Below are 40,818 nucleotides of genomic sequence, written 5' to 3'. Positions count from 1 at the left end.
GACGTGACCACCACTCGATTTCGTTCATACAGATCAGGATGAATGATCGCGTTGGAAATCCCGCTCTCATCCTCAAGGCTGAGAAACACAAACCCCTTGGCAGTCCCAGGCCGTTGCCGGGCGATCACACAACCGGCGGTTCGAGCGTAAACGCCGTCCGGCATATTGCGCAGATCGGCAGCTTTGGATATGCCCAGGTTATTCAGGTGCTGACGGTGGAATGAGAGCGGATGTTTGTCATTTGTTGCGCCTGTCAGCTTAAAATCAGCCACCAGACGCTCCTCTGTCGTCATGGCAGCAAGCGGGACTGATGTGTCGGCCTCGTAAGCATCGGGGACATTCTCGAACAACGGCCCAACAGGCTGGCCAGCGCGCTCTGCACGCCACAGGGCAGTCCGCCGATGATGTTTCTCACCTGTCCAGTTCAACGCACCAACTCTTGCTAACAGAGTTAGCTCGGCCTTGCGTATCTCCGGCACTCGCCGCTGCAGATCGTATTCCGAGGCGAACGGGCCATCTGTCTTTCTGGCGCTTGCAATCCCTTCACCCGTCTGCTGGCGTAGCCCTTTCACATATCGGAAACCCCGTCTCAAAGCAAATGGGTCAGAGTATTTGCTGCGTTCCGTGTTGTTCAGATCTTCAAGTGTGCATTGCCAGTCCGAATGCTGGACGTCTATAGACAGAACCTTCAGGCCGTGTCGTCTCGCATCATTAATGAGTGTCGAAGGCGAGTAAAACCCCATTGGCTGGTTGTTGAGCATGGCGCAGGTGAACGCGGCAAGATAGTGCTGCTTGATGTAGGCACTGGCATAAGCGATCAGAGCAAAGCTGGCGGCATGAGACTCGGGAAATCCATATAAAGCGAATGAGCTGATGGCCTGCACAATCTGTTCCTGTGCTTCCGGCGCAACGCTATTGGCCGTCATACCATTACGCAGCTTTACTTCTAGAGCTTTCATTCTGTCTTTTGAGCGGCGCATTCCGACTGCGCGGCGCAACTCCTCAGCCTCGCCACCAGTGAAGTTCGCAACCACCATCGCAATGCGAATCAACTGCTCCTGAAAGAGGGGAACACCTAAAGTGCGCTTCAGCACAGGCTCAAGCAGCGGATGCGGATAGGTAATCTCCTGTTTTCCCTGCCTGCGCAGCATGTACGGATTCATCATCTTGCCCACGATAGGGCCGGGCCGAATGATAGCCACCTGCACAACAAGGTCATAGAACTTTTCCGGCTTATTTCGGGGCAGTGCGGACATCTGTGCTCGGCTCTCCACCTGAAACATCCCCACGGTGTCGGCGCGCTGCAGTGTCTTATAAACTTCAGGGTCTTGCGGAAGCTGTGCCAGATCAAGAGGCCTGCCATAATGCCGTGGAACAAGCTCAACACAATCTTTCATCACGGCCATCATTCCCAGGCCAAGCAGATCAACCTTGATGATCTTCATGTCGGAGCAGTCTTCCTTGTCCCACTGCACAACCGTCCTGCCGGGCATCGAAGCACGTTCCAGCGGCACTACTGCGTCCAAATGGCCTTGGCAGATCACCATACCGCCCGAGTGCTGGGAGAGGTTGCGGGGCAAGTCCTGCATCCGCTCACAAAGCTCCAGGTATTTCGCAATTCGAGGATGCTGCACATCGAACGAGGCCGCACGGAAGCTGTTCTCCAGTGTGTCGTTTGGCCCTTTCCACTCCCATGCACCTACCAATGCGGTAAGCCTCCCCAGTGTGTCGTGATCGAAGCCCAAAACTTTACCAGCTTCCCGAGAAGCAGACCTTCCGCGATATGTGGTTACGTTGGCCGTCATCGCTGCGCCTAACTCCCCATAACTTTGGTAGACGTACTGGATGGCTCGTTCCCGGTCTGTATCGCTGGGCAGGTCGATGTCAATATCCGGCCACTCTCCGCGCTCTTCCGAAAGGAAGCGTTCAAAGAGCAAGTTCATGCCTACCGGGTCAATGGCGGTGATTTCGAGGGCATAACAAACAACGCTGTTTGCCGCCGACCCTCGGCCCTGCACCAGCACACCATTGCGCTTACAGAACTGCACGATGTCCCAAACGATCAGGAAATAGCCTGCGAGTCCTAGTTGTTCAATCAGGCGCAGCTCGCGCTCTGCCTGTTTCTTTGCTTTGGCATACAAGCCGGGATTGCTCTTGGGCAGATAGCGAGAGCGTATGCCCTCGTCTACGCGCTGACGCAGAAATGAATCCATCGTCTGCCCTTCGGGAACGGGATAGGCCGGGAACTGATAGCCCAAGTCATTCATCTCAAATTGCAGGCGAGACGAAAGCTCTTTGGTGTTGGCAATGGCTTCCGGATAGTCGTAGAAAAGCTGCTTCATCTCAGCGGCAGACCGCAGATGCCTCTCGGCATTGATTGCCAGCATACGGCCTGCTGTATCAAGTGTTTTCTTGTGACGGATGCAGGTGAAGACATCCATCACTTCGCGCTCATATGCTGTAGCGTGACTGACTCCGCCAGTCGCCAGGAGAGGAAGATTCAATGATCGGGCAATGTCCACAGCGGCACGGTTGCGGTACTCTTCTTCGCGGCTGAAGTGGCGCTGCAACTCGACATAGACATTCTTCTGGCCGAAGATGCCGACCAGCTTTTCCACTGTCTTCAGTGCCGCTTCAGAACCACCATTTGACAGTGCAGCAGCCAGCGGGCCTTCATCGCCTCCCGTCAGACAAACCAGACCTTTGCTGTACTGCTCCACATCTCGCTCGACAGCAGCACCTTCTGCTTTCGTGCTTTCACGCATCTTGAAGCGCGTGATAAGACGGCAGAGATTCTGGTATCCAGTGCGGGACTTCACCAATAGCGGCAGGCGTACAGGTTCAACAGGATGCTGGTGTGGGAGATATGCTGGTGGACGTAATCGCTGACCGAGGTCTGAAGCAGTAATCTCTGCGCCTATGTGTGCTCTGGTTCCCAGTTTCTGAGCAGTAGTGTGAAATCGTGGCGCTCCGTATACGCCATTGCGATCAAGAAGTGCCATTGCTGGCATTCCCAGATCGGCGGCACGCGCCATCAGGGATTCGGGCAGGGATGCGCCTTCAAGAAAGCTGAAGGCTGACCGGGCGTGCAACTCGATGTAATCAGTCATACGTCCCCTGCACATACCAGCAGTTCGAACTGGGATCACGCGCTATTCGGCATGTCTGCTCACTGCTGCTACACATCAGCCTCACGTCCCATTCCTCGCGGCTCCAGTTGGATTCTGACCACCATTGACCGCTGAACCGCCATGGGCCAGCTAGCTCTGCGACCATGTATCTCTGCCCTTTCCAAAACACCTGCGCTGGCAAGGTTCCTTTCAGCGCAACACCGATGGCCTGAGGTGGGCGACATACGCGCAGTGCTGTAGGCACTGGTGCAGTTTGAGTCTGTAGAAGCTTTGGAGATGGCGGAGCAAACCGAGCCATGCGAAAGGCATCCGGCCTGTTATCGTCCAGCAATTCCGGCGATCCGACTTGCTCATAGCCTAAGAGCTTGCGCAGGCGCGCAAGTAGTATTTCAAGTTGTCCAGATTCTGGACACTGCGGCAGAAACAGCCCATGCTGGGCGCGATGTGGCTTTGCGGACTGTGCAGACACATCGAGGGCAACAATCGCCCCCTTTGGTGGATGCGCTTCGAGATCGAGCTGTACCAGCTTGAGCAATGTGCGGGCATCTTGCAGTGGTAATGCAGGCCGGACGATGCGTTGATGAGTCTGGAACTGCCCATCTGCATCTCGCTCCAGCTTCAGGATGACTTTAAGAGAAGCGATGGCATGCGAACGCGACAGCACCTTGGCAAGAAGCTGGTCTATCATCCGCGCCAGCAAAAACAGCAATGGCTCAAGCATCTCGACCGGATAATCGAGTTCCATCATTTCCGCCAGTTCCGATTCAAAGCTCACTTCCAGAGGAATCATCAGGTGTGGCCACTCACCACGAGCCAGTGAATGCAAACGCTTTCCAGCCTGCCCCATACGTGCAATCAGGTCTGTTTCATGCAGCGCGGCAAGTTCTGCCAGCGTGCGGATTCCCCATGATGCAAACGTCTCTGCCTGCTCCGGCTCAGGGTCCAAGACATCCAGGGGCAACGACTCCAGCGCTGTTGCTTCACTTTCAGGCGGAACAATCGACACCCCGGCTCGGCCACGCGCCAGACAGCAAGCAGTATGAAAGTTTTGCGACACAGCCACATTCGCCAGAAAACCTGCAGCCATGATTCTTTTGCGTAGCTTGTCTGCGAGTTGGGCAGCGTCACCGAACAGGCTATGCATGCCCTGGATGTCGAGCACATAGGTGCCGGGATGGCCGTCAACGGCTTCGATGCGCGGAGAAAAGTTGCAAGCTGTCGTATGAAGAATGGAGAGTCCCGATTCTTCGCATTCCCGGTCTCGACGCAGAACCACAGCACCAACAAACGACTCAGCCTGCAAACGGCTCATCGCTTCCTTAATACCTAAAGCACGGGCCTGGATGTTCGTGGCGTATACGGTTTCCAGCGGCGGCTCACCATCGAGCAATGCAACGGCCCGCTTGCGCAGTTCCGGCTTCTGGTGCGCTACAGCCTGCACAGGAAAGTCCAGAGCATATAGAGCGGCATACATCAGCGCACTCTCGTCCACTCCGATTGAGCTTGCCACTCGGCCCTTGCCGATGGTTTTTTCCGAACATTTACTGATCCTTCATTGCGATTTCGTTCTCGTATCAGGGTGTATCGCTGGCCCTGGAAGAGAGGCGTTTCGCCGTTACTCCACCTTTCATTGCTGGCAGGTTCACAACGCAGTGCGAGCGCCGCGCAACTGCTTGCGCATGGAGATTGCGTAAGTAGAATGAGAGCTGTTCTTGCCTGCTCTGCCGCCAGTCGGAAGCGATACCAAGTCGCCAGAGGAATGTGCAAGGTGTGTTGTGGAAGCACATCTCCCATGTCGAGCACGATGGCGGCAAACCCGCCAGCTTGCAGAAGAAGGTCAGTAGCTCTGAGTGCCTGTTCCAGCCGCGACCAGGGCTTCTCTGGTGTTGGACTATTGGGCTTGCTTATTGTTGAATTGCGCGCTTGGGATTCAGCCTGCTTTTTCGCTGGAAGTTCCTTGAGGAAATACTCGCCTCTCCTTGCTGGCAGACGGTCATAAGCCACTTGCTCATCACGTTGTACAAGCGGCAGAGGCCCCGCGCATCTCGGCTCACTCAACGGACGATTGCTTCGTCCCGGCGTGCCGATGGTTTTGTCCCGCAGTAAACCGCCTTCGCCTTTGAAGAGGCGGGAGATCGCGCTATCCATCCCTCGTGTCTCATTACGAGGATGTCGGCTGGCCTCACCCTGATGCACAGCTTGCCGGTGAAGAACGGGTCTGTTCTCTACTGATGCGATAGTCTGACGTTCAGGAATGGCAGGCTCTGTGCGAAGCCAGAGCAGCCGTTCCAGTACTACGCCTGCTGCTGCAGCCGATTCGGGCGAAAGTGCATCGCGAACATCTACCCAGGCGCAGGCTGCTCCGGATCGGGTGATTTCGGAAATTGCCGAGAGCACAAGCGAAGTCTTTCCACTTGACGCGGCCCCGCTGATCTCCGTGATGCTTCCACGAGGGATCCCGCCTTCTAAGGCTGCATCTACTTCCGCAATTTCCGTGGCAAAGAATTCCGGCGCTTGCCGTATCTTGAGTGAAAATGCAGCCGGGACTCGTTTTGCAAGCGTCTCTTCAATCTGGGCGCGAAGATTGGCTGCTGTCGCCATAGAATTGAAATAGGATAGGCGAAATTAAGGCGAAAATCTATAAAGCACCAGAATTGGTGCAAGGTTGTACCCCTAATTTTTGGAATTCGGTTTGTTTCGAAAACCATTTTCAATCGAGATCAGTCCGGGCAATGGCAGGACAGGGGAGCATAAACCCGGGTAGGCGATGAGCCTCTGCGATGGGGGCAACATTGGGGGCAAATTGCAAATCTATTTTCACTAAAAACATTAATATCAATAACTTATTGCAGTTATTCGGTAGCCGATGGGCTACCACAAAATCAATAGCTTAGGATATATATCCCCCAATAAAACCGCCTTCGCGGGGATATAAAAGGGAATCAGTTCTGTGCAGGTCCAGGGGACAGGTCAGAGGACTCGCTGTCATCACGGTGGCAACTCGCTATTTTTCAAATCTCACCAAGATGAACCAATTCTAGTTCGGGCAGGCCGCGAAGAAAGTCGGCGATCTAGTTGAACTGCTGGTGATCGCGCGCCTATTCAAAGTATTCTTTCTGGCTTTCCATGATGACCTAAATCTCCGTTGTGCTGATTCCTTCCGCACATCGGGCTTGCGCCCCAGGCAACGTGGCCTCTACTGCCCGTATTGCCGGATCCGGTTGCCCGGGCCACTCCTGAAGTTGTAATTGGCATATCTGAAGTGATTTCCTATAGAAGTTTGGCTGCGGACAATAGCGGGTGTGCCAGTTCTCGTGTCCTTGGGAGGATGCGTATCTGACTTCCATCTGAAAAGATGTCCCGGTAATGATGGCGTTGATAATTTGGAGAACTGGTTTAATAAGGTGCCGCCCTCCAAAAGGTATCATTCAGGAATATGTGCGTAGACGGCCCATCCCGGTAAAATAAAGAGATGGCAGATCGATGGCAGGCCCGCAGGCAATCTAGATGAAGCGCATCCTGCGTCTGCTTTATTACATGAGGCGCTACTGGTGGCAGGCGCTGGCGTCCGTGATCTTGATGGCCGCCGTGGGACTTCTGGACGCCTTTCGGGTCCTGCTGGTGCAACCCATCTTTGACCATGTGCTCCATCCCGGCACACTCAGTCAGCCTATAACGATCTATAAGATTCCGGGAACACACTATCAATTCACATTGCAGCAGATGATTCCCCATTACATTCACAATGTATGGGGAATCGTCGCCTTCGCCCTGGTGGTTTCAACGTTGCTAAAGAGCGTCTGCGATTATGCAGGCACTTATTTGGTGAACTGTGCCGGCTTCGGCATGATTACCGACCTGCGCGATGACCTCTATGAAGCAGTGCTGCGGCGCTCGGTTTCGTTCTTTCAGAAACACGCCACCGGCACGCTGCTCTCAACCCTGATCAACGACATTGAGCGCGTGCAGTATGCCATGTCGTCGGTGTTGTCGGAGTTTCTTCAGCAGTTCTTTACCTTGATTTTCACCATCGGAGTCGTGATCCACTTTGGTGGCAGGCTCGCGTGGGCGCTGCTGATCTTCGTTCCACTTGTGATCGGCTCGATACGCCGCATTGGCCGCGACGTGCGCCAGACCACGCGCAAAGGCCAGGACAGGCTCGCCGAGATACAGAACATCCTGCACGAGACTATCACCGGCAATCGCATCGTGAAGGCCTTCAACATGGAGTTCTGGGAGTTGCTGCGATTCCGCGACGCAGCCAAGCGGCTCCTCAAGGCCAACCTGCGTTCGGTGCGGGCACAGGCCATCAGTTCTCCATTGATGGATTCCATCGGCGCTATAGCCATCGCCCTGCTACTGTTGGTAGGGCGAGGCGAGATCAAGAGCGGAGCCATGACTGAGGGCGCCTTCTTTGCTTTTATCGTGGCCCTTTTCAAGCTCTATGATCCGGTGCGACGCTTTGCCATGTTCTACAACAACTTCCAGCAGGCGCTGGGCGCTTCAACGGCCATCTTCACATTTATGGACGACCAGGACGAGATGGTCGAAAAGCATCGCGCCTACACGCTCAAAGGCTTCCACGATTCCATCAAGCTTGAGAACGTCGGCTTCGCCTATCGCGATGATGAAGGCGAAAAGAAAGTCCTCCACGATATTGATCTTGAGATTCACTGCGGCGAAGTGGTCGCGCTTGTCGGCCCCAGCGGAGCAGGGAAGTCAACGCTGGTCAATCTGATTCCGCGCTTCTTCGATGTCACATCAGGCCGGATTTTGATCGATGGCCACGACGTGCGCGACGTAAGCATGCGCTCACTGCGCGACCAGATCGGCAAGGTAACGCAGGAAACGATCCTATTCAATGACACGGTGCGAAACAACATCGCCTACGGACAGCCCGACGTACCCATCCAGCGTGTGCAGGAAGCGGCGAAGGCGGCGCTGGCGCACGATTTCATCATGCGGCTTCCCGAAGGCTATGACACGCTGGTCGGCGAGAAGGGCTTCCGCCTCTCTGGTGGCGAGCGTCAGCGATTGGCCATCGCGCGCGCGCTGGTGAAGGACGCGCCGGTCCTGATCCTCGATGAGGCCACTTCGGCGCTCGATGCCGAAAGCGAATCGTTGGTACAGGCTGCCCTGAGCAACTTGATGACGGAGCGCACAGTCGTTGTCATTGCCCACCGCCTCTCAACCGTACGCCGGGCAACGCGCATTGCTGTTATCGAGCAGGGACGCATTACGGCAATCGGTCCGCATGAAGAGCTGATGCACACCTCGCCGACTTACCAGAAGCTGTACCAGTTGCAATTCATTGACGCGCCGGAACTGGCCGAACCTGCCCAGAGCCTGCGATGATGGGTGAGCCAGAATTATGACGCCGAAAAAAGAAGCTGCAGCTCCCACAAAAGAAGCTCTGCCCATCCATTCCATGACCGGCTTCGCCCGCGCCGCGGAAAGACTCTCTGACAAGCTTGGCTACACGCTCAGCCTGAAGAGCGTGAACCACCGTTTTCTCGACCTGCACATGCGCCTGCCCAGCGGCACGGAGTCGCTGGAAATGCAACTGCGCAAAGTGCTGAAGGAAAGAATCGCGCGCGGGCACGTTGAAGTTTCGTTGTCCATCGACCGCAGCACAAAAATGGAAGCGCAGTATGACCAGAGCCTGGTGGCCGCCTACGTCACAGCCTTTCGCAGCGCGGCGGCGCAGTATGGATTGACTGCCGAGCCCGACCTTAACTCCATCTTCCGCCTGCCTGGAGTGCTGAACGGCGATTCGCGCAATTCCGAAGAAGAGGTGCAGTCCATCGAATCGGCTGTTCTGAAGCGCGTTTCCGCGTTGATCGGCGAGTTAAATACTATGCGGTCCGCGGAGGGTGACTCGCTCGCGGCAGAATTGCGGAAGGGGCTCGCCCGCCTAAGCGGGTTTGTCGAAGGGGTGGCAGGTCTGCGGCAGGACGTGCAGAAGGCATATTTCGAGCGCATCGCCCAGCGAATGTCCGAGATGCTTGATGGCAATCTTGACCGAGACCGCCTGTTGCAGGAGGCCGCGCTGTTGGCCGAGCGCAGCGACGTAGAAGAAGAAATCGCCCGCATGAACACGCACATTGCGCATTTTGAATCGCTGCTCGATCAGGGCGGGGAAATCGGAAAAAAGCTCGACTTCCTGCTACAGGAAATGAACCGCGAAGCCAACACGCTGCTTTCGAAGACCAGCGGGCTTGCTGGCAATGGAACACGCATTACCGAACTTGGCCTGGGCATGAAATCGGAAATTGAAAAGGCCCGCGAACAGGTGCAGAACCTCGAATAAAAGGGAAGACGCTTGGCAGGAATACTCTTCATTATTTCAGCGCCTTCGGGCTCAGGAAAATCGACGCTGGTCAACCAGATCCGTTCGCTTGTGGACAATCTGGAGTTTTCCGTTTCCTACACTACACGGGCTCCACGTGGCTCAGAAGAAGAAGGCCGCGAATATCACTTCACCACGTGCGAAACTTTCGAGCGCATGGTGCGCGACGACGACTTTCTGGAGCACGCCGAAGTTTTCGGCAAGTACTACGGAACGGCGCGCCGCTCGCTGACCGATGCCCAAGCCCACGGCAAAGATCTTCTGCTTGACATCGATGTGCAGGGTGCGGCACAGGTACGCAATAAAGTCCCTGATGCAGTCAGCATCTTTGTCATGCCGCCCACGCCAGACATTCTCGCCACCCGCTTGCGTAGCCGCAGCCGAGCCGAGGGCGACGTTAGCGAAGAGGAAATCCAGCGCCGTCTGGCCAAGGCGCGGCAGGAGATTGAGAATTACCGCGAATACAGCTATATTCTCGTCAATGACGTTCTCGCCCGTGCCGAGGAGGAACTTGCAGCCATAGTTGCCAGCGAACGCATTCACCGAGAGGGAAACATCCCAGTCCAGGATAGTGAACGCTTAATGAAACTGGCGGAAGGCTGCAGGCAGGAGAATGCATGCGAGCGCATCCGTCCTGTGCTGAGGGCCTTTGGATTGCCCGGCGAGGAAAACGGCACAACCTGAAAAGCAAGTTGCAGTTCTTCAAATTGGAGGATCAGTCAATGAGTCTGGAGCAGTCGTTCGACAGCAACTTCCGTTACGTTCTTGTGGCCGCGCGCCGCGCCCGTCAACTGCAAAGCGGCTCGCAGCCCTTGGTCGAATCGCACTCGCGCAAAGCCTGTAAGATCGCGCAGGATGAGATCGCTGCTGGCAAAGTGAGCTATGTAAAGAGCGACACACCGGTGCATAAGCCGGAAATTGCAGGGGCCGATATTCCAAAGTTTGCGATTTCCTGAAATTCAGGGAGAAGGGGCTTAGGGAATAGAGAAATCCCTAAGCCTTCTCCCTATTCTCTGTATTTCAATGCTTGAATACCTGCATCATCAGCTCGTTTTGCACTTTGTCGAGCTGCTTCAGGGTGGCTTGGAGTGTGGGCCGGTCGTCCAGCGACGCGTTGTGCAGAATCTCATTCAGGCGAAATGCCGTGTGGCGGATGAGGATCTCGGCGTTCTTCAGCTTTCGCGTGTCATCCGCCATGCCCATGTGGATCTTCTCCGTATAAGTCTGCACAGCTTTCAGCGTTTGCGAGGCATGGTCGATGTCACCCGATTGTAATTCCTGGCCAGCAATTTCAGTCATGTCGTGGACAATTTCCGCATAAAGGAAACACTGCTCTTTGGGAGACGCCTGATCGGCTTTGGCTTCGAGTAGCAGGAGGGCCTGTGGATCGGGGAGCTTTTCGTTAGCGCCATACGCATGAATGCAGGGGGCGAGCAGGACGGCTGCGGTTGCTATTGCTACGAACCTCATGGAGCACCTCCTTTCGGGTGCCACGGGAACGTCATCGGCCAACTATTTGCCAAGAGCGATCAACCGATGTTTTGCCTGCCACTCCTGGTCGGGGAACTTTCCATTGGCGGCTGTCAGAAATCTATGATAGTACTCTGCCGCCTGCTGTGTGTGATGTAGATTATCGTAAGCTGTTGCCCAAAGGAAGTAGGTAGCCGGGGTTTCTTCGAGATATTTTGATCGCGCGGAAAGAGCGTCGAGCACTAGTTGCGGCTGGTGGTTCTCCGATGCGGCGAAGGCCAGGCTGCTCCAGGCATCGCCATTGGCCGGCTTCAGGCTTACGGCCTTCTGCAGGACTATCACCGCTTCCGCATATCGCTGCTGGCGAATGAAGTTCTCGCCGCGTGCCGTCAACAGCGCCGGGTCATTGGGAGCGCTCTTCAGCAACTGGACGTAGAGTGGATCCGCCCTCTCAGCTGCGCCAGTCTGCGTGTAAGCATCGGCCAGCATGGCATTGATGGCTGGGTCGTCCGGCTGCTTTGCATGAAGCTTTTCCAGTACGCTAACGACTTCATCCTGCTTGCCTTCCGCGTTCAGCACAATGGCCAGTTGAGTATTCAGTGCCGGATCATCCGGATCGCGAATGAGCGCCGTCTTAATCAGTGGCTCGGCATCGGCATATTTCTTCTGTGCGATGAGAACATGGGCTAGTCCTGCGGTTGCCTCGGACGATGCCGGCTGCTGGTTCAGCAAACGGCGATAAGCGGTTTCCGCATTTACCTCATCGCCTTCCGCTTCGGCAATCTCTCCAGTCAACAGCAGATCAGGCGGAGTTTCCGGACTGATGGAGAGCGCCTGAAGAAGCTCCTGCTTCGCCGCGTCCGGATCGCTGGAGCGGTCAAACTGCGCTAGAGTGCGCCATGCCTGCGCCTTCGCTGTCGGATTTGGCGGATTCGGTTCCAGCTTGGAAGCCGCCGCTAGCTGCTCATGGGCTTCCTGCTGCTTGCCCTGGCGCGCCAGAATCAATCCCAGTGCGAGACGCGATTCAAACTGCTTCGGGTCAGCGGCAATGGCTTTCTGGTAGTAATCGGCGGCGCTGTCATCGCGGCCCTGCGCGTCCTCCACATAGCCGCGGTCGAAAAGAGCGCGCGCATCGTTGTTGTGCGCGGAGAGATAAGTGTCGAGCAGGGTTTTGGCGCTTGCGAAATCTTTTGTGTCGATAGCGGCTTCAGCTTGTGACAGGGGATCGTTAGCGGCTTGCGAAGGCTCACCGATACTGGTTCCCGGCGGTTGTGGCGCCGACTGGGCATAAACAGGAAGAAGAGAACAGGCGAATCCGCCTATCGTCAGATACTTAATGAATGACTTCATACTGCTACTTCATTCTCCTCTTCCTGCAGAGGCTCGTGTTTTGATTCGCGGCGCTGTGTCAATACTTTAGATAGCCAATACCCTGTGTGGGACAACTCATTCTGCGTAATCTGTTCGGGCGTTCCCGTAGCTACAATCTGCCCGCCCTGCGCCCCGCCCTCCGGGCCAAGATCGATCACCCAGTCTGCCGACTTAATGACATCCAGATTATGCTCGATAACCAGCAACGACCCGCCACCATCGATGAGTTTCCGAAACGCGGTGAGGAGCTTGCTGACATCATCAAAGTGAAGACCCGTTGTAGGCTCGTCCAGCACATAAAGGACGCGGCTGCCACCTTTCTTTACTGCCGATCCGGTTGAGCGAACGGTCGCCAGGTGCGCTGCCAGCTTCACGCGCTGCGCCTCTCCGCCGGAGAGCGTCGTCGCCGACTGTCCGAGCCGGACATAGCCGAGACCAACTTCGTCGAGAACCGCCAGTTTGTCGAGTATCTTCGGCTGGCCCACGAAGAACCGCAGCGCCTCTTTGACCGTCAGGTTCAGGACTTCGTGGATGCTCTTGCCCTTGTATTTGATTTCCAGCACGCTGGCCTTGTAGCGGGTGCCGCGGCACTCCTCGCAGGGCAACTCTACGTCGGCCAGGAATTGCATTTCAACTGTGACAGTGCCGTCGCCTTCGCATACGTCGCAGCGTCCGCCGGGAACGTTGAAGGAGAAGTGTCCGGCGGCATAGCTGCGGCGCTGAGCTTCGGGTTGCGCCGCGAAGAGCTCACGGATTGCGTCGAAGGCCTTGATATAGGTGACAGGGTTTGAGCGCGGCGTGCGGCCGATGGGGTTCTGATCGACAAGGACAATGTCATTGAGGCGCTCCACGCCTTTCAATTCCTTGTAGAGATTGGTCGGGTCAGCTCCTTCGCCCTTGCCCAGTTGGTGGGCAACAGCGCGGTATAGCACATCATGAACAAGCGTCGATTTGCCGGAACCCGACACCCCCGTAATGCAGACGAGCATGTTCAATGGAATCTCGACATCGATGCCTTTGAGATTGTGCGACCGCGCGCCGCGCAGCTTCAGCCATTCCTTTCCCGGTTCGCGCCTGCGTGTAGGAACAGGGATGGTGAGTTGTCCATTCAGATAGCGCCCGGTGAGCGAATCAGGGTCGCGCTCCACCTCTTCGACGGTTCCTCCGGCCAGCACTCTGCCGCCGAACTCGCCGGCTCCGGGGCCGAGATCGAGCAGGTAATCGGCCGAGCGGATTACGTCGGCATCATGCTCGACGACAACGATAGTATTGCCCAGATCGCGCAGGTCTTCGAGAATGCGGATGAGTTTGGCGGTGTCGCGCGTATGCAGGCCAATGGATGGCTCGTCAAGCACATAGAGCGCGCCGACAAGTTGCGATCCGAGCGACGTGGCAAGCTGGATGCGTTGCGACTCGCCTCCTGAAAGCGTCGAAGCGAGTCGGTCAAGCGTGAGGTAATCGAGTCCGACAGCGTTGAGAAAATGCAGCCGCTGCTGGATTTCGTGCAGAATGCTTCCGGCGATCTCCTCCTGCATGGCCGTAAGCTGAAGTCCGCCAAAGAAGCTGTCCGCGCCACTGATCGTCAGCGCGGCTGCCTCGCAGATATTCTTGGCGCAGTTCGGAGTTCCGCCCTGCTCACCAATGCGGACTGCGCGGGCTTCGGCCCGTAGACGTTGTCCTTTGCACTCAGGGCAGAGCGCATAGCCGCGATACTTGCTCAACATCACGCGGACGTGCAGCTTGTACTTCTTACGTTCGAGATGCGCGAAGAAACCGTGTACTCCCAGGAATGCGCCGCGGCCGTCGAGAACAAAGGACTGCTGGTCGGGCGTGAGATCGTACCAGGCGATATCCATCGGAATCCCGTGTTGCTTTGCGGCCTTCTTCAGTTCAGTGAAGTAAGGGCGATATTTCGGGCGGTTCCACGGATCGATGGCGCCCTCTTCGAGCGTCTTCGACTTGTCGGGAATGATGAGATCGAGGTCGAAGTCGATGGTGTTGCCAAAGCCCTGGCAGCGCGGGCAGGCGCCGAAGGGGTTGTTGAAGGAGAAGAGACGCGGTTCGGGTTCGCGGTAGACGCGATGGCAGGTTTTGCACTCGAAGGCTGCGGAGAAGCGCAGGCGTTCCCGTTCGACTGACTCTGCATCGCGCGGGACGATTTCGTAGAGGATTTCGCCGGACTCGCGGTAGCCGATTTCGGCTGCATCAACGATGCGGGCGCGATTGTCGGCGCTTACCACGATGCGGTCAACAAGCGCGAAGACGGGCAGCGCGAAGTCGACCTCAAGCAGCGATTCCGGGGTTGAGAACTCGTAGATAGTTCCATTTTGGTACAGGCGGTTGAAGCCGCGCTTGCGCAGGTCGGTCAGGCGCTCTTTTAACGAATCATTAAGTGACGATTTTGCGTCATTTTTTGCGCTTAAAGTGCCTTTTTTCGCGCGTTTTGCAAGCTTCTTTTCCGGCTCGAGAGATACCGGCGTTTCCTGCGGTTTTTGGACGGGGAAGAGGGCGTGCAGGCGCGTGCCTTCACCCAGGGCGAGCACGGTGGCGGCGATTTCATCGATTGTGTCGCGCCGGACTACTCCGTTGCAGACGACGCAGTGGACGGTTCCGCAGCGCGCGTAAAGCAGCCGCATGTAGTCGTAAATTTCGGTGGCTGTCGCTACCGTCGAGCGCGGGTTGCGGGTTGAGTTCTTCTGCTTGATGGCGATCGCCGGCGCGAGGCCGTCAATCAGGTCAACATCGGGTTTTTCAATACGTTCGAGGAATTGGCGCGCATAGGCAGACAATGACTCGACGTAACGGCGCTGGCCTTCGGCATAAACGGTATCGAAGGCGAGCGAAGACTTGCCCGATCCGGAAACGCCTGATACCACGGTCAGTAGGCCGTGCGGTATGTTGCAGTCGATATTTTTGAGGTTGTGCACCCGCGCGCCGCGGATGATGATCTGGTCCGTCAATGCAGTGCGCCCCGGGAGTTAAGTACGAAACTTCCCAGTTTGATTATAAGGCGTGTGGCGGGGTATCCCCCCTCCCCCTCCTGGTCTACGTATTTTCAACACTTTGACGGGGGATCATCCCCTGCTATGCGGCTGATTCTGTTTGGGTTAGGTTGTTTCTAGTGTTTTCAATCACTTAGCGAGGGGTCCTCGATTTCTGTGAATAAAAAAGCCCGCTCGAAGCGGGCCTTTGTTCTCTATTCTAGGATAGCAGATTGGGTGAAATAGTACGCCAAATTTGGTTCGCGGTAAGTGGTTTGGTTTTAATGGTTTAAGAATTATTTTTCAGTTTGGGGCTTGACAAGGTTTTTTTGAAGGGCCCGCGGCTGAAGCCCGTTCTTTGAAAAAGTTCGTTTCGCGCTGATACTGAGAAACCGCAGGTCCTTCGACTCGCTGCGCTTCGCTCAGGATGACGAATCTTAAGTGGATAAGAGATTTAGAAATAGGTGAGCATGCGGTGCGTTTTGGTTGAGGGGACGTGTGTGGCGCCGGGCATCGAGCACCAGGAGTCGAGCTTTTCTGTCCAGTTGCCGTGCTCGTCGTACTGATATTCGAAATGTGATTCGGAGTATTGCTCCGGGTCATCTTCTTGCGTGGTTTGCGTGATTTCTACTGCCATGTCTCCTTGCTCGTTGTAGGCGATTTCGACTTGGTTCACGATGTTGAAGGCGCGCCGTGTTTTTCGGCTGATGCGGCCTTGCGGATCGTAGGTGATCGCAATCGAAGCTGGTCCTGATTGGCCTCCCATCAACTTTGTCAGCTCGGCGCGGAACTCGTCGAGGGAGGGCCCGTCTGGTGCTTCCAAAACGCCTGCGAGCGATTCCGCCGAAAGCATCGTTACGATATCGTCGTGAACCAGTTTTTCTTCAGCAATGCGGCCTTGCTCGTCATAGGTGCGGATGGCACGGCGGACGAGTTCGCCCTGGGAGTCATGAATCCGGACCTCGGTGGGGCGGTCGTGTTTGTCGTAGATGGTGATGGCGCTGCCACCGCCCTCGCGATTAGGCGGCCTGTCTGCTGACCAGAAGGGAGAATCGCCGGAACTGACGACATTGGCGCGATAATCTTCGGCGCGAGAAACCTGACGCTTTGTTTTTCTGCCGTGTTCGTCGTAGTGGTATGTGACAGGATGGTCAGACTTGTCACTATAGGTGATGCTCAGGAGCCTGCCCTGATCGTCGTAGAGATAGACGGATTCGGATGGCGGGTCACCTTCCTTGCCCCAAGTTGATTTGAGCAGCTGGCCGGCTGCATTCTAGATACAGCGGCTTACCCAGTCAGGCTGATTGGGATTCTGTGACCTTGTAATGACGATCCGGCCTTCGTAATCAAATTCCGTTGTGCGCTGAAATTTGCGTTCCGGGATCAGGCTACCATCGGCGGCGGCGGAAACGGGATATGTAACTTCCTCGGCGCAGATTTTTACAGGGCCTCGGAGGCCATGGTGCTCGCGTCCGAACTCGTGGTAGTTCTCGGGTGGCAGAAGCATCGCAATATCCTTTGTCGATTCAAGAATAGAATAGTAACCAGGGAACATATCCGATGACTCGAAACGCATTCAAGCTGCGCCCAGTGACTGTCATCTTCGCGGTGGTTTTCGCGCTTGCGGTGTTTGCTCCGGTACGGGTATGGGCAGGAAGCGCCAGCGCTGTGGCTGGAGATGATCCGGATGGAGGTTCCCACCCGACAGTGATGGCAGACTTTAACGGAGACGGCATCGCCGATCTTGCCGAGGCTGTTGCGCCTGATGGATCAGGAGCGGGTTTTTTGAAGGTGTCGTTGGGACTGGCAGATGGGACATTTCGTGAGACTGAGTCCAATGCAGCGCTGGGTCGTGATCCCAGAGCAATGGTCACGGCTGACTTCAACCAGGACGGCATCCCGGATGTGATTGTTGGTGACGACGACGGATCATTAAGGCTGTTTCTCGGAGATGGCAAGGGCAGCCTGGTTCCTGCCGGCGAGGTTGCGCATCTTGATTCCGTGGTGTCGATTGCGGTGGCAGACTTCAACCACGATGGCATTCCGGACATTGCTGTTTCGGATTGGCGTCGGAGCACGGTGGCGGTGTTTCTCGGGACCGGCAAAGGCTCATTCGAAGGCGGGTGGCCTCTTCCATTACGGATGCCGGGAACGGTGCCCCACATCTCTGCGGCTGACTTTAATGGCGACGGTAATCCCGATCTGGTGGTGGTGTATGGCGACGATGGCGATTACACGTTCGATGTGTTTGTAGGCAATGGCAAAGGCGCCTTTACCAAAGCGCCGAATCTGAGTTTCGTGAAAGACCCAAATGCTCATTGCCCAACATAAGGGTGAGATGCAGGTCTGCTTGATGCCATAGAGTAGAGGGAGTTCCAATGTCTCCCTGGGCGTAGGCTGAAGGTGTAGTTACAAGCCTTCCAGGCGCACGTTGTATCGGCTAGCGGGAACAGCCTGAAAACCCTCTGCATTGTAAGCAATAGTCCATATCCAAATTGACAACATTTGCCTGAGTGATAGTATTTATCCAGCTTCGAATCGAATAGTTTGTAACGTTCCTGCTCTATTTCCCACTAAGTACGTTCCTGTCCTGTTCTCCGCGCGAGTGAGCATCATCCGTGCCGGCCTAATCGGGTTCATCAAAATTTTTATCGTGGAAAATGACTATGTTTGTGAAGTTAATGTTTCCTAGAGGGATAAACAGGATATGTTTATCGTTTGCACTGGCTTTAGCCTTCGCACTGGGAGAGGCCGTTGCGCGACCGCAAACCGTATCAGCGGATTTCGGCGATCGACACGGCTGGACACCGGTTGTACCAAGCGGGATGTTCGGCGTTGGGGGAGTGGGATCTACTCTAAGTGATCCAGGCACAATCGGCAGGTTGACGGCAGCTGGCCTGAGTGGAACCCGCTTCGAGATTTCCCTTTGGGAGATATACAAGACGAAGAAGAAACCATACTTTCGGTCGCTCGATCGGATATTGGAAAAGATGCAGGACACAGGTGTCCATCCCATAGGCGTGATTTTCGGGACGCCGCCTTCTCTTGGAGAGAAGAAGTGCTCCCCGCCGCGGGATGTTTGGCGATGGGGACAACTGGCGGCATCGGTGGTTGCCCATGTGAACGAGAATTTCCCCGGGTTGATGACGGATTATGAGATCTGGAACGAGCCCGAGCTTGCTGAGTCGCTATGCGCTCGTGACGACGCTGCCAGACTAGACAGCTATGTCTCAATGTTCGCGGCGGCTTCTTCTGCTATGCATACCCAGGCAGAGTTGGATGGTCAACCGATTCGCACGGGCGGACCGGTTATTTCCCGGATGGCTTTCGCCCCGGTCTGGATTCCAACGCTGCTCGACAATCCAGGGACTGCGCCCTATGTTGATTTTGTCAGCTTCCACCTTTATGTCACGGGCCAGCCTGACATCGACAAAAAGATGAATTGGGCCCATTTGTATTCGATCACGCAGTCGGGGACGCAAGGACTGATTCATTACTACAATGTGATCGAAGCACTTGTGCGAGCGGGCCATCAGCCCCACCCGGCATCGACTCCGATTTACATCACGGAATACAACGACAACTGGGCGTATTCAGCTGACTGCTGCCGCAACCATCCAACTTTCGCGCCTTTGTGGAACAGTCTTGCCGTCAGCGATCTTCTCAACGTTGTCTATAGCGGTGCCTCTACCGTTCCGAATCGTCTTATGTACTTCAATGCCGCAGGACCTCCATTTTGCATTATGGGTGAGTGGAACTCGAAAATGGACTGCAATCCATCGGTTGCGGAGCCATATCCGCAGTTCTATGCGTATGCGTTATTTGCGTCGCCAGATTATCTTGACTTACAAGCCGGTGGTCATATGGCCGCTTCTGTCACTCCCGCGAGTACAACAGGCGGGCTAACGGCGACTGCTTTCTATACCAATAAGGCGGACAGCGTGGTGGTGATCAATCCGTCGTCGAGGGATTACGGCGCTGTCAAGATCAATCTTATAAATCCGGGACTAACGTCGGAAACAGGAGAGGCGTATCTTCTGAATAGTTCGCACGGCTGGATCACCAGCGAACCGGTCACGCTGAACTGGATATCGGGAGGTTACTCGGCGACAGTTAACCTTCCCGGCTACTCGATCGTTGCGCTTTCGATAAAGGGCGGTCCTGCTGGAAGCGCTCCATCGGCGGCGTTGACTGTAACACCGAAAAGCGGAAGACACCCGTTGACAGTTGACATAGATTCGTCGCAAAGCCAGCGTGGCGGAAGCTACATTATTGGCAGAACCATCGATTTTGGCGATGGCAGGTGGCTTAACTGGACACCCACCACTTCCTACACCTACAAGAAAGCAGGTACTTATACAATTCGTCTCTCGGTGAGGAACCAGTCTGGGCAGCTTTCAACTACCAGTGAGGTTGTAACTGTTCACTAAAGAGGGTCTTATTGCCTGAGCGAGACATTCTTTTTCCGCTCATCGTGCTTACGAGGAGTGGGTTGAACTTTGACCAGGCGCTGAATCCCTGACGACAAGACGGTCGACTGTAAGCTCGCCGACGCTCAGCTTGTTGATGTGGGCTTTGTGGGTCATCAGCTTGCGGATCACGAGCGAGCCAACAGCAATCGCGCCAATGGCGGTTGCGCCCACGGCCAATGCGCCGACAGCGGTTGCGCCGGCGGCAGTCAGCGCCACGCGGGCGAGAGCGGCTTTGGTGAAAGATTCTCTCATTGTCTGCCCTCCGCAACTATTCGACGCGCAGAGACTCCATCGGGTCAAGTTTTGAGGCGCGGGTAGCGGGGAGCCATACGGCGAAGAGCGCCACAAGGCTTAATATCACCGGCACAGTTACAAATACGACCGGGTCGTAGGGTTTAACTCCGAAAAGAAAGCTCGCAATGAGCCGGGTAAGGCCGAAGGCTGCGCCGACTCCAATGACCGCGCCGATGATGGCGAGCTGCATGCCCTGCCATACGACCAGATTGCGGATGCGCGCGCGGTCTGCGCCGAGGGCCATGCGGATGCCCATTTCCTGTGTGCGCTGCTGCACGGTGTAGGCCATGAGGCCATAGATGCCGATGGCGGCGAGGACAAGCGCAGATGCTCCGAAGATGGTGAGCAGCAGCATGTTGAAGTCTTCGCGCGCAGTGGAGTGGACGACCACTTCTTCCATGGAGCGTACGCGTGCAACAGGAAATCCGCCGCTGGCCTGACGGAGTTGCTCGGTAACGGCGGAGATGTACTGGTGTGGATCTCCTTTAGTGCGGACCAGCCAGGTAACAGGGCCGATGTTGGCGTTGAGAGCGGTCATGCCGTCGGTGACCTGCGCCTGTGGGACGATCATGAGTGGGCGCGGATCGCGGTTGAGACCGCCGTCGCGGATGTCGCCGACGACGCCGATGATCTGGCGCGGAGGCTCTTCAAACTGCGGGCCGACGCCTTTGCCGATAATGATCTGCTGGCCGACCGGGTCTTCTTTGGGCCAGAACTTTTTCTTCATGGATTCGTTGATGAGGGCGACTCCGGGGGCTCCGGTGCTGTCGCTGTCTTTAAAGTCGCGGCCTTCGAGAATGGGGATCTTGTAGACGGCGAAATAACCGGGCGAGGTGTTCATCCAGCCTGCTCCACCGGTCTGACCGGATTTATCAAGAGGGCGGCCTATGACGATGAAGGGCAGCCCGAAGCCGCCTTCCAGCGGCAGACAGCAGGTGGATGCGGAGGCTTCGACGCCAGGAATGGCATTGAGGCGTTCGCGTCCATTGAGGGCTAGCTGGGCGACGCCGGCGGTTTTGGCAAAGCGGTCTCCGGTAAGAGACATCTGCAGGGTGAGGACGTTGCGTGCGTCAAAGCCGGGATTGACGTTGCGCAGCGCGAGGAACGTGCGGATGAGCAGCGCTGCGCCGATAAGCAGCACAAGCGCGAGCGAGACTTCGCTGATGACCAGCAGTGAACGTGCCTTGCTCTGACGGAATCCGGTGCCTGCGCGATTGCTGCTTTCCTTGAGCGTTGAATTCAGATCGGGGCGCGAGGCGCTGATGGCGGGAAAGAGGCCGAAGATGACGCCGGTGAGCAGTGAGACGGCAAGGGTGAAGAGAAGGACGCGCCAGTCTATGCCGATGTTCGCGCCGTTTTCGCCTATGCGCGGAATGTCGCCCGGGCTGAGCGCGAGCAGGCCGCGTACACCGAGGTAGCCGAGGATGGAGCCGAGGATTCCGCCAGTGATGGCGAGCAGAATGCTCTCAACCAGCAATTGGCGAATAATGCGCAGACGCGTGGCTCCCATAGAAACACGAATGGCGAACTCGCGTTTGCGTCCGGAGGCGCGGACCAGCAGCAAATTGGCAACGTTCGCGCAGGCAATGAGCAGCACGAGACCGACGGCCCCGAGAAGAACAAATAAGGACTGGCGCACATCGCTGACGATACTGTCGCGCAGCGGCTCGACGGCAAAACCTTCCTTCGGCCCCATGCCTGCGTCCGTATAACGGCGGCGAAACTGGTCAGCCGCAACTTTGAGTTGAGCGTTCGCCTGCGCGAGGGTTACACCCGGCTTAAGACGTCCAGCGGCGAGAAAGAAGTGTCCCTGGTTAGTGCTGTTGGGGTCGATCTGGAAGGGAAGCCAGACGTCTGCTTCCGGATCGGAGACGAAGGACTTGCCGAGAACACCGACGACGGTATAGGGTTCGTTGCCGAACGAGATGGCGCTGCCGACGATGTTTGGGTTGCCTCCGAAACGGCGCTGCCAGAGACCGTAGCTGAGGACGACGACCTTGCCGCCGTTGGGTGAGTCTTCCTGCGGAGTGAAAGTGCGACCCAGCATGACAGGCGCGCCGAAGAGGCGGAAATAGGCTTCGCTGACGTGGATGCCGTGGACCTGCTCGGGATGGTCGCCGGTGAGATTGAAGCCGGGGCCGCCGAAGTCATAAGCGGTGACGTCCTGAAAAACGCTGGTCTGCGAGTGCCAGTTATTGAACTTGGTGGGAGAGGCAGCGGCGCCTTCGCCTTCGGGCGAGGTCAGCATGAACTGGACGATGCGGTCAGCGTCGGGGTAGGTGAGCGGCTTGAGGAGGACAGTGTTGACCACGGTGAAGATCGCGGTGTTTGTCCCGATTCCGAGGGCCAATGCTGCGACAGCGGCTATGGTAAAGCCTGGATTTTTGAAGAGACTGCGCAGAGAGTGTTTGACGTCATGCCACAGATTGGCCACAGGGTGGTCCTTTCCTGCTTCGGTTCTTAGACGGAGCGGCGGGTAGATTCGCTCGTTCTCGGCTCTTGAATTGTACGAGGGCGGAGTTAGGGCAGTTCAGTTTATTGCAAGGGCAGTATTATGCAGGCTCGATCATGGCTGAGATTTTTTAGGCAACAGGGCGTCGAGGACGATCAGAATGCCGCCGCAGACGATGGCGGAATCGGCGACGTTGAAGTCGGGCCAGTGGTAACTCCAATGCCCCAAGCGGAGGAAGACTTCGAGGAAATCCGTGACGACGCCGTAGTGAATGCGGTCCCAGACATTGCCAATTGCGCCGCCGAGAATGAGGGCGAGCGCGATGGTCGTCGCGGTGAAGCGGCGTCCCATTTTGAGAATCAGGACGAGAACAATGATGACCGCGACGATGGAAAAGCTTGTTAGTAGCCAGCGGGTGCGGTTGGGTGACGGCGAATCGACGAAGAGGCTGAAAGCCGCTCCGGGGTTGAGGACGTGCGAGATGTAGAAGTAATGCGGGATGACAGTGATTTCGTCGCCCTCGGCGATATGGTGTCCGACCCAGCTCTTGGTCCAGCGGTCGAGGGCGATGATGAGTGCGGCAATGGCGAAGAGCCAGCTGCGGCGGTCTTGTTTCAAATCCATTCTTTTTAATAGCCCGAGGCTAAAGCCCCTGTTTCTTTCTCTTACTTACCGGCCTGAAGGCCGGTGTTTCTACCTTAATTCGGTATGCTGTCTTCGACAGCAGTTCTAATTGTCCCCAGGCACCCGTATCCGATTGCTGAACTGAAAAAGCAGGCTGTCGCAAAACATTAACGCTCGTAGCCCATTTGTTCTAATGCAACGGCGCATCGTCCGCAGACCTTGGGCCAAAGGCCAAAGTGTTGGACGTGATCAGGGCCATCATCAGCATAGAAGTTCCAGCAGCGCTCGCATTTTGTGCCGTCGGCTGGGAGTGTAATGGCCTGAATGGTTCCGTTGGCCGTATTTTCTTTTACTTCTACCTGGGAGACGTTGAAGAGCTCTTTCAGGCTCGACTTGAAGTGATGCAGTATCTCCGATAGATCGACTGTGGGGTGAATTTGCACTTTCGCTTCCAGCGCTTTGCCGATCTTTCCGGCCTTACGGTCGGCTTCCAGCGCTTTGAGGGCCTCGTCACGGACTTGCAGGAGCTTCTGCCACTCAGCGAGAAGTGACGGATTCTCCGGAGCCACTTCATCAGGTGTCGGAAAGTGGCTTAAGTGGACGCTCCCTGCGCGGTTGGCGTCGGCGGGCAGGTAGCTCCATACTTCGTCTGCAGTGAAGCTGAGGATTGGGGCTACGAGACGGACTAATGCTTCAGTGATTTTGTAGATCACGGTTTGCGCGGAACGGCGGGCGATGCTTATTGGCGCAAACGTGTACATGCGGTCTTTGAGCACGTCAAGGTAGAGTGCGCTGAGATCGACGATGCAGAATTCGTTGATGGCGTGGTAGACACGGTGGAACTGGAAGTCTTTGTACCATCCCCCTTTGCCGTCTGCGCCGCTAATTTTTTCTACCAGCTCACGGGTGCTGGCGAGCATATACTGATCGAGCGGGAGCAGGTCTTCATAAGGCACTGCGTGCTCAGCGGGGTTGAAGCCGTGCAGATTTCCGAGCAGGAAACGGAAGGTATTGCGCAGCTTGCGGTAGTTGTCCGCGATGCGCTGCATGAGATTTTCGCTGGCGGCTACATCTTCGCGGAAGTCGACGGATGCAACCCAGAGACGGACGATTTCCGCGCCCATGCGGTTGGCGATATCGACAGGATCGACGCCGTTGCCGAGAGATTTCGACATGGCGCGGCCCTGCTCGTCGAGCGTCCAGCCGGGTGTTCCGACCATGGTGTAGGGGGCCTTGTGGTTCTCGCTGACAGCAACTGAGGTCAGCAATGCAGTGTGGAACCAGCCTCGATATTGGTCGCCTCCTTCAAAGTAGAGGTCGGCGGGCGGCGCGATTTCCGGCTCGGCTTCCATAACGGCGTGCCAGCTAACGCCGGAGTCGAACCATACGTCCAAGATGTCCATCTCTTTGCGGAAGTCGGTTTCACTGCATTTGGCACATTTTGTTCCGGCAGGTAGTAACTGCTCGGCTTCGTGTGTGTGCCAGGCAGCGATGCCTTCTTTTTCCAGCAGAGACAGAATGCTCTGGTTCAGCGCCTTGTCCTTGAGCGGAGTGTGGCACTGGTTGCAGAGAAATACGGCAATGGGCACGCCCCAGATGCGCTGGCGGGAGATGCACCAGTCGGGGCGGGTCTCGATCATGTTGGCGATGCGTTCTTCGCCCCATGCCGGGTCCCATTTGACGGTGTTGCGGATTTCGTCGAGCGCGAGCTGACGGAAGGTGGTGTCGCCCATCTGCTTGTCAATTTCGATGAACCACTGCTCGGTGGCGCGGAAGATGACGGGCTTGTGGCAGCGCCAGCAGTGCGGATAGCTGTGATAGATGTCGCTGCGGCCCATTAGAACGCCGCGTGATTCGAGCAGCTTGATGATGGGCTCGTTCGCCTTGAAGACGCTCAGGCCGTCGTATTCGGGTAGTCCGTTGCGCAGGCGGCCTGCATTGTCGACATTGCAGGTCTGATCAAGACCGTATTTTGCGCCGGTGTAGAAGTCATCGGCTCCGTGGGCGGGGGCAGTGTGAACGGCTCCGGTGCCCTGATCGGTGGTGACGTAGTCGGCGAGTACGCCGAGAATGCTGCGGTCGAGGAACGGATGCTGGAAATGCGCGTATTCGAATTCCTTGCCTTTCAGGCGCGCAAGTTTCTTGGTTGCGCCGAGCTTGCAGTCTGCGATGACTTTTTCTGCTAATTCCGCCGCGACAATATATGCCGAGCCGTCTTCCGTACCGAGTACCAAGTAATCAAAATCAGGATGAAATGCAATTGCAAGTGAGGCTGGTAAGGTCCACGGAGTTGTTGTCCAGATGATTGCATAGACTTTGTTGTAACCCTCGGCCTTTAACTTAAGCGCCAGAGTCATTTCTTCGGGCTTGGCTCCCACCCGTCCTCGCTGAAGGAGTTCATAGCGCACGTAGATGCTGGGACTGGTGTGCATCTCGTACTCGATCTCGGCGTCTGCGAGAGCGGTGCGGTCGTGGATGCACCAATAGACCGGTTTGAGGCCCCGGTAGACAAAGTCCTGCTCAAAGAAGCGATAGAAAATTTCGAGGGTCTTGGCTTCGTACTCCTTAGACATGGTGGAGTACGGCTTTTCCCACCGACCGAAAACGCCGAGCCGTATGAACTGGCTGGTCTGCAGGTCAACATATTTTTGTGCGTAGGCACGACATGCTGCGAGAAAGTCCACCGATGACATTTCCAGCTTCTTGCGCCCGAACTGCTCGTCGACTTTGATCTCGATGGGAAGGCCGTGACAGTCGAAGCCGGGGACATAGGGAGCGTCGAAGCCAGCCATGGTCTTGGTCTTGACGACGAAGTCTTTGAGGCATTTATTGAGCGCGTGGCCGAGGTGGATGGGGCCATTGGCGTAGGGCGGGCCGTCATGCAGCAGGTAGCGGGGCGAGCCTTTGCGGACTTCGCGAATCTGCTCGTAGAGCTTTGTTTCCGCCCACTTTTTGAGGCGTTCGGGCTCGTTTTGCGGCAGATTTGCCTTCATGGGAAAGGCGGTTTGCGGCAGGGTGAGGGTTGACTTGAGTTCCGGCGCTCCGCCGGGGTTGGATGGAGCGAACATCATTTCTCCCATGGGAAATTTCGATAGGGGTAAAACTTTATTGTATCTGGTTTTAGATAAGTAACTTTATGATGGGGGTCGCGTCTATATTGGAAGGTATTCGGAGGTCAGTTCTGGGTGCGGCATATGAAGAAAAGCAGATCCTTCGCTACGCTCAGGATGACAATAGAATTACAGCGCGCAGAGAAGATTCCCCGCGCATCTTAAAGACAAGCGGGCCTTGCGTCGTCCATAATGGAGAGATACACGGGTGGGTCTTTTGTTTTCCTGCCCGGTTGAAGTGATATGGGCAATGAGCTTTTGACACCTCCGGAACTGGATCCAGGACAAACCCGGCCACAGGAAAAGGAACCCGATATTCTTCTCGAAATCGAGGGATCCATGTGGAAGTCGCTGCTGGCCAACCTGCGCGACGCCTTTTCCTCTCCAAAGCAGCCCCCGCTTCAGCTGACCTCCAAGCCGGACGAGAATAACGACCTCCTTGAAGCTGACTCGTCGATTTGGAAGTCGCTGATAGCGAATGTCCGCGATGTCTTTTCCTCTTCAAAACAACCTCCGCTTCAGTTGACCTCGCGGCCGGACGAAAATAACGACCTTGTTGGAACGCTGAAAGAAGAGTCGATCTGGTCATCGCTCTGGATCAACATTCAGGACGTTTTCTTTCCCAGGAAGCTGCCTCCACTGGAACTGACTTCACAGCCGATTGAAACCGATGTCCTGCTGAAATCGGAGCGGAGCACGAAGTCGAGCGCGTATTCGATTGGCGCGCACGTCTTTGTGATCGGGCTGATTATTCTGGCTCTGGTTGAAATGCGTATTCACAGCCGCGCCCTTGAAAAGAAGCTGCAGGCCACGAATGTGGATGTGTCTCCGTTTATACCGATTGCGCCGGCGGCAAAAGATGTAATGGGTGGTGGCGGCGGCGGTGGAAACCACGAACTGGTGGACGCCTCGAAGGGCAAGCTGCCGAAGTTTGACAAGGAGCAGATTACGCCTCCACAGAAGCTGCTGCTCGACAAACCGAAGCTGCCGGTTCCAGCTACGATAGTGATGCCGGACATGAAAATGCCGGATGCGAATATGCCGAATTTGGGTATTCCGCAGTCGAACCAGGTGGCTCTGGCTTCGCAGGGGCAGGGCTCGGGTTCGGGATTCGGCACGGGCACCGGCGGTGGACTTGGCTCGGGATCGGGTGGCGGCATCGGGCCTGGTTCGGGTGGCGGAACTGGCGGCGGCGTGTACCATCCAGGCGGCGGCGTTTCCGCTCCGCAGGTGATTTACGCGCCCGATCCGGAGTTCTCGGATGAGGCCCGGCGCGCGAAATACCAGGGTATCTGTGTGGTGTCAGTAATTGTGGATACGCAGGGGAATCCGCAGCATGTGCACGTGATTCGCCCGCTGGGAATGGGGCTGGATGAGAAGGCCGTGGAAGCGGTGCGGCAATATAAGTTCAGGCCGGCCACATATCAAGGACGTCCGGTGCCAGTGGAAGTGAATATCGAGGTGAATTTCAGGATTTATTGAATTTGGTGCAGTGTGAAACGGCAGTCTTTGTGGCTGCCGTTTCCGTTTGCGCAGCGAATAGATGAATTTCAGGAATCGCCCTCGTGCACGACCTCCGCAGGAAGATCAACGTGCAGCAGGTCGAGATACTTGTCCAGCCTGTAGCCAGCATCGCGCGCGGCCTCGGACGCCTTCGTGATGCCTTCCTCGAGATCTTCAATAGCGGAGGGCCTGAAGGCTGGCTGGCGGGTGATTGCCAGCAAGGCAGGAAGCTGGATCCAACTCAGCATCTCCTCGAATTGCTCTTTGTTGAAGTACGTGGTGCCGGATGATTCGTTGACTCCGGTGAGCCATTTAACGTCCGGGTCGGCCCAGAATGCTTCGGCGTGCATCCGTGAGTCCGAAGGTAGATCGATGTGCGAAAGCAGAGTCCGGACGCGCGCTGCAGCTTGCCATGCCCGTTCGCCTTCCATCCCGAGCGAGGAGAAGGTTTCCGCGAGAGCGGAGCGCAGCATGAGCTTGTCGAAGAGATCGGCGCTCATGCCCTGCGGCGAAAAGCTGCGCAGCAGAATCCACGCAAGGACAGGCGACCATGTCTGCTCGATGGAGGCGCCCGGTTCCTCGCTGGGAAGCATATAGCGCACGGACGCCGGCCATGCGGTTGAAAAGCCGTGTTCGAGAAGCGGGAGATGAAGAGCGGCTGTCGCCCATGCCTCGCATTCTTTTCTGAATCTCTGGTTGAGATGAGCAGGACCATCCGGAGCTTCGAGAGCTTCGCGGTGTTCATGGGGCATGAATTCGATTGCCTTCTCACAAAAGTGCTGCGCCTTTTCGATAAAGGGGTGAAGGCGGGTATCGATGGCCGCATGTTCGTCTGGCAGTGGGATGGATTGTGGTTGTTGAGAGCCGGTTGATACAGCGCGTTTTTTTCTCGTTTTTGCGATATAAAGCTGCGCTTCTTTTCCTGCTACCTCGGCGAAGGCGCTGGCGCTGGCGGCATCGATGGTCCGATGCAGCGCTTCGTGCAGCGGCTGCAGGCGAAGTCTGGTGAGAGCTTCATCGACGCTATAGACGCCATCGCCGTGCAACGCGTCACAAAGTCTGTCCCAGGGCTGATCAGCGGTTACGCGCAACTCGCGCCAGTGGACAAGAACTGTGTGTTGAAAGCCGCGCAATTCAAACTTCAAGCCGTGACGATGAATGTCAGTGGCACGGCGGAGGTATTCAAGGCCGTGAGCGGTATCGCGATACGCGAAGATGACAGAGTCATCGTGGGCAATGTCGAGACCTCTGGCCAGGCTCGTTTGTTTTAGCTGGCCACTCACCTTATCCATGAATGCGGCCGAGATGTGAATGGTTCCGCGGGTTGATCCGTAGGTATTGTTGTAGACAATGAGGCTACGCTGGTCGTCAAGGCGGTTGGAATAGGCGAAGACATTCTCATCTACCGATCCGTGATCATTCCAGAAATCGTAGAGAACGAAGTTGTGGCTTTCGGCAAAAAGCCTGCGGTTCTTGAGCAGTGGCGCAATTTCGCGCTGATGGCGTTCTACCAGCCACTCGTTCGGATGCTCGTCCATGCGTGCTTGCTTGAATTCCATGCCGTAACGCTCGGTGAACCCCTCGATCTGGCCGTGGCCGAACATGGGCAGGCCGGGAAGCGTAGCGAGCAGAGTGCAGACGCCGAAATATTTGTCTCCAGTACCGAACTGGTCGATGGCGGTGCGCTCGTCGGGATTGCTCATGAAATTGACATAGCGCTTGAGAACGTCGGGATCGAACTCGATGGTTTTCTTCAGGTATGAGCGGTACTTCGCGTTTTCCTCGTCGCGCAGCATGTTCATGAAGGCGCTATTGTAGACGCGGTGCATGCCGAGTGTGCGGACGAAGTACGCTTCAAGCAGCCAGAAAGCTTCAGCGAGCAGGAGCGTACCCGGGACTTCGGTAGCGACACGGTCCACGACTTCGCGCCAGAATTCATGGGGCATGATGGCGTCGAACTCTTCCTGCGACATGGCATTTTCGGCGCGAGAGGGGATGGAGCCACCGGTTCCGGGCAGCGGGAACCAGAGACGCTGCACATGCCGCTTGGCCAGCACCATGGCGGCGTCGAAGCGAATGATGGGGAATTGACGGGCTACATGCAGGATGGTCTGGATGACGCGTTCGCGGACTTCGGCTTTGGAATAGTCGAGCTGGGCGGTGTCGTTCCAGGCGAATGAGGTTCCGTCATTGCCGTGGTAGATGTAGCGCGTGGTCCCGTCGTGATGATGACGAAGGCGAAAGGCGACGGCTGCGTCGGTCTGGTCGTAGTAGTGGTCTTCGATTTTGATTTCGACACGGCTGTCAGTGGAGAGGTCGGGGCCGTTGAAGCTGTATGCGGGAAAGGGACTTTCCCAACGCGAGATGAACCAGTCGGGATGTTCGATGACCCATTCGGAGTCGATGCCCATGTGGTTGGGCACCATGTCGCTGGCAAGGCGAATGCGGAAGTGCGCGGCGCGGTTTCGCAGGTCTTCGTATGCGGAGTAGCCACCGAGGTCCTCGGCAATGTCGTATTCCTTGAGCGAATAAGCGGAGGCGACGGCGTCGCTCTGGCCGCGCAGGCGCTTGATGGTGCGGGAGGCAATGCTGCGTTCCCAGAGGCCGATGAGCCAGAGACCGGTGATGCCGCGATCGGCGAGCAGACGCAGTTCTTCGTCAGGAATCTGATTGAGGCGATGGATGTGGCGGCTGTATTTCTTGGATAACTGCTCCAGCCAGACATAGGTGCTTTTTGCGATTAGAACGACGTTGGGCATCCAGGCCTGGTCGGCGCTGAATGCCTCGTATTCGTGGAGAGGGGCCTGATAGTCATGCGCGTAGCGCTTGTGGCCGAAGTCTTCTTCAAAGCCAACAAACTCGTCGCCACGGAAGCCCTGCGCTCCCCACGTTGGCGCGCCATGACGGTGCCAGTCTGGGCCGGGCGGATGGAAGCGCAGCCAGATGGCAAGCTCTTCTTCGCGCAGCACGTCAATGGCGAGAAGAAGCCTGCGCAGATCCTCTGTAAGATATTTGGACCAATGGGTGCGGATGAACTCGAGCTGGCCGGTGATGGAGTCGGGTGCGGCGAGCATAGGCGCGCGCAGAGCTTCGAAGAGGCTTCCCGCTTCCGGCGCAAGAGGCGGACGAGTGCTTAGATAGCCGGGGAGATCCGCAGTCACGTTTTGATAGGCGGTCTGGGATTTCAGGTCCTTGTCGTCAAACAATTCGCGGAAAGGAACGAAAGCGGGATTGATATTGGCGAGCCAGAGCAGCATCAGCTCTTCGAGCGTGGCTTCGCGGTTGCTCATCCCTTCTGTCGTTCCGTTCAGCCATTGCTGCGCCGTCATTTCGCCGCGATAAACGGCCACATTGGGAAATTGCTCGACGAAGGCGAGCAGCAATTTTTCCAGATCAGGCTGGTTGATTTTCGAGGAGAACCAGCGGATGGCCTGGGTGTGAACGGCAGGGTCGATTTCCTTGCGATAGCGGGCGACGAGGGCATGGCTCAGCTCGTCGATGAGGCCCATGGCAAACAGCGCACCGGCGTTGATGGCCTTCGAGGAATCGGTTTCCGTGCCGCGCGCCTGATTGAGCTGGCTGGCCAGCTTGCGGCTGGCTGCCACGTTCGCAAAGACCACGTTTCCTGTGTAGGCGAAGAGCAGCCCGTCGATTTCGAGGCCCTCTCGAACGGCCCGCGAGATATGAAACTCCATTTAGAACACCCTCCCGGTCCAGAAGCAGGTTGCAGCGGTTGTTATACCACCGCGCCGCGATTCACGCAGCTTTGCGGAGGAACACCACGCGAAGCTATGAATTCTGTGATGAGAATTGTGTCGAGAGTGGATGGGTCGGACGGGAAAATGATCGCGCAGCCAGCCTCGTGGACTGGCTGCGCGAAGTTGTTTCAGCCATTTGAAGGGTGAAGCACGACGAAGCCTTTGCCGCCTTGTGACCACACCAGCAGGAGCGCGTCCTGTCCGCTAGGCACGCTCTTGAGCGCGTCCGCGGCATCGGAAGCTGATGTTGTCGTCTTGCGGTTGACGGACACAATGACGTCCCCGGACTGGAGACCAGCACTGTCTGCAGGGCTGCCTGAGCGCACGTCTTCGACCACTGCGCCGTGCACGTCTGTCGGGATCTGCATCTGGTTGCGAAGGTCAGGTGTCAGGTTGCCCAGGCTCAAGCCCCAGTGGCCCTTGCCGTTATTGTTTTCCGCTACTTCAGTGTTTCCATGCGAGCCCGCCGGTTCCAGGGTCACAGGGACATTCAGGTTCTTGCCCTCGCGGGTAACTTCGAGGTGGATGGTGTCGCCGGCCTGTTTTTCCGCGACTTCCATCTGAAGTTCTCCAGCGTCGGTCACTTCCTTTCCATCAAGCGCGATGATGACGTCGCCTGTCTTCAGTCCGGCTTTTGCGCCGGGCGAATCTGCATTCACGTCGGAGACCACCGCCCCGCTTGCCTTGTTCATATCAAAGAATTTGGCATTGTCCGGGGTTACATCGGCGATGGTGACTCCCATGAAGCCGTGGCGCACCTTGCCGTCTTTGATAAGCGTGTCAGCCGTGTGCTTGACGATTTCTTCTGGAATCGCGAAGCCCATACCTGCGAACGATCCAGTCGGCGAGATGATGAACGTGTTGATTCCGATCAGCTCTCCACGAGCATTGACTAAAGCGCCGCCAGAGTTGCCCTGATTGATGGCCGCATCCGTCTGAATGAATTCGCCGGGCTTGCGGCGGTCGGTTGCCGAAGGGTTGGGGCGGTTCAGAGCGCTGATGATTCCGCGTGTGACGGTGAAGCGGAAGCCCAGGGGATTGCCGAAGGCAAGCACCAACTGTCCTTGGTGAAGCTTAGTCGAATCTCCCCACGGAATGCTGGGCAGATTTTGGCCGTCGATTTTGATGACTGCCAGATCAGTCAGCGGATCGGCACCAATGAGCTTGGCTGTATAGACCTGTCGGTTACTCATGGTGACGTGAATGGTCATGGCGCCGTCGATGACATGGTTGTTGGTGACGATGTATCCGTCAGGCGAGATGATGACGCCGCTGCCGAGGCCATGTTCGATCTCAGGGCCCTGCTGCTGTGGCATCTGGAAGAAGCGCCCAAAGGGCGTGTTCGGGCCAAACATGGGCGGCGGCATCTGCTGCTGTTGTCCGTCCTGCCCGCCGTCCTCGCCCATCTGTTGCTGGTTCACCTTTGAAGTGACGGTGACATTGACGACTGCGGGGGTTACACGCGCGGCCAGCGCTTCCATGGCCTGATCCAGCGAGAGCAGCGCGCCCACGCTGCTGTCATCGAGCGGCGCGGCGGCCGGGGCAGGAGATGGAGCGGCCATTACGGCTGCTCCGGATTTGATAAGCGTGTAAGCGCCCAAAGACAGAGCCGCTCCCGCGACGATGGCTGGAATGACCACACGCCGTTTGAGCAGCGACTTAAGTTTTCCTGTGTTCATTGTTGTTTCTCCCTCTAACTAAATAATTAGTTGATACAGTTAAAAATTTTTGCCCTAGATCATGCTTCCTGTTCCATCCATTTGCGCGGCATAGCACGCAGGGACCATCAGCACGACTTGCCAGATTTGTGTCTTCCGCTGTGCTGCTTTTGATTGTGTTGTCTTGTTATTGGCTGGTTGTTGCGGGTAGCGGACAGTAGTGGTCTCAACGAACATCACCATCTGCACCGGCAGGCGATCAGCAGTGATTTGCGGTTCGACAGCTGTGGCCATCAGACTCTGCCGCTGAGAACGTGCGAGATGTTTTGCCAGGTTGCGATGCTTGGCCGTCTTCGCCGTAGTTGATGATGCGTGTCCGCTATTTGTTGCCGGCACTGGAAGGCGATACGACGCGGGAACGACCATTCCCTGAATGCCAGCTAAGTCATGCTCAGTCATACGGGGAGCAGTGTACGCTTTTGCGATGTGCGTGCTTGGCGCAAAGGCCACCAGCCGTGGAGTGCAATACGAAAGACCGAAGCACGACAACGAGAGAACCCCGGTCAACGCCAATGCCGGTTTCCATACCCGCGTACTGGCGGGCCGTTTGGCATCGAGAATCTGCGCAATGCGGTGTGATAGGTCCTGTGCGCGATGGACTGCGGCCTGGACCATTGTCCATCCACGCCGCGCACAGCTCTTTTCCAGCAGATCGATGAGACAACCGGCATAGGCCTGCGGATTGCGGCAACTTGCCAGCACCGCATCGTCACATGCCATTTCGCGCTCGATGGACAAGCGGGCGTCGATCCACCAGACAGCGGGATGGAAGAAAAATATGGCGCGGGTCAGTTTTTGCAGCAGGTTCGTCCAGTCGTCGCGGCGATTCAGGTGAGTCAACTCGTGAATCAGCACTGGCTCCAGCTCATTTGGCGAGAGTTCCTGCAGTGTCCAGGTGGGAAGAACGATGAGAGGCTTCCAGAAGCCAATAGCCGCAGGGACTTTTAAGCGTTCTGAGACGCCGAGGCGAACGCGCCGTCCGGCACTGTGCTGCAGGAAAATCTCGGCGAGTGGGGGAGCGAGTTGCGACAGGTCGATTTCTATACAGCCTTTGCTGATTCTCCAAACCTGCCACAGCCCGACGGCAATGCGGGCAAGCGCGATGCAGGCGAACAAGACCCAGGTTATGAAGATGATTCCGGCCCAGACGGTTGGGACGACAATTCGTGAAGCGAGATGATTTGGAGGCAGGATAGCCTGCGCCGCTTCTAATTTGAAGCCGCCGAAAAACGACAGCCCGACTACGGTAAGAAGCGCCGAGAACCAGACAGCAAAGCGCGTGCCGGAATTCTGCCGCCCGATGAGGCGCAACAGCAGCCATGCGAAAAGCGCAACCAGCAGCCCTTCGGGCAGGGCGTTCAATGCCCGTTCAACCGGAACTTGCGCGATGCTTTGCAGCCCAAACGAGGTCATTCCACATCGCTCCGTTCCAGCATTTTGCGCAGACGCTTCAGCTCTTCCGGCGCGACGCCACGGTCTTCAAGGATGTTGAGCACGAGATCTTCGTGTGAATTCTGGAAAAAACGGCCCACGAGGTGACGGATTTCAGACCGGCTAGCCTCTTCACGCTCAACAAGAGGGCTGAATATGTGAGCACGGCCGTCTTTGGAATGTTCGAGATAGCCCTTCCGCTCGAGAATGCGGATGGTGGTGAGGACGGTGTTGTAGGCGAGGCTGGGCGAGTCAGTGAGCGCGTCGAGAATCTGCTGTACGGTGCCCGGCCCCTTATGCCAGACCACCTGCATGATCCTCAATTCGGCTTCCGTCAATGTCTCGGAAGGCTTACGCGGCACCCGATCCTCCTGCTTCTGGTTATTGGACGCGGAAGCCGTAAGAAAGTAACTAATTAATTAGTTTAATCAAAAATTCCTTGATAAGAAGGATTTGAAGTGGGTGGCATATGACTCAATGCCAAGGCCATTTGCCTGCTCCGGCATGGAAGGCGATTGCGGCGATTCCACCTAACAATGCGAGGAAAGCTGAAGCAGCAGCCCAGAGTTGGGGAACTGTAAGTTTCCCAAAAAGCCTGATGACCTGAAGGGCCGACATTTTGGACAAGTCGAGATCGCGTTCGCTTTTGTCGCAATCCAGAACCAGCTGCTTCCAGGATTCCAGGTAGCCGATGAAAGCGTCGGATCTAAGCTGCTCAGGGCTGAAGTCTGACCAGAATACTTTCCAGTCGTACCGGCCTTCTAGGAGCCCATCTTCTAGGAGTCCGTTTTCGGCGATTACTAGTAACGGCAGTCCCTTTGTGTACCCGATTGCTGCTTCAATCTGGTTCCAGATGGTTGTCATCCGAATATCGGCTAGCTCTTTTTCGCTGCCATTTTTCTGACGCTCAGTGCCGGAGGGAAACTGGTAGCGCTGAAAGGCTATAACGACAATTCCATCGCATTGACCGATTACCTTTTTAATTCCGCGTAATGGTTGCTCCGCTGTCCACTTGTTTCTTTCCATCTGGAGCGGTGACAGGCCTGCGGCCTCGAGCGAGCGGAAGATCAAGTCTGTTGCCTGCAACTGCGTGGATGAGGCTGCGCTGCCGACGCTGATGTAGACCCTGGGTTTCATGCCGCCTGCACAGTGTAGCGGTTCGGCTGACAAGTGAGAAGGAGGTAAATGCGAGGCTATTTTGACAGTTTGGCGGTATCCAGGCGTCCACCCCGGATCCATTCCAGAATGGTTTGATATTGAGGACTAGATTCATTTCCGTGCCAACGCTGGCCGCCGTTGTGCGTGGCCAGATAATCGCCGACATTGCCTGCACTGTCGGTTGGTCGCGTAGGCTTAATCAGAATCAGGCTCTGCGTTGGACTATTGATGTCAACAACGCGCATCGCATATTTGTAATTTTCCTCGCTGTCCTGGTCTGAGAAAACACCAGCGGCATTGGGCGGCTGCAACTTGAAGATTACATGGCTCGCATGGCAGAAAACGCAGGCTTTGCCATCAGGTCCCGGTGTTGCGAGGATGGGTTCAATCTTAGTGACAAAGTAATTGAAGTCGAGCACAGAGCCAGGTTGAACGTCTTTCAAGGCTTCGTTGAGGTTCTTGCCCTGGAGAACGCGAGTGGCGATAAGCTTCAATCGCGGATTGTCAGAGTACTGTAACTGATCCATCGCCGCGTGGAAGTCGGTGCGCTGCTCGACACCCTTCACCTTGCGGAGCGTATCAAGCGCTGCGGCGCGCACATTGGCGTCGCCGTGCAGGACGCTCGCCATCACCGTATCCAGCACAATGGGATTTTCCAGAGGCTCCTGGATCTTCCTGGCCGCCAGATTTCTGTTCAGAAAATCCTGATCCTGCGAAACCGCACCTCCGGAAACGCCCAGATGCCGGGCCATGAATTTGGGGTCACCTACTTCCTGCATGAAGATGCCCTGCGCAGACACGTTCAAGTTTGCATATGCCTTCTTCAGAATCGGGGCCATCTGAGGATTGTTCAGGAAATGCTCAAGAGAAGCCTGAATGGCGGCGCGCTGCACATCCGGGTCGTACGAATCCAGCCCGGCCAGCACCTTTGCCTGCAGCTTCGGGTCTTTCATCAATTCGTTAAATGAGGAGGCAGCATTCAGCACCTGCGCATAGTTTGCTGGTGGAGGGTTCTGTTCCATCAGAGATCGCAACGCATTTAGAACATCCGTTTGCTCTTCCCATGGCGAGGTGTCCGGCAGCGAAGCTAACAGTGGAAGCACGACGGCCTGACTGTCGGGGTTTCCGTGTTGCAGGATTTCGACAACCTTGTTGACAAGTTGAGGGTCAGGCGCGCCGGCAGCGTCAAGGTTCAAAACCCCACGCTGGCCATTCTCGTAGACATAACGCACAGTTTGCCGTACATCTTTGTTCGGGTCTTCCGATAACTCCAGTGCAGCAAGCGTGAAGCTAGCGTCACCTGCGCCGCTGAGCGTGCTGCCTGCTTTCAGGACTTCCATTTTCATCGAGCTATCAGCGCCCTGGAGACACGCCAGGAGAGCGTCCTCTAATTCAGGGCCGGAGCTTTTGAAGAAGTGAATCAGGTCGCTGTCATTGCCGATGCGCGTCTGGAAGAAACTGTTGTGAACGTCATATCTGAAATCAACCGCCTCGCGATAAGGCGGATATTCATAGCCTGGACGATGAAGATCAGGGACGCCAGTCACATATTTCGTCAGAACAGCGGGCAGGCCAATCGATACGGTATTTGATTTAATTTGCGGCAGCGCATAGTGGCGAATGTGGAAGTCCCACAGAGCATTCAGCACTCCTTCTCGGCCCAGTGGCGTTCCCTCACGCAGGACCTTGGCCAGCACCTGCGCCTGGTCTCGCGCCACGGCTTCGTAGCCATCGTTGATGCGGTCCTTATCTTCTTCCTGCGCGCTTGTCCGAATCCATGCCGAAAGGTATCCCGTATTCTCGTCGAGCACGTTATAGACGCTCTCCTGTATAGCACGACGAACCATGGGATCAGTCTCAGTATTCAGCCGCGTAGCCAGCACTTCGAGCGTGCCACGACGGACTTCCGGTTTATCTACCTGCCAGTAGTACCAGCGCCAGATTCCCGACGCAGCTTCAAGCCGAACGAAGGGAACAGGATCATTTAGATCGCGCTCCAGCGCAGCTAATAAGTCAGGATCATCGGTCAGCTCTCTAAAGTGTTGATTGAATACCCTCGCCGCGCCCCAGCGTGTGCGCGCATTGGGCGAAGCTAGCGCTGCGGCGAGTAATTTGCGACCTTCGGGCGCATAGTCCTGCCGGCGCGACAACACCATGCGAATCGCATAGGCCGAGCTGATCTGCACCATCTTAGTGGGGTCGCCCAATCCCTGAATGAGGACGGGCATTGCTCCGGGATCGGCCATGTGTCCTAGCGCGCGGGCTGCGGCTTCGCGGGCCAAGGGCTGGTCACTCTTTGCCAGCACATTGCGAATCTGCTTTAACACGGGCTCAGGAGCTAGGTCCCAGAATTGGTCGAGCTGCGCCAGAAGCAGCGGCAGGTCATTTTTTGCGAGCTTGGTTGGAGGCATAGGATATGCCGCGTTCCAGTTTTTTGCGACGGTATTGCCGGGGTAAAGCGTGGACAATGCCATCACGGCGAACTGCGTAGCGCGGAAAGGCGTGTTGAAACCCTGATAGACGGGATCGCCCTCCCAACTGCCTTCCTGACGTTGTGCGGCCATCATTGCCTTCACCGCGCGCGCCAGGTGTTCGTCGGTTTCCGGGCGCCGTCCGGCGACGGCCAGAGCATAGACCGCGTTGTACGAGATGAAATCCGCAGTCTTTGCGCTCTTGTCGAAGGGGTAGGGCCATGCGCCTTCAGGTGTTTCGTACTGGTAGAGCTTGTCGATAAGAACATCAATTTGCGCAGCATACTTCGCGCGGTCCACGGTCGCCAGCAGCAGGATCTTCCAGTCCAGATCGATGACATTCTTGGGCTCATAAGCCAGCGCCATCTGTTCCACGCGATCGCGCTCGGTAAGCCAATCCTGCTGATGAGTCCGCTGATAAAGCATGTCAAAGGTCTGCCAGCTTTGCGTGGCTATTTCAAACGGGCTTACATCCGGCTCGCAGCCATCCGGCTCATCTCCGGGCAGCTTGGTCAAACCTTTGTAGTGGATTTTCAAATAGTTGGCATAAGGTATGTCGAAGTTTTTGCGCGGTGGATCGTGGGTGACATTCTGTTCAAACGAATGCTCAATCAGCGGCAGACGGCTGGAGACCGTGCGGGCGGTATAAATCACGCGTACCCAATTGGTATTCGGCTCTCCATATAGAGGCCGGGCATTGTTGTAGATGCGGTCGGTCAGAAACTCCAGCGAGGAACGCTGGGTAGGGGCATAGCCGTTATGTACTGCGGTCAGATATCCGCGCGTAGTGAACTGCGATGGATGGCACGCGATGCAAAGCTGCGTTTCAGAGTGCTGCATTGTGGTGCGCAAGGACACTGCACCGCGACGGGGCGTATTCGACAGCCACGAATCGCCCATATTGATGAGGAAATCCATGCCGGCGCGAACGGCGTCATGCGGATTGGAATATGGCGGTACCCCATATTCGTAGGTGTGCAGTTGATATGCCGGATGATTCGCCGCCACGCGGACGTAGTACTCCTGTCCTGGCTGCAGAATGCGTGTGCGGAACTTATAGAGTCCGGGATAATTTTGCGTTGCCTCGATCTGGTAGACAAATTCACCTGTGGTGAAGGGAACTACATCGGGCTGTCCCGCTGCGTCCTTGCCCAACTGAAAAATGTCTACGTCAAACGGAACATCGCGGTCGGTCACGTTCAATACGAAGTAGACGAGCCGCGGTTGTTTTTCTCGAAATGTGAAGCGAAACCACTGGAAGCCCTTGAGCATCGCCGCGTAGGCGTCTTCGCTCTTCGATGGAGCATAGGGCCGCTCGTCATCGCTGCCGTATATCGTCTGTCCCAAGTCAAACTGCTGTGCGTCTTGCCACGTGTCATTTGGAGCAGCCGCAATCACTCCGGGAAGCAATCCAGGCTTCATATCCGGGGACTGCAGAATTTTGTGCAGCGAGGCGCTTACCTCAGGAATATGTACATTGGAATCTGCCGAAAGGCTTACGGTTAGAGGGCCTGAAGCACGGGGCCGGAGCGTCAGGTAGAAATCACTATCCGCCTCATGCAGCCACTTGGACTCAAGCTCTCCCTGAGCGTCCTCTACGGTGACCAGCACCGCGTCTTTTCCCTGGAGCTGCGCAAGGTCTTTTACCCCAAGGCTGAAGGCGTAGAGGGAATCCGGACGCGCAGTGCCCAGCTTTATGTTCTGTACTGAGGGAGGCGCGGTTTGATCAGCGTGAACTGGCCGTCCAACATACAGGAGCAGACCCGTAATCGAGGCGCAGACGAAAAGCGATAGCACAAACCAGCGCCGATTTCTTGCCAAGACGCCCATGTTTTCAGCCCTAAGTATGTGAGAACAAAGTGGGCACACCTTAACCCAGCATCAAAACATAAACTATATACCGATTAATGCGAAGCGGACTTACTTAGACCACGAGAGCACTAGAGAAAATGCAATGAGATTCCCGTATAGCTGGTCACGCGGCGTCTCTTAATTCGACAGATTTTGGACGGGAACTTCACGACAGCCAAACATGAATTTCCGTAGTGTGGTGCAAAGGAGCTTGAAATCCATGCATTCCACACTTCGTCGTATCGCTATAGCTCCCGCTTTGATCATGGCTGCCGCTTTGGCAGCAAGCCCTGCGGTAGCGGAAACAACTACTATCAAGGTTCCCTTTAGCTTCGAGGCCGCTGGCAAGACCTTTCCTGCCGGCGACTATTCGATTTGTCGTGATGATAGGGGCAGCTTCGTGACGCTGGCTTCCAAGGGTTCGTCCCGGAGCTTCAGCACCATTCTCGCTGCGGGTACGTCCAATCCACGGGAATATAAGATCGCGTTGAATTTTGACCTGGTCGGCCAGACCCATCATCTACAGTCAATTCAGTATGGGACGATGATCACAAATAAACTGGACAGGAAAGCACTGGAGAGCGAACGCGAACGTGGCCCAGTAGCGCATCCCGGTGACCTCTAGATCTGAATTCCACCCACTCGCGAGCTTAGTCCAAACTGTGAGCCTGCGT

The 40,818-nt window shown here is 56.3% G+C and carries 27 protein-coding genes; 9 read left to right on the top strand and 18 right to left on the bottom strand.

The features are described from left to right. From VEV40_RS09115 to VEV40_RS09105, 3 genes are all read right to left on the bottom strand, one after another. On the bottom strand, window positions 1–3,110 hold a 3,110-nt coding region (locus VEV40_RS09115), incomplete at its 3' end, for an error-prone DNA polymerase (RefSeq protein WP_324831779.1). After that, window positions 3,103–4,641: a DNA polymerase Y family protein gene (locus VEV40_RS09110; protein ID WP_324831777.1), complete on the bottom strand. Its 1,539-nt coding sequence runs from the start codon at window positions 4,639–4,641 to the stop codon at window positions 3,103–3,105. The genes VEV40_RS09115 and VEV40_RS09110, both read right to left, overlap by 8 nt. Further along, on the bottom strand, window positions 4,605–5,732 hold the full coding sequence (locus VEV40_RS09105; RefSeq protein ID WP_324831776.1) for a hypothetical protein: 1,128 nt from the start codon (window positions 5,730–5,732) through the stop codon (window positions 4,605–4,607). Before VEV40_RS09105 ends, VEV40_RS09110 begins: the two co-directional genes overlap by 37 nt. 906 nt (window positions 5,733–6,638) lie before the next feature. On the opposite strand from VEV40_RS09105, the gene VEV40_RS09100 reads away from it, so the two are divergent. Genes VEV40_RS09100 through rpoZ form a run of 4 tightly spaced genes read left to right on the top strand, consistent with a single transcriptional unit; the run spans window position 6,639 to window position 10,436 of the window. Then, window positions 6,639–8,486 carry an ABC transporter ATP-binding protein gene (locus VEV40_RS09100; RefSeq protein ID WP_324831775.1) on the top strand — a complete coding sequence of 616 codons (1,848 nt, stop codon included), beginning with the start codon at window positions 6,639–6,641 and terminating at the stop codon, window positions 8,484–8,486. Between the two features lie 16 nt (window positions 8,487–8,502). After that, entirely contained in the window at window positions 8,503–9,441 is a 939-nt protein-coding gene (locus VEV40_RS09095; RefSeq protein ID WP_324831773.1) for a YicC/YloC family endoribonuclease, read from the top strand. Window positions 9,442–9,453: 12 nt separating this feature from the next. Continuing rightward, on the top strand, window positions 9,454–10,164 hold the full coding sequence (gmk, locus tag VEV40_RS09090) for a guanylate kinase (protein ID WP_324831771.1): 711 nt from the start codon (window positions 9,454–9,456) through the stop codon (window positions 10,162–10,164). 38 nt (window positions 10,165–10,202) lie between these two features. Beyond that, a complete protein-coding gene (gene rpoZ, locus VEV40_RS09085) occupies window positions 10,203–10,436 on the top strand; it encodes a DNA-directed RNA polymerase subunit omega (protein ID WP_324831770.1) in 234 nt (77 codons plus the stop codon). Window positions 10,437–10,500: 64 nt separating this feature from the next. Here the strand turns inward: rpoZ and VEV40_RS09080 are convergent, their stop codons facing one another. The 4 genes from VEV40_RS09080 to VEV40_RS09065 all read right to left on the bottom strand — a co-directional run bounded on the left by VEV40_RS09080 (window position 10,501) and on the right by VEV40_RS09065 (window position 16,155). Then, entirely contained in the window at window positions 10,501–10,950 is a 450-nt protein-coding gene (locus tag VEV40_RS09080) for a hypothetical protein (protein WP_324831768.1), read from the bottom strand. 42 nt (window positions 10,951–10,992) lie between these two features. Beyond that, window positions 10,993–12,300, bottom strand: coding sequence for a tetratricopeptide repeat protein (locus tag VEV40_RS09075; RefSeq protein ID WP_324831766.1), 1,308 nt, complete (start codon window positions 12,298–12,300; stop codon window positions 10,993–10,995). After that, window positions 12,297–15,281: an excinuclease ABC subunit UvrA gene (uvrA, locus tag VEV40_RS09070; RefSeq protein WP_324831764.1), complete on the bottom strand. Its 2,985-nt coding sequence runs from the start codon at window positions 15,279–15,281 to the stop codon at window positions 12,297–12,299. Before uvrA ends, VEV40_RS09075 begins: the two co-directional genes overlap by 4 nt. Window positions 15,282–15,756: 475 nt before the next feature. Beyond that, window positions 15,757–16,155, bottom strand: a complete 399-nt coding sequence (locus VEV40_RS09065; protein WP_324831762.1) for a hypothetical protein — start codon at window positions 16,153–16,155, stop codon at window positions 15,757–15,759. Window positions 16,156–16,170: 15 nt separating this feature from the next. On the opposite strand from VEV40_RS09065, the gene VEV40_RS09060 reads away from it, so the two are divergent. Further along, window positions 16,171–16,341, top strand: a complete 171-nt coding sequence (locus VEV40_RS09060; protein ID WP_324831761.1) for a hypothetical protein — start codon at window positions 16,171–16,173, stop codon at window positions 16,339–16,341. Between the two features lie 234 nt (window positions 16,342–16,575). Here VEV40_RS09060 and VEV40_RS09055 read toward each other — a convergent pair whose 3' ends face one another. Further along, window positions 16,576–16,809 carry a hypothetical protein gene (locus tag VEV40_RS09055; RefSeq protein WP_324831760.1) on the bottom strand — a complete coding sequence of 78 codons (234 nt, stop codon included), beginning with the start codon at window positions 16,807–16,809 and terminating at the stop codon, window positions 16,576–16,578. Between the two features lie 53 nt (window positions 16,810–16,862). Here VEV40_RS09055 and VEV40_RS09050 point away from each other — a divergent pair, with 53 nt between their 5' ends. Together VEV40_RS09050 and VEV40_RS09045 are read left to right on the top strand one after the other, a co-directional pair. After that, window positions 16,863–17,633 (top strand): VCBS repeat-containing protein, encoded by a 771-nt coding sequence (locus tag VEV40_RS09050; protein ID WP_324831758.1) that lies wholly within the window; start codon window positions 16,863–16,865, stop codon window positions 17,631–17,633. 329 nt (window positions 17,634–17,962) lie between these two features. Then, on the top strand, window positions 17,963–19,732 hold the full coding sequence (locus tag VEV40_RS09045; protein ID WP_324831757.1) for a GH39 family glycosyl hydrolase: 1,770 nt from the start codon (window positions 17,963–17,965) through the stop codon (window positions 19,730–19,732). A 48-nt stretch (window positions 19,733–19,780) separates the two neighbouring features. On the opposite strand, the gene VEV40_RS09040 is transcribed toward VEV40_RS09045, so the two are convergent. From VEV40_RS09040 to ileS, 4 genes are all read right to left on the bottom strand, one after another. Next, entirely contained in the window at window positions 19,781–20,026 is a 246-nt protein-coding gene (locus VEV40_RS09040) for a hypothetical protein (protein ID WP_324831756.1), read from the bottom strand. Window positions 20,027–20,042: 16 nt separating this feature from the next. Beyond that, window positions 20,043–22,502 carry an ABC transporter permease gene (locus tag VEV40_RS09035; protein ID WP_324831755.1) on the bottom strand — a complete coding sequence of 820 codons (2,460 nt, stop codon included), beginning with the start codon at window positions 22,500–22,502 and terminating at the stop codon, window positions 20,043–20,045. A 132-nt stretch (window positions 22,503–22,634) separates the two neighbouring features. Continuing rightward, window positions 22,635–23,144, bottom strand: coding sequence for a signal peptidase II (gene lspA / locus VEV40_RS09030; RefSeq protein WP_324831753.1), 510 nt, complete (start codon window positions 23,142–23,144; stop codon window positions 22,635–22,637). A 167-nt stretch (window positions 23,145–23,311) separates the two neighbouring features. Next, the gene (gene ileS, locus VEV40_RS09025; RefSeq protein WP_324831752.1) at window positions 23,312–26,215 is read right to left on the bottom strand and encodes an isoleucine--tRNA ligase; all 2,904 of its coding nucleotides are present in this window, start codon (window positions 26,213–26,215) and stop codon (window positions 23,312–23,314) included. Between the two features lie 282 nt (window positions 26,216–26,497). On the opposite strand from ileS, the gene VEV40_RS09020 reads away from it, so the two are divergent. Further along, window positions 26,498–27,736, top strand: a complete 1,239-nt coding sequence (locus VEV40_RS09020; RefSeq protein ID WP_324831749.1) for an energy transducer TonB — start codon at window positions 26,498–26,500, stop codon at window positions 27,734–27,736. Window positions 27,737–27,804: 68 nt separating this feature from the next. On the opposite strand, the gene VEV40_RS09015 is transcribed toward VEV40_RS09020, so the two are convergent. From VEV40_RS09015 to VEV40_RS08990, 6 genes are all read right to left on the bottom strand, one after another. Further along, window positions 27,805–31,452 (bottom strand): alpha-amylase family glycosyl hydrolase, encoded by a 3,648-nt coding sequence (locus VEV40_RS09015; protein ID WP_324831747.1) that lies wholly within the window; start codon window positions 31,450–31,452, stop codon window positions 27,805–27,807. A 191-nt stretch (window positions 31,453–31,643) separates the two neighbouring features. Next, entirely contained in the window at window positions 31,644–33,194 is a 1,551-nt protein-coding gene (locus VEV40_RS09010; protein WP_324831746.1) for a Do family serine endopeptidase, read from the bottom strand. Between the two features lie 54 nt (window positions 33,195–33,248). Beyond that, window positions 33,249–34,646 carry a M56 family metallopeptidase gene (locus tag VEV40_RS09005; protein ID WP_324831744.1) on the bottom strand — a complete coding sequence of 466 codons (1,398 nt, stop codon included), beginning with the start codon at window positions 34,644–34,646 and terminating at the stop codon, window positions 33,249–33,251. Continuing rightward, window positions 34,643–35,026 carry a BlaI/MecI/CopY family transcriptional regulator gene (locus VEV40_RS09000; protein WP_324831742.1) on the bottom strand — a complete coding sequence of 128 codons (384 nt, stop codon included), beginning with the start codon at window positions 35,024–35,026 and terminating at the stop codon, window positions 34,643–34,645. The genes VEV40_RS09005 and VEV40_RS09000 overlap by 4 nt, the downstream gene beginning before the upstream one ends. A gap of 112 nt (window positions 35,027–35,138) precedes the next feature. Then, on the bottom strand, window positions 35,139–35,801 hold the full coding sequence (locus VEV40_RS08995) for a hypothetical protein (protein ID WP_324831740.1): 663 nt from the start codon (window positions 35,799–35,801) through the stop codon (window positions 35,139–35,141). A 56-nt stretch (window positions 35,802–35,857) separates the two neighbouring features. After that, window positions 35,858–40,114, bottom strand: a complete 4,257-nt coding sequence (locus VEV40_RS08990; protein ID WP_324831739.1) for a HEAT repeat domain-containing protein — start codon at window positions 40,112–40,114, stop codon at window positions 35,858–35,860. A gap of 250 nt (window positions 40,115–40,364) precedes the next feature. On the opposite strand from VEV40_RS08990, the gene VEV40_RS08985 reads away from it, so the two are divergent. Continuing rightward, window positions 40,365–40,769 (top strand): hypothetical protein, encoded by a 405-nt coding sequence (locus tag VEV40_RS08985; RefSeq protein ID WP_324831737.1) that lies wholly within the window; start codon window positions 40,365–40,367, stop codon window positions 40,767–40,769. Window positions 40,770–40,818: the final 49 nt, after the last annotated feature.

It is taken from the genome of Alloacidobacterium sp. (assembly GCF_035631355.1).
In the GTDB taxonomy this organism is placed as follows: Bacteria; Acidobacteriota; Terriglobia; order Terriglobales; family Acidobacteriaceae; genus Alloacidobacterium.
Note: the sequence above shows the minus strand (reverse complement) of the source record. Positions and strands in the feature narration are given on the sequence as shown.

Excerpts from the sequence above, each read along its gene's own strand:
- VEV40_RS09105 (WP_324831776.1), bottom strand. The coding sequence starts at position 5,732 with ATGGCGACAGCAGCCAATCTTCGCGCCCAGATTGAAGAGACGCTTGCA.
- VEV40_RS09050 (WP_324831758.1), top strand. The coding sequence starts at position 16,863 with ATGACTCGAAACGCATTCAAGCTGCGCCCAGTGACTGTCATCTTCGCG.
- VEV40_RS09095 (WP_324831773.1), top strand. The coding sequence starts at position 8,503 with ATGACGCCGAAAAAAGAAGCTGCAGCTCCCACAAAAGAAGCTCTGCCC.
- VEV40_RS09010 (WP_324831746.1), bottom strand. The coding sequence starts at position 33,194 with ATGAACACAGGAAAACTTAAGTCGCTGCTCAAACGGCGTGTGGTCATT.
- VEV40_RS09075 (WP_324831766.1), bottom strand. The coding sequence starts at position 12,300 with ATGAAGTCATTCATTAAGTATCTGACGATAGGCGGATTCGCCTGTTCT.
- VEV40_RS08995 (WP_324831740.1), bottom strand. The coding sequence starts at position 35,801 with ATGAAACCCAGGGTCTACATCAGCGTCGGCAGCGCAGCCTCATCCACG.
- VEV40_RS09005 (WP_324831744.1), bottom strand. The coding sequence starts at position 34,646 with ATGACCTCGTTTGGGCTGCAAAGCATCGCGCAAGTTCCGGTTGAACGG.
- VEV40_RS09055 (WP_324831760.1), bottom strand. The coding sequence starts at position 16,809 with ATGCTTCTGCCACCCGAGAACTACCACGAGTTCGGACGCGAGCACCAT.
- VEV40_RS09065 (WP_324831762.1), bottom strand. The coding sequence starts at position 16,155 with ATGCTTTCGGCGGAATCGCTCGCAGGCGTTTTGGAAGCACCAGACGGG.
- VEV40_RS08985 (WP_324831737.1), top strand. The coding sequence starts at position 40,365 with ATGCATTCCACACTTCGTCGTATCGCTATAGCTCCCGCTTTGATCATG.
- ileS (WP_324831752.1), bottom strand. The coding sequence starts at position 26,215 with ATGATGTTCGCTCCATCCAACCCCGGCGGAGCGCCGGAACTCAAGTCA.
- rpoZ (WP_324831770.1), top strand. The coding sequence starts at position 10,203 with ATGAGTCTGGAGCAGTCGTTCGACAGCAACTTCCGTTACGTTCTTGTG.
- VEV40_RS09015 (WP_324831747.1), bottom strand. The coding sequence starts at position 31,452 with ATGGAGTTTCATATCTCGCGGGCCGTTCGAGAGGGCCTCGAAATCGAC.
- VEV40_RS09040 (WP_324831756.1), bottom strand. The coding sequence starts at position 20,026 with ATGAGAGAATCTTTCACCAAAGCCGCTCTCGCCCGCGTGGCGCTGACT.
- lspA (WP_324831753.1), bottom strand. The coding sequence starts at position 23,144 with ATGGATTTGAAACAAGACCGCCGCAGCTGGCTCTTCGCCATTGCCGCA.
- VEV40_RS09045 (WP_324831757.1), top strand. The coding sequence starts at position 17,963 with ATGACTATGTTTGTGAAGTTAATGTTTCCTAGAGGGATAAACAGGATA.
- VEV40_RS09020 (WP_324831749.1), top strand. The coding sequence starts at position 26,498 with ATGGGCAATGAGCTTTTGACACCTCCGGAACTGGATCCAGGACAAACC.
- VEV40_RS09100 (WP_324831775.1), top strand. The coding sequence starts at position 6,639 with ATGAAGCGCATCCTGCGTCTGCTTTATTACATGAGGCGCTACTGGTGG.
- VEV40_RS09080 (WP_324831768.1), bottom strand. The coding sequence starts at position 10,950 with ATGAGGTTCGTAGCAATAGCAACCGCAGCCGTCCTGCTCGCCCCCTGC.